At 50.5% G+C, this 57,671-nt stretch carries 48 protein-coding genes, 1 tRNA gene and 2 pseudogenes (1 of these 51 cut by a window edge); 18 read left to right on the top strand and 33 right to left on the bottom strand.

The window, feature by feature from the left end; genetic code table 11:
- Positions 1–73 precede the first annotated feature (73 nt).
- From AB9H23_RS08295 to fdhF, 8 genes are all read right to left on the bottom strand, one after another.
- Positions 74–1,375, bottom strand: a complete 1,302-nt coding sequence (locus AB9H23_RS08295; protein WP_370005988.1) for a formylmethanofuran dehydrogenase subunit B — start codon at positions 1,373–1,375, stop codon at positions 74–76.
- Positions 1,376–1,387: 12 nt separating this feature from the next.
- A complete protein-coding gene (gene fwdC / locus AB9H23_RS08290; protein ID WP_370004785.1) occupies positions 1,388–2,200 on the bottom strand; it encodes a tungsten-dependent formylmethanofuran dehydrogenase subunit FwdC in 813 nt (270 codons plus the stop codon).
- Complete coding sequence (fwdA, locus tag AB9H23_RS08285; protein WP_370004783.1) at positions 2,197–3,906, bottom strand: tungsten-dependent formylmethanofuran dehydrogenase subunit FwdA; 1,710 nt, start codon at positions 3,904–3,906, stop codon at positions 2,197–2,199. The genes fwdC and fwdA overlap by 4 nt, the downstream gene beginning before the upstream one ends.
- A 22-nt stretch (positions 3,907–3,928) precedes the next feature.
- Positions 3,929–4,321: a tungsten-dependent formylmethanofuran dehydrogenase subunit FwdD gene (fwdD, locus tag AB9H23_RS08280; protein ID WP_160323144.1), complete on the bottom strand. Its 393-nt coding sequence runs from the start codon at positions 4,319–4,321 to the stop codon at positions 3,929–3,931.
- Positions 4,318–4,566, bottom strand: a complete 249-nt coding sequence (locus AB9H23_RS08275; protein WP_370004781.1) for a 4Fe-4S binding protein — start codon at positions 4,564–4,566, stop codon at positions 4,318–4,320. Before AB9H23_RS08275 ends, fwdD begins: the two co-directional genes overlap by 4 nt.
- A gap of 14 nt (positions 4,567–4,580) precedes the next feature.
- Entirely contained in the window at positions 4,581–5,630 is a 1,050-nt protein-coding gene (gene fwdF / locus AB9H23_RS08270; protein WP_370004780.1) for a tungsten-dependent formylmethanofuran dehydrogenase subunit FwdF, read from the bottom strand.
- Positions 5,608–6,084 carry a 4Fe-4S binding protein gene (locus tag AB9H23_RS08265; protein WP_370004779.1) on the bottom strand — a complete coding sequence of 159 codons (477 nt, stop codon included), beginning with the start codon at positions 6,082–6,084 and terminating at the stop codon, positions 5,608–5,610. Before AB9H23_RS08265 ends, fwdF begins: the two co-directional genes overlap by 23 nt.
- A gap of 173 nt (positions 6,085–6,257) precedes the next feature.
- Positions 6,258–8,912 (bottom strand): formate dehydrogenase subunit alpha, encoded by a 2,655-nt coding sequence (fdhF, locus tag AB9H23_RS08260; protein ID WP_370004777.1) that lies wholly within the window; start codon positions 8,910–8,912, stop codon positions 6,258–6,260.
- Positions 8,913–8,984: 72 nt separating this feature from the next.
- On the opposite strand from fdhF, the gene mobB reads away from it, so the two are divergent.
- Together mobB and moaA are read left to right on the top strand one after the other, a co-directional pair.
- On the top strand, positions 8,985–9,668 hold the full coding sequence (mobB, locus tag AB9H23_RS08255; RefSeq protein ID WP_370004776.1) for a molybdopterin-guanine dinucleotide biosynthesis protein B: 684 nt from the start codon (positions 8,985–8,987) through the stop codon (positions 9,666–9,668).
- 14 nt (positions 9,669–9,682) lie between these two features.
- On the top strand, positions 9,683–10,600 hold the full coding sequence (moaA, locus tag AB9H23_RS08250) for a GTP 3',8-cyclase MoaA (protein ID WP_370004775.1): 918 nt from the start codon (positions 9,683–9,685) through the stop codon (positions 10,598–10,600).
- Here the strand turns inward: moaA and AB9H23_RS08245 are convergent.
- Together AB9H23_RS08245 and nuoE are read right to left on the bottom strand one after the other, a co-directional pair.
- Positions 10,591–12,453 (bottom strand): NADH-ubiquinone oxidoreductase-F iron-sulfur binding region domain-containing protein, encoded by a 1,863-nt coding sequence (locus AB9H23_RS08245; RefSeq protein ID WP_370004773.1) that lies wholly within the window; start codon positions 12,451–12,453, stop codon positions 10,591–10,593. The genes moaA and AB9H23_RS08245 overlap by 10 nt on opposite strands.
- Positions 12,454–12,463: 10 nt before the next feature.
- Positions 12,464–12,913: an NADH-quinone oxidoreductase subunit NuoE gene (gene nuoE / locus AB9H23_RS08240; protein WP_370004771.1), complete on the bottom strand. Its 450-nt coding sequence runs from the start codon at positions 12,911–12,913 to the stop codon at positions 12,464–12,466.
- Positions 12,914–13,043: 130 nt separating this feature from the next.
- Between nuoE and fdhD the strand changes: the two genes are divergently transcribed.
- Positions 13,044–13,796 carry a formate dehydrogenase accessory sulfurtransferase FdhD gene (gene fdhD / locus AB9H23_RS08235; RefSeq protein WP_370004769.1) on the top strand — a complete coding sequence of 251 codons (753 nt, stop codon included), beginning with the start codon at positions 13,044–13,046 and terminating at the stop codon, positions 13,794–13,796.
- A 51-nt stretch (positions 13,797–13,847) separates the two neighbouring features.
- Here fdhD and hxlB read toward each other — a convergent pair whose 3' ends face one another.
- Entirely contained in the window at positions 13,848–14,432 is a 585-nt protein-coding gene (gene hxlB, locus AB9H23_RS08230) for a 6-phospho-3-hexuloisomerase (protein WP_370004768.1), read from the bottom strand.
- A gap of 131 nt (positions 14,433–14,563) precedes the next feature.
- Here hxlB and AB9H23_RS08225 point away from each other — a divergent pair, with 131 nt between their 5' ends.
- The 7 genes from AB9H23_RS08225 (at position 14,564) to AB9H23_RS08195 (ending at position 21,244) form a co-directional block, all read left to right on the top strand.
- On the top strand, positions 14,564–15,418 hold the full coding sequence (locus AB9H23_RS08225; RefSeq protein WP_370004767.1) for a LysR family transcriptional regulator: 855 nt from the start codon (positions 14,564–14,566) through the stop codon (positions 15,416–15,418).
- Positions 15,419–15,490: 72 nt separating this feature from the next.
- Positions 15,491–16,420: a carbohydrate kinase family protein gene (locus tag AB9H23_RS08220; RefSeq protein WP_370004765.1), complete on the top strand. Its 930-nt coding sequence runs from the start codon at positions 15,491–15,493 to the stop codon at positions 16,418–16,420.
- Between the two features lie 221 nt (positions 16,421–16,641).
- Positions 16,642–17,943 (top strand): phosphomethylpyrimidine synthase, encoded by a 1,302-nt coding sequence (gene thiC / locus AB9H23_RS08215; RefSeq protein ID WP_370004764.1) that lies wholly within the window; start codon positions 16,642–16,644, stop codon positions 17,941–17,943.
- Positions 17,944–18,038: 95 nt separating this feature from the next.
- Positions 18,039–19,613 (top strand): lysine--tRNA ligase, encoded by a 1,575-nt coding sequence (gene lysS / locus AB9H23_RS08210; RefSeq protein WP_370004762.1) that lies wholly within the window; start codon positions 18,039–18,041, stop codon positions 19,611–19,613.
- Between the two features lie 14 nt (positions 19,614–19,627).
- Positions 19,628–20,137, top strand: coding sequence for a UGSC family (seleno)protein (locus tag AB9H23_RS08205; protein WP_370004760.1), 510 nt, complete (start codon positions 19,628–19,630; stop codon positions 20,135–20,137).
- A gap of 4 nt (positions 20,138–20,141) precedes the next feature.
- Positions 20,142–20,426, top strand: coding sequence for a hypothetical protein (locus tag AB9H23_RS08200; protein ID WP_370004758.1), 285 nt, complete (start codon positions 20,142–20,144; stop codon positions 20,424–20,426).
- Positions 20,393–21,244: a hypothetical protein gene (locus AB9H23_RS08195; RefSeq protein ID WP_370004757.1), complete on the top strand. Its 852-nt coding sequence runs from the start codon at positions 20,393–20,395 to the stop codon at positions 21,242–21,244. Before AB9H23_RS08200 ends, AB9H23_RS08195 begins: the two co-directional genes overlap by 34 nt.
- Positions 21,245–21,520: 276 nt before the next feature.
- Here AB9H23_RS08195 and nrdD read toward each other — a convergent pair whose 3' ends face one another.
- The 4 genes from nrdD to AB9H23_RS08175 form a co-directional block, all read right to left on the bottom strand.
- Positions 21,521–23,836 (bottom strand): anaerobic ribonucleoside-triphosphate reductase, encoded by a 2,316-nt coding sequence (gene nrdD / locus AB9H23_RS08190; RefSeq protein WP_370004755.1) that lies wholly within the window; start codon positions 23,834–23,836, stop codon positions 21,521–21,523.
- A gap of 153 nt (positions 23,837–23,989) precedes the next feature.
- Positions 23,990–24,892 carry a hypothetical protein gene (locus tag AB9H23_RS08185; RefSeq protein WP_370004754.1) on the bottom strand — a complete coding sequence of 301 codons (903 nt, stop codon included), beginning with the start codon at positions 24,890–24,892 and terminating at the stop codon, positions 23,990–23,992.
- 103 nt (positions 24,893–24,995) lie between these two features.
- Entirely contained in the window at positions 24,996–26,345 is a 1,350-nt protein-coding gene (purB, locus tag AB9H23_RS08180; protein WP_370004752.1) for an adenylosuccinate lyase, read from the bottom strand.
- Between the two features lie 11 nt (positions 26,346–26,356).
- A complete protein-coding gene (locus AB9H23_RS08175; RefSeq protein WP_013294958.1) occupies positions 26,357–26,515 on the bottom strand; it encodes a preprotein translocase subunit Sec61beta in 159 nt (52 codons plus the stop codon).
- A 123-nt stretch (positions 26,516–26,638) separates the two neighbouring features.
- Here AB9H23_RS08175 and polC point away from each other — a divergent pair, with 123 nt between their 5' ends.
- The gene (polC, locus tag AB9H23_RS08170) at positions 26,639–29,917 is read left to right on the top strand and encodes a DNA polymerase II large subunit (RefSeq protein ID WP_370005986.1); all 3,279 of its coding nucleotides are present in this window, start codon (positions 26,639–26,641) and stop codon (positions 29,915–29,917) included.
- 6 nt (positions 29,918–29,923) lie between these two features.
- On the opposite strand, the gene AB9H23_RS08165 is transcribed toward polC, so the two are convergent.
- A complete protein-coding gene (locus AB9H23_RS08165) occupies positions 29,924–32,287 on the bottom strand; it encodes a heavy metal translocating P-type ATPase (RefSeq protein ID WP_370004751.1) in 2,364 nt (787 codons plus the stop codon).
- A gap of 91 nt (positions 32,288–32,378) precedes the next feature.
- Positions 32,379–33,587, bottom strand: a complete 1,209-nt coding sequence (locus AB9H23_RS08160; protein ID WP_370004749.1) for an amidohydrolase family protein — start codon at positions 33,585–33,587, stop codon at positions 32,379–32,381.
- Positions 33,588–33,655: 68 nt separating this feature from the next.
- On the opposite strand from AB9H23_RS08160, the pseudogene AB9H23_RS08155 reads away from it, so the two are divergent.
- Positions 33,656–33,862: pseudogene (locus tag AB9H23_RS08155) on the top strand (class III signal peptide-containing protein); the annotation flags it as partial.
- Between the two features lie 136 nt (positions 33,863–33,998).
- Positions 33,999–34,151, top strand: a pseudogene (locus AB9H23_RS08150) (class III signal peptide-containing protein); the annotation flags it as partial.
- Between the two features lie 78 nt (positions 34,152–34,229).
- Here AB9H23_RS08150 and AB9H23_RS08145 read toward each other — a convergent pair.
- A complete protein-coding gene (locus AB9H23_RS08145; RefSeq protein WP_370004748.1) occupies positions 34,230–34,748 on the bottom strand; it encodes a hypothetical protein in 519 nt (172 codons plus the stop codon).
- Positions 34,749–34,900: 152 nt separating this feature from the next.
- Between AB9H23_RS08145 and AB9H23_RS08140 the strand changes: the two genes are divergently transcribed.
- Positions 34,901–35,251, top strand: a complete 351-nt coding sequence (locus AB9H23_RS08140; protein ID WP_370004747.1) for a DUF5518 domain-containing protein — start codon at positions 34,901–34,903, stop codon at positions 35,249–35,251.
- A 22-nt stretch (positions 35,252–35,273) separates the two neighbouring features.
- On the opposite strand, the gene AB9H23_RS08135 is transcribed toward AB9H23_RS08140, so the two are convergent.
- The 9 genes from AB9H23_RS08135 to cfbD form a co-directional block, all read right to left on the bottom strand.
- Entirely contained in the window at positions 35,274–35,678 is a 405-nt protein-coding gene (locus AB9H23_RS08135; RefSeq protein WP_370004745.1) for a DUF126 domain-containing protein, read from the bottom strand.
- Positions 35,679–35,697: 19 nt separating this feature from the next.
- Complete coding sequence (gene truD, locus AB9H23_RS08130) at positions 35,698–36,945, bottom strand: tRNA pseudouridine(13) synthase TruD (RefSeq protein WP_370004743.1); 1,248 nt, start codon at positions 36,943–36,945, stop codon at positions 35,698–35,700.
- 44 nt (positions 36,946–36,989) lie between these two features.
- Positions 36,990–38,339, bottom strand: coding sequence for a coenzyme F390 synthetase (gene ftsA, locus AB9H23_RS08125; RefSeq protein WP_370004742.1), 1,350 nt, complete (start codon positions 38,337–38,339; stop codon positions 36,990–36,992).
- Positions 38,340–38,508: 169 nt separating this feature from the next.
- Positions 38,509–38,580 (bottom strand) — tRNA-Arg (locus tag AB9H23_RS08120).
- Between the two features lie 58 nt (positions 38,581–38,638).
- Positions 38,639–39,016 carry a hypothetical protein gene (locus AB9H23_RS08115; protein WP_370004740.1) on the bottom strand — a complete coding sequence of 126 codons (378 nt, stop codon included), beginning with the start codon at positions 39,014–39,016 and terminating at the stop codon, positions 38,639–38,641.
- 11 nt (positions 39,017–39,027) lie between these two features.
- Complete coding sequence (locus tag AB9H23_RS08110) at positions 39,028–40,383, bottom strand: AIR synthase-related protein (protein ID WP_370004738.1); 1,356 nt, start codon at positions 40,381–40,383, stop codon at positions 39,028–39,030.
- Positions 40,384–40,389: 6 nt separating this feature from the next.
- Positions 40,390–40,986: an imidazole glycerol phosphate synthase subunit HisH gene (gene hisH / locus AB9H23_RS08105; protein WP_370004736.1), complete on the bottom strand. Its 597-nt coding sequence runs from the start codon at positions 40,984–40,986 to the stop codon at positions 40,390–40,392.
- Positions 40,987–40,990: 4 nt separating this feature from the next.
- Positions 40,991–41,995 (bottom strand): sugar phosphate nucleotidyltransferase, encoded by a 1,005-nt coding sequence (locus tag AB9H23_RS08100; RefSeq protein WP_370004735.1) that lies wholly within the window; start codon positions 41,993–41,995, stop codon positions 40,991–40,993.
- Complete coding sequence (cfbD, locus tag AB9H23_RS08095; protein ID WP_370004734.1) at positions 41,996–43,075, bottom strand: Ni-sirohydrochlorin a,c-diamide reductive cyclase catalytic subunit; 1,080 nt, start codon at positions 43,073–43,075, stop codon at positions 41,996–41,998.
- Between the two features lie 188 nt (positions 43,076–43,263).
- Between cfbD and sfsA the strand changes: the two genes are divergently transcribed.
- A complete protein-coding gene (gene sfsA, locus AB9H23_RS08090; RefSeq protein WP_370004733.1) occupies positions 43,264–43,962 on the top strand; it encodes a DNA/RNA nuclease SfsA in 699 nt (232 codons plus the stop codon).
- Positions 43,963–43,971: 9 nt separating this feature from the next.
- On the opposite strand, the gene AB9H23_RS08085 is transcribed toward sfsA, so the two are convergent.
- The 4 genes from AB9H23_RS08085 to AB9H23_RS08070 form a co-directional block, all read right to left on the bottom strand.
- Positions 43,972–44,982, bottom strand: a complete 1,011-nt coding sequence (locus AB9H23_RS08085) for a TrkA family potassium uptake protein (protein ID WP_160322811.1) — start codon at positions 44,980–44,982, stop codon at positions 43,972–43,974.
- A gap of 17 nt (positions 44,983–44,999) precedes the next feature.
- Positions 45,000–45,275 carry a hypothetical protein gene (locus AB9H23_RS08080; RefSeq protein WP_160322812.1) on the bottom strand — a complete coding sequence of 92 codons (276 nt, stop codon included), beginning with the start codon at positions 45,273–45,275 and terminating at the stop codon, positions 45,000–45,002.
- A gap of 117 nt (positions 45,276–45,392) precedes the next feature.
- Entirely contained in the window at positions 45,393–48,128 is a 2,736-nt protein-coding gene (locus tag AB9H23_RS08075; RefSeq protein ID WP_370004732.1) for a cation-translocating P-type ATPase, read from the bottom strand.
- A 138-nt stretch (positions 48,129–48,266) separates the two neighbouring features.
- Positions 48,267–49,457: a redox-regulated ATPase YchF gene (locus AB9H23_RS08070; protein ID WP_370004731.1), complete on the bottom strand. Its 1,191-nt coding sequence runs from the start codon at positions 49,455–49,457 to the stop codon at positions 48,267–48,269.
- Between the two features lie 92 nt (positions 49,458–49,549).
- Between AB9H23_RS08070 and AB9H23_RS08065 the strand changes: the two genes are divergently transcribed.
- The gene (locus AB9H23_RS08065; RefSeq protein WP_370005984.1) at positions 49,550–50,173 is read left to right on the top strand and encodes a cobalt-precorrin-7 (C(5))-methyltransferase; all 624 of its coding nucleotides are present in this window, start codon (positions 49,550–49,552) and stop codon (positions 50,171–50,173) included.
- A 546-nt stretch (positions 50,174–50,719) separates the two neighbouring features.
- Positions 50,720–54,835 (top strand): SBBP repeat-containing protein, encoded by a 4,116-nt coding sequence (locus tag AB9H23_RS08060; protein ID WP_370004729.1) that lies wholly within the window; start codon positions 50,720–50,722, stop codon positions 54,833–54,835.
- A 123-nt stretch (positions 54,836–54,958) separates the two neighbouring features.
- On the opposite strand, the gene AB9H23_RS08055 is transcribed toward AB9H23_RS08060, so the two are convergent.
- Both AB9H23_RS08055 and AB9H23_RS08050 read right to left on the bottom strand, forming a co-directional pair.
- Complete coding sequence (locus AB9H23_RS08055) at positions 54,959–55,984, bottom strand: H(2)-dependent methylenetetrahydromethanopterin dehydrogenase-related protein (protein ID WP_370004728.1); 1,026 nt, start codon at positions 55,982–55,984, stop codon at positions 54,959–54,961.
- Between the two features lie 260 nt (positions 55,985–56,244).
- Positions 56,245–57,219, bottom strand: coding sequence for a TRC40/GET3/ArsA family transport-energizing ATPase (locus AB9H23_RS08050; protein WP_147671992.1), 975 nt, complete (start codon positions 57,217–57,219; stop codon positions 56,245–56,247).
- 129 nt (positions 57,220–57,348) lie between these two features.
- On the opposite strand from AB9H23_RS08050, the gene AB9H23_RS08045 reads away from it, so the two are divergent.
- Positions 57,349–57,671: the beginning of an NAD+ synthase gene (locus AB9H23_RS08045; protein ID WP_370004726.1), read on the top strand. Its footprint extends 463 nt past the window's final position; the window shows 323 of its 786 coding nt (coding positions 1–323); its start codon is at positions 57,349–57,351; the stop codon falls past the right edge of the window.

Genomic DNA, 57,671 nt, shown 5'->3' with positions numbered 1-57,671 from the left:
TACTTTAAGTATCCATAAAAATGAACAGAAACCAAATCAAAAGTTTTAAAATAAATAGAAATGGAGGGCCTGATTACTTTGAGGCCCTGTATTCCTTAACCTTTTCAAGGAGTCTCTCCAGGATCTCCCTGTCTGAGAGGAGGTCTGAGTCAACAACCTTCTTCATCCTTATGGGGACACCCTCCATACGGTAGGCTGTACCCTCAGCCTCCATACCCACGATGGCCGGTGGAATTATGATGTCGGCCAGCTCGGTTGTGGGGGTCCTGTGGGGCTCGATTGCAATGACCGGTATCTCAGCCATCCTCTCAAGTGCCCTCTGTGGGAAGTGGGCACCAGGGTCAGAGGCTATGACCATCATTGCATCGGCCTCCTTATTCTGTAGAAGGTCGTTTGCCCCGGTCTCACCAGGGTTGTATCTTGGCTCCCCGCCTGAGAAGTCAACACAGAATGGGTATCCGCTCTCCCATGTGCAGACCTGGTTGAAGCCTGTAACGTTGTAGTGTCCCCTCATGGGTATGAGGGTCCATTTGGCATAGTCATTGAGGTCCTGGACCAGCATAATGGCTGTGTCAATGTTCCTGTGCTTACCACGGCTGTGGGTTATACCCATACCGAAGAAGAGTATACCAAACTGTGCCTTTTTGAGGACCTCAACGGCCTCCTCGATCTGCTCCCTTGGTACACCGGCAACCTCATCGTAGAGGATGTCGTTTCCAAGGAGGTATGCCCTCATTGCATCGAGAAGTTCATAGTCACGGTCAAAGTCCAGCTGAAGGTGTATGTCTGCAAGCTTTGCTGTGTCTGTCTTCCTTGGGTCAACCACTATGAGTGTTCTGTCTGATCTTCCCCTTTCCCTGAAGAATCCACGGGCAAATACGTTCCTTGACATGTGCCTTGGGTGGGCGTGCATGGGGTTGCATCCCCAGTAGACCACAACGTCGGCCCTGTTTTTGACCTCACCAAGGGTACATATGGGGTAGCCCACGTCCTGGAGTGCCAGCACTGATGGTCCGTGACAGACTGATGCTGTATTGTCTATTACAGCACCGGCCTCCTCTGCAAGTTCCATTCCAACGGCCTGTGCTTCACACTCTGTACAGCTCCACCCATACATGAGTGGTCTCTTTGATTCTGCAAGAATCTTTGCAGCCTTGTCTATGGCCTCATCGTAGCTTACCTCAACGAATTCGCCATTTTTCCTTATGAGTGGTTTGGTGTACCTCACTGCACCCTCTGCATGCACGAACTTGCTGTGACCTATCCTGCAGGCGTTGATGGTCCCAACAATCTCGTTGTCCTCAACCTTACAGATGATGTCATCACAGAGGGTTCCGCAGAAGGGGCAGACCACATTTTTCACGTATTCCATGATAATTACCTCCAGTTAGGGTTCTATGTGGCCATTGCATCCGACAGCCGCATAGACTATACCCTTAGCTCCCTTAATTGCGTGATCTCCTTCAAACTTGTAGTATGCTCCAGGGAAGGTTTCCCCGTTAACCTCTATGTCCTTTTCAACACCAAGGTACTTGAATCCTGGAAGGAATTCCTGTATCATTCCCTTTACGATTATTGTTCCGCCGGCCATTTCGCCGCCTACCCTTGCAACGGCGTTGCCCTCGATGATTATGAGGCCGTTGTTCATGTGTATTCCTGGCATTATGTTGACGTCGCCCTTGATGATGATCTTGCCGCCGTTCATGTACTCTCCGATCTCGTTTCCGGCGTTTCCATGGACTGTTATGACGCCGCCGCTCATACCTCTCCAGTCACCACGGTAGGATGATCCGACGTAGTCAGCCGCGTCTCCGAGGATTTCGAGTTCTCCTCCCCTCATGTCCTGTCCGGCCCATGATGCTGCGTTGCCTTCCACTGTGATCTTACCGCCCTTCATGCCGGCTCCGACATACATGTTCACGTTACCCTTCACCAGGATTTCGCCGGCGGTCATCTCCTGGCCTATCCTCTTGGTGTTGTACACATCGCCGTCGATGATGATTTTGATATCTGCTGCAGACTCTGCTGGTTCTCCGCTGACCTCGAAGAAGTCTCCGAGTTTAACGACCTCGTTACCATACATTATCTGGATGTTTTTGATCTCGTCTATTGACTTTCCTGCGAAGACATCGGGTTTGATGTTGGGTGCCTCGAGTGGCACTTCAGGCTGTTCCTTTGGAGTTAATATTATTTCACTCATAGCATCACCCCTTTAACTGGAGCGGATTTTGGCAGGTAATCGTCCTGCACAGGGTAGTTTGCAAAGTTAACAGAGTAGTACTGTTTGAATTTGCTCTCCACGTTGGCAAGTACCTCACTGTAGATTGACTCATCAACCTGGGTGTCAACCCAGTAGGTCCTTCCGTGTGGTGAGGCCACGACTTCTCCGTCCTTAACCACTATTTCTCCATCCTTGAGGACGTATGCTGCCCTTGAGAATCCTTCCTCAATTGCCATGTAATCGACTGATGGGTCGACTGTTTCAGGGTTGATGTTGTATACTGCGATGTCTGCATCTGCACCGACTCCAAGGTGACCCTTGGTTTCGCTGAGACCCAGAACCTTTGCAGATGTTGACCTTGTGATCTGGGCTATCTCTGAGAATGTGTATTCCCTGTCAACTGTTGCTATGGTACTCTTCCTCTGGGCCCACTTGTGGAGTTCTCCCTCAATGAGGTTCATCCTGTACTTGTTGCTCATGAGCCAGGCTATGACCCTTGGGTACCTTGTGAATGGTCCGGCGTTTGGACTGTCTGTTGTGAGACATACCTTTCCTGGATCGTCTATAAGCAGGAATAACTCCATACCTATTGCCCACTGGACAGCTGGGACAGGTGCCCTTGCTGAGTATATGAAGGGGACGACACCTGAACCTGTTTCGAGTTCCACGTCACAGTTTGCCCATTTGAGGCCGTTGAGTGAGTGGAGGTCGTATTCCATTGGACCATCCGCTGTCATTGTTGTGGTCTCATCCAGGGTTATCTGACCAACGTCTATGACTATGTGGTCGTTTTTGTTGACGTAGTCTGCGATCTTTGGTGCCTCTGATACAAAGTCCCTCCAGGTGGTTCCACCGTAGCTGTGGAACTGGACGTGTGTTGCGTATAAAACGGTGTCCCTTTCACCTGTTGCAGGGTTTGCCTTTATGTTCTTTGGCACGTCGAAGGATGCCAGGGTTGTCTCATAGTTTCCTGGGTGTCCCAGGTCGTTACAGTGAAGGTGTATTGAGTGGGGTAGCTGGAGTTTCTCGTTGACCTCTGCGAGTCCCTTTATGATCTCTGCAGGTGTTATGTCGAAGTATGGGGCAGGGTCATAGATTCCATGGACGTTTCCACCCCATCCCCAGGCCTCTGTACCTGCAGGGTTAACTATTTTTATTGCGTAACCCTTGGTTGCGTTGAGGAGCCATGAGGCGTAGGCTGCGCATGCATCCACGTCTCCCTCCTTGAGGTACTCCATCACGAACCAGTTGTTACCGAAGAGTGGGTATGCTGCGTGGTCTATTATGGGTGTGTCATGGAACTCCTCATGGGTGTGCCTTGCAAGGAGTGGTGGCATGGCCGCCTCCATTGCGGTGGTGTAACCCATCTGGGCGTACCTGTAACCTGTCATGAAGGTTGATGGTACTGAGAAACCGCTTCCGGCCCTTCCTGCCTTGAACTTTTCAGCGTCCCTTCGGCTGTCTTCTGGCCTGTACATCCTTCCCACGTTGACCTTTGCACCGGCTATGTGGGAGTGTGGGTCGACACCTCCTGGCATCACAATTTTTCCAGATGCATCAATGACCTTTGCGGAGTCACTGACGCTCTCAACTATTTTACCATCCCTGACGCAGATGTCCATCTTCTCTCCATCGACGTTGTTAAGAGGACAGTAAACAAATCCGTTTTTGATTATGTATTCCATTTGAATCCTCCCGCTGAACTAATTAAATCTGACCTACCTTACCGTAGACCTTCATGAGGGTGGGCATGTCAGGAACCTCTTCATCGGTGGGTATGATCTCCACCGGTATGTTCTTAAAGCTGGGTGTTGCTGTTGAATCCGTATCTGGTCTTATGACCCTGTTGGCCCATGGGCCCATTGGGATGTAGACCATTCCATCTGGTAGTGGTTCCTTTGCTTCAACAGCCTTGACAACCACATCCCCATATTCTGATATGACCTTGACGTTGTCTCCTTCGTTTATCCCGAGCTGCTTCATCATGTCGGCGTTCATCTGAATTATTGCAGCTGCATCCACGTACATTTTAAGGTCCTTACCTGATTCTATGGCCTGTCCCTGCCATATTGTCCTTCCTGTGTTGAGTATGACCATCATTCTAATTCCTCCAGTCTTATTGCATCCACAGGGCAGCTTTCAACACATGTACCGCATTTTCCGCACAGTTCAGGGTTTTTTATGTTTACAACCCCGTCCTCCACTATCATGATGATCTCAACATCATCTGTTGGGCCCTTTCCACCGGCAATTTCAGGGCTTCTGAGGGCGTTCACGGGACATGCGATCACACAGTTTCCGCATCCATGGCAGAGTTCAGGGTATGCCTTAAGTCCAATTGCCATCTGATTACCTCCATTTATTTGAGTAATGATTCAAAGGCGTTCTTCCATGCCTTTGATTTGATTGGAGTTGTATTTATTTTGCTCCTCTTAACCTCTATGGCGTTCACAGGGCATGATCTTTCACATGCTCCGCAGTATATGCAGAATCTTTCGTCCTTGTAGAGTTTGGTTGGTTTTTCACCGGGTTTCTCTGGTTTCGGGAATGAGAGAACGTTGCATGGGCATGCCATCACGCAGGTTTCACAGGCCTGGCATGTGTCCTCATCGATTATAAGTTCTCCCTCGAATGGCTTGGTCACTGTTGCAGCATCAACAGGGCAGATCTCCTGGCACCAGCCACAGTTTACACAGAGCTCAGGGTCGATATAGGATGTTCCTGTAACCTCAGGGACCTTTATCTCGTATTCGCCGTATGGGCAGATCCTGCAGACCTGCATTATGGCGTCAACAGGGCAGATCCTCTTACATATTCCGCAGTGAACACATTTGTCCTCGTCCACGTTGATGTCGGTTGCAACGGTTGGGCTTGCTGAACTTGGTATCTGGTGTTCTATCTCTATGGCGTCAACAGGACACATTTCCTCACACATACCACAGTATATACAGGTGTCCTTGTCTATTTCGATTTCACCTGTGATGAGGTCCTTCCTTTCTGGAAGTTCCCTTGTTATGGTTATGGCGTCCTGTGGACATGCTGTTTCACATGCCTTGCACTGTATGCATGTTTCATCATCAATTTCGGCTGATTTAAGGATTTTAGGATATTCTGCAAGTTCCTTTATGGATGTTCCATCAATCTGAAGGTCAAGAGCCTGGAACGGGCAGATTGAACTGCACATACCGCAGAGGACACATTTGTTCTCATCGATAAGTATCTTTGACTCATCCTGTTCTGTTCTGACCATTGCACCTGTTGGGTTAACCTCGATTGCACTTACCGGGCATATCTCGCCACACAGTCCACACACAGCGCAGAGGCAATCCTGGAAGATCAACTTTCTGTTTTCTTCGCCGGTCCGCTCCACGGTAATATTCTTACCTTCAATTACTTCGGTCGTTTCCATCAATTTCTACCTCCTTTATTTCTATAGAATCAGTTGGACACATATCAACACATATGAGACACCCGCAGCACCATTCGGAATCCACATGTGCCTTGAGGTCTCTAAGGGTTATGGCCTTCATTAGGCATGTGTCCACACATAGCCCGCACCCAATACATGAGTTCCTGACGTTTCCCTGGAATTTCCTCTGCTGGCATGTCTTCACTATCGTCCTTGTCATCTCTGTGTTCTGTGTAAGGGAGTGGGTGAGAAGAAGGAAATCCCTTGGACACATCTCTGTTATTACCCTTGCAATCTCTATTGACCTCCATGAGAGGTTTCTCCCGTTGAGGTAGTGAGAAACAGTTGATCTGTTTATCTTCAGAGCTTTGGCTATCTCTCTCTGTGAATGGCCCTGTTTTGTTAGGTTTACAGCTGCTATGTATTTGAGTCCAGAAACTATATGTTTCGGCATAGGGTCACCATGTGTGTTAATCACACATTTAGCCGCTATCTATATAATAATTTTCTACAAAAAACAAATAGAAAAATATATAAATGAGTGTGTTGTTAGCACACATCCCTGGTCAGCCAGCAATAGAGAAAATATATAAATGAGTGTGCTGGTGGCACACATCTTATCTTTAGCTAGACGCGACACACCCTGACCGGGGTGAACTTGAGTTCAGGCATCCCTGAAACAGGGTCCCTTTCTCCTCCGGTGAGGACATTTGCAGGGGCATCTGCAAAGTGGAATGTCATGAATACCACACCCACCATCACCTCATCTGTAACCCTTGCCCTCACCCTGAGGGAGCCCCTCTCTGATGTGACCTCAACGGTATCCCCCTCCCTTATACCCATAGAGGAGGCGTCAGCGGGGTTCATGAGAAGTTCCTCATGGTCTGAGAATGATTCCAGTTCCCTCACCCTTGCAGTCATTGACCTTGTGTGGTACTGGTAGAGGTTCCGCCCGGTTACAAGGACCAGCGGATACTCCTCTGATGCCTCCCTGAGGTGGTGATCAGGCAGCAGGAACGATGCCCTTCCTGTGGGTGTTGGGAATCCCTCAGCGTGAAGGTACACTGTTCCAGCTTCCTCCTCTGATGTGCAGGGCCACTGTATACCGCCAGATTTCAGCCTTTCGTGGGAGATGCCAGCATATGATGGTACAAGTTCCCTTATCTCATCGAATATTCTGGACGCGGATTCATAATCAAAGTCCTCCCTTCCCATCCTCTCTGCAATCATGGAGATTATCTGCCAGTCAGGGAGCGCATCCCCCGGGGCATCCAGCGCCTTCCTCAGAAGCTGAACCCTTCTCTCGGTGTTGGTGAATGTGCCGTCCTTCTCTGCAAAGGATGCTGCAGGCAGAACCACATCTGCAAGTTCGGCTGTCTCGGTGAGGAATATATCCTGTACCACAAGGAATTCAAGGCCCTCAAGGGCCTCCCTGGTCTTTTCAATGTCAGGTTCACTCAGAAGTGGGTTCTCACCCATTATGTACATGCACCTGATTTTTCCGTCTCTTGCGGCATCAAACATCTCAGGTAGCGTCATCCCTGCAGGGGGGAGGGGTGAACCCCATTTCTCAGAGAATTTCCCTGCAGCCTCACCAATGTCCTGATAACCTGGGAGGAGGTCAGGAAGCGCCCCCATATCACAGGCCCCCTGAACGTTGTTCTGGCCCCTCAGCGGGTTGATACCCCCTGATTTTATACCGATGTTACCTGTAAGAAGCGCCAGGTTGCTCAGTGCAAGCACATTACCTGTCCCGTTAACGTGCTGGGTGATGCCCATTGAATATATTATGGATGCCGGGGAATTTGAGGCGTACATTATTGCGGCTTTCCTTATGTCCTCAAGTTTAACCCCGGTTACCCTCTCCACCTCATCAAGATCCAGGGCCATGACAGCGTTCCTGAATTCCTCAAATTTCTCTGTGCGGGACTCTATGAATTCACCGTCATGCAGGCCCTCCTCAAGGATGAAGTGGCACATTGCCATTAAAAGTGGGATGTCAGATCCGGGTTTATTCTGAAGATGGATATCTGCAAGTTCAGATAACCGGGTTTTCCTTGGATCCACCACAACCAGCTTTGCACCTGACCTCAGGGCTCTGATTACGCTGTAGGAGGTTACAGGGTGTGTCTCTGTTGGGTTGGTTCCCACTGCCAGTATACACCCGGCACCCTCCAGTTCAGATATGGAGTTGGTCATTGCACCGCTACCCAGACTCAGTCTAAGTGCTGTAAGTGAGGGGGCATGGCAGAGCCTTGCGCAGTGGTCAATGTTCCCTGACCCCACAACGGCCCTTGTGAACTTCTGCAGCAGATAGTTCTCCTCATTGGTGCACTTGGCAGATGCAACAGCCGCAAATTCTTCTCCAGTGTATTCAGAGAGCCTTTCAGCTACAAATGAGATTGCCTCATCCCATTCTATCTCTAAAAATCTTCCATCAACCTTTATAAGGGGTTTTTTAAGTCTCTCAGGACTGTTTACAAATTTAAGGGCGAACCTCCCCTTCACACATAGCCTTCCCCGGTTAACAGGGCTATCAGGGACGCCCCTTGAACTCACAGCCCGGTTCCCCCTCACCCCTAGGTAGATCTCGCAGCCGGCGCCGCAGTAGGGGCATACAGTTCTCACCTCGGTGGAGGGCCTCTCAGTCCTGGGTAGGAGGGCGCCCACCGGGCATGCCTCAACGCATTCACCGCATGAGACGCAGCTTGAATCAAGTATATCCCTGTCCATGAAGGTGGCTATCCTTGTGTCATGGCCCCTGTATGCAAAATCAACCGCCTCTGCGCCAACTACCCTGCAGACACGGACACATATACCGCAGAGGATGCACTTATCGTGATCCCTCAGGAAAAACGGGTTGGATTCATCCACATCAATCCCTGAAATCTCAGGCCTCAACCTCTCAAGGTCCCCTTCAGATACGTTGAGGTAGGATGAGACCTCCTGAAGTCTGCAGTCACCTGATGCAGGGCATGCAAGGCAATCCCTGCTGTGGTCAGCTATTATCAGGGATAGGGTGGTCCTCCTGATCCTGTTTATCCTTTCAGACTCTGATATGAACTCAGCACCATCCTCTGCAGGGGTCTCGCATGCCGTGACCAGACGCCCCTCACTGTTTTCAACCAGACACAGCCTGCAGCCCCCAAATGGTTCAAGTCCATCCCTGAAACAGAGGTTGGGTATGTAGATGCCGTTTGCAAGGGCTGCCTGGAGGACCGTCATCCCCCTGGCTGCCTCAACTTCCCTTCCATCGATCCTGAATTTTACAGTCCCCTTCATGTTATCTTCAGCTAATTTTTTATACTGAAAATTTATCCCCACATAAAATAAAGTTTATGAAGAGGTGAAAGTATGAGGATAGTAGGGGTGACAGGCACCAAGGACACCGGCAAAACCGCCCTGGTTGAGAAAATCGTCAGAAAACTCGCGGATGCGGGTTACCGGGTTGCGACCCTCAAGCATACCCATGGGGGATTTGATTTTCCAGGCAAGGACACCGACAGGCACCGGAGGGCCGGTGCAGAGATAGTTGCAGGAACTGGAAGGGAAACCTTCTTCCTTATCGACAGGGAAATGGACCTCCCTGAGGTTGTGGGTGTCCTTGAGATGCTGGATGACATCGACTTCCTTGTGGTTGAGGGCTTCAAGTCAATGGAGTATGCCAACATATCAACATCCACACCGGGAGAATTCACCCTGAAGGTTGTTGATCCATTCAAAATCGATGAAGTGGATGACCTGATTGAGCTCATAGAAAGAAGAAGCTACGGCCTCCTTCAGGACCTCAACTGCGGTAAGTGCGGCTTTGAATCATGCAGAGAGTTTGCAAAGGCAAAGGTTCAGGGTGATGCAGATGATACAGACTGTAAGAGCCAGCCTGATAGGGTTCTCCTCAGGGTAAATGGAAAACCCGTCCCCCTGAACCCCTTCGTCCAGAACTTCATAGCAGGTACTGTTCTCGGCATGGTGGATGCTCTTGATACAGAAAGCCTTAAACATCAGAAGGTTGATCTCATCATAAAAAGACCAGAGTAATATCGGGGTAGAGAATGCAGGTCCATGATAACCACAGAAGACCGCTGGTATCACTGAGAATATCTGTAACGGGGCGCTGCAATGTCAGCTGTATCTACTGCCACCGGGACGGAATCGTGCGTTCAGACGAGGAGATGAGCCCAGAGGATATAGAGAACATATGCAGGGTGGCCTCTGACCTTGGTGTGAAGAAAATAAGGCTTTCAGGTGGCGAGCCCCTCATAAGGGATGATATTGTTGAGATAGTCGAGAGGATAAACAGTATCGGATTCAGGGATATCTCCATAACAACCAACGGGACCCTCCTTGAGGACCTCAGTGTCCCCCTGAGGGATGCCGGGCTTGACCGGGTCAATGTAAGCTTCGACACCCTCAACCCTGAAACCTACCGGTTCATAACCAGGAAGGACTACCTTGAGAGGGTTAAGGCGGGAATAGAAGGTGCCGTTATGGCTGGCCTCGACCCTGTCAAGATAAACATGGTGATACTGAGGGGTGTCAATCACCACGAAATATGGGACATGTTTGAGTTCTGCCGCCAGCAGGGTGCGGTGCTGCAGATAATAGAACTCCTGAAAACCGACAGCTGCCCTGATAATGGAGTGGAGAGGTACCACTGCGACATAACCCCCATTGAGGCTGAACTTGCAGAGATGGCTGACCGTATAATGACCAGGAAGTTCATGCAGGACCGCAAGAAGTACTTCATCGGGGATGGGGAGGTGGAGGTTGTGAGGCCCATGGACAACACGAGGTTCTGTGCAAACTGTACAAGGCTGAGGGTAACCCCTGATGGGAAGCTGAAGCCATGCCTCCTCCGGAATGACAACCTGGTGGACACCAGGGAAGCCCTCAGCTCCGGTGACCTTGAGGGTCTCCGTGAACTCTTTCTTGAGGCCATCAGAAGGAGGTCTCCCTACTATCAGTCCTGATTGGCCGGGGAGTATGGGCCTGGAACCCTGAGAACAGCGTCTCTCTTACATGTGTCGAGGCAGGACCCGCACTTGAGGCAACTCTCCTGATCTATAACATGCACCTCATCCTTTGAACCCTCAATGGCGTCTGCAGGACATGTTTTCAGGCAGGCCATGCACCCGTCACATTTTTCCGGTTCTATGAGGTAGTGCATGAGCTGGCTGCATGATGCTGCGGTGCATTTTCCGTTTATGTGGTCCCGGTACTCGTTTTCAAAGTACCTGAGGGTGGTTAGAACAGGGTTTGGGGATGTCTGGCCCAGGCCGCAGAGGGATGCTGCCCTGACGGTTTCTGCGATGTCCCTTAGGATCTCCGGGTCCTCCTCTCTTCCTGAGCCCTCGACTATATCATTGAGTATCATGAGCATCTGCCTTGTACCCACACGGCAGGGGACACACTTTCCGCATGATTCCCGCTGAGTGAACTCAAGGAAGTACCTTGCAAGTTCAACCATGCATGTATGGTCAGATAAAACCACGAGCCCCCCTGAACCCATTATTGCACCGGCAGATGTCAGTGAATCATAGTCTATGCCTGTGTCAACAAGTTCGGCCGGGAGGCATCCGCCTGATGGTCCTCCTATCTGGACGGCCTTGAGCTCACCGTCCCTTACACCCCCACCAATATCATGGATGACCTCCCTCAGGCTTGTGCCCAGGGGAACCTCTATGAGGCCGGTTCTCCTCACATCCCCCACAAGGGAGAATGTCTTGGTCCCGGGACTCCCCTCCGTCCCCAGGTTGTTGAAGTACTCTGGGCCATGCTGCATTATCATTGAGACAGCTGCAAGTGTCTCCACATTGTTTATAACAGTTGGCCTCCCCCAGAGGCCGCTTGTTGTTGGGAATGGTGGTCTGGTACGGGGCATCCCCCTTTTACCCTCAATGGATGCTATGAGGGCAGTCTCCTCTCCACATACAAACGCCCCTGCCCCCTCCTTTATGCTTATATCAAGGCTGAACCCAGAGCCCAGGATGTCCTCGCCGAGGAGTCCTAGATCCCGGAGTTCAGACATTGCGGTTCTCAGTCTTTCAAGGGCAAGTGGGTACTCTGCCCTGCAGTAGATGTAGGCCTTCTCTGCACCCACAGCATATGATGCTATGAGTATCCCCTCCAGGAGGGAGTGGGGGTCCCCCTCTATGAGTGAACGGTTCATGAAGGCACCCGGGTCGCCCTCGTCGGCGTTGCATACCAGGTACTTCACATCGGATTCCTCCTGGCGGCAGAGGCTCCACTTGAGCCAGGTGGGAAATCCTGCCCCCCCACGGCCCCTGAGCCCGGAATCCTTCACCTCTTCAATGATATCCTCATGTTCCATCTCCAGTGCCCTGAGGAGGCCCCTGTATCCCCCTGTCGCCAGGTAATGGTTTATGTTCTCTGGGTCTATGAGGCCGCATCTTCTGAGTATCCTCCTTGACTGTTTCTCCATGAAGTCAATGCTGTAGGATGGTTCAAATGAGTCACCATTGAAGGCCACATTAACATGACCAAGGGCTGAGGATTCCTCACCATCAGCGAGTTCCTGAATTATCCTCTTTGCAAGTCTCCTGTTCACTGGTCCATAGATGGCGCCACGGGTATTCCCGTTGAATACGGTAACCATGGGTTCGGCGTAGCAGAGGCCCATGCAGCCGGTGTGTACAATGCTGCATTCAACTGAGAGCTCAGAGGCCCTCTCAAGCAATACCCTCTCTATTTCATGAGCCCCCGCGGATTTTCCACAGGTTGCTGAACCCAGGAATATCACCGGTTCGTCCCTGAATAGGGACAGGTATTCCTCCAGTGCCCTTCCTGCAGTATCTTCAAACATTTTAAACACTCTAAGACTTTTTTGGGAAAATTTTGCTTACCCTTGATGGCTTTATGCGTGATACAACCTCATTGTTCACCATGGCACAAGGAGCCAGGGAGCAGCAGCCGATACATCCCACAGATTCCAGGGAGTACTCCATGTCCTCTGTGACGTCCCCCTCACCGATGCCAAGGTGCCTCTCAAGGGCATCCAGGACCTGTTCGGCCCCACTTACATGGCAAGCTGTTCCGGTGCAAACCATTATGTGCTTCCTTCCCTTTGGTTTGAACCTGAACTGGGCATAAAAGGTTGCAACCCCGTATACATGTGTTTTACTGACCCCTGTGAAACCAGCAACCTCCTCCAGGGCATGCTCCGGCAGATAGCCGTAGACATCCTGAATATCCTGGAGGATGGGTATGATCTCCGAGGCATGGCCTGTGTAGCCAGAAAATATCCTCTTCAATTCCTTATCCATCAGAAACCTCCACTTAAATGTGAGATCCATTCTAGTGTCGCATTCATATTAATTAGGATGAATGATTAAACATCTGTTTAACTGTTAAACCAGGGGAAATATATGTTTTTAGATGAGAGGTGGTGGATGAATGTCACTTTACAGAGAGGTTGAGGCGTTCCGTGTGGATGATGGGATGCGGAGGGTCCCTGAAAGAATCGTAAATGACCTTGAGGTGCGTATCAGGATAAATGGGGGTCTGGAGCAGCGCTTCACTGCAAGTCCCGCTGCCCTTAAGGAATTCGCAACAGGCTACCTTCTCGGCGAGGGACTCGTGGACTCGGTGGATGATATAAGGTCCATGGATATCACAGAGAACCTCATCGACGTTGAGATAGAATCAGAGGACCTTGAAATAAGGCGTGAGCTTGTGATGGGCTCTGATTGTTTCGGTGGATGGAGGCAGAGGGTTGAGATGGTGGAGCCAGTTGACTCAGACCTTAGGGTGAGGGCTGAGGACATATTCGATGCGTTCAGGCGTATGGTGAAGGCAGCGACCGTGTGGAGGATGACTGGAGGTACGCATGTTGCCGCCCTTGTGACCGGGGATGAATTCAGGGTATTTGAGGATGTTAGCAGACATGTGGCGGTTGACAAGGCCCTGGGCTCCGGTGCCATGGACGGTGTTAACTTCTCCAGGAGTTTCATGGTCTACAGTGGCAGGATGCCCGCAGATATGCTTATAAAGGTTGTGCGTGCAGGGGTTCCCATAATAGCATCGAACGCCGCCCCAACATCATCAGGCTATGACGCTGCAAGGAAGACAGGTCTTACAATGCTTGGATTTGTAAGGGGAAGAAGGTTCAACATATACAGCCACCCTGAGAGGATAATAATTGATTAGGGTATTGCCGCTGATTCTGATCATTTCAGATACCCTCTTCAAAACCAGATTTTATTCAAAAACGCTGTGCCTCTCGTTGAGGTCCTCCTCCCTCTTATCAAGCCTGTGCATGAGTTCAGCTATGAGGCCGTCCAGAAAGACAAGGGCTGATATCTCAAATAGTGTGCCCAGCGGTGTCCTTGAGTGATGGTTGCCCCGTATCTGCCTTTTCATGTAGTTCTTCTCACCATCAATCTTTGTCCTGCCCCTCACGGTTACTGTGAGGTCAGCTATCACCCCAAGTTCTGATTCTGGATGTGAGGTTACAGCAACGACCTGGGCACCCCTCTCCCTGGCTATTCTGGCAGCGCTGACTATGTAGCTTGTCCTCCCTGAACCTGATATTGCAATCAGTGCATCACCCTCATTTATTGCGGGTGTTATGGTCTCACCCACCACGAAGACGTTTATCTCAAGGTGCATGAGTCTCATGGCGAAGGCCTTTGCAACTAGCCCCGACCTCCCCAGTCCAAGCACGAAGACGTTTCCTGCGGATGTTAGGGTGTCTATGAATCTATCAACTGTTTCGGCGTCAATCTCCCTTTCCATTTTCTGTAGATTATCCACTATATCCCTGATGGCCTCTCTCATTATCATTGCAACACCTGTAATCTAATATATGGATCATGAGATATAAAAGAGTAAAAAATAATTCCAGCCAGCTGCCCACATGCTCTAGGCGGGATGATGTTAAGGGGTGGAAATTCACCCAGATTAGAGGTATCCCCATGGATATTGAACCCCTCCCTGGACTGAAGATCAACGGCCATGAACTGGACCACAGATTCCTTGAGACCCTCCGTGTAATCGGGGAAACCTTCTCCCAGAGGAAGGCTGCAAGGATACTTGGTGTGACACCACAGGTTTTAAACAGGAGGGTTCTGCGGGTGGAATCTCTCCTGGGTGTTAAACTCGTAAAAAGCAGTGGTGCAGGATCAGAACTCACACCGGAGGGTATGGAGATCCTCAGAACCTACCTGCGCCACCTGAAAGTCCTCAGTGGGTCAGGAAGGCTCATGGTTGCGGCGGGTTATGTCTCATCAAACCTTGCCGAGGTCCTCATTGAGAGGTTCGGAGTGGAGGCATCCCTGTTTTCATGCTGTGATGCTGACCTCTTCCACCTTGCAGAAAGAAGCATGCCTGATGTGATCTTTCTTGACGATCCCCTGCAGGCCTACCAGAGGGGTCTCGATTTCTTACCGGTTGCATATGACCACCTGGTGCTTGTGGGTGGCGATGCAAGAACCATGAGGGAACTTGATGGCTCATCATTCGTTGGCGTTAAAGGTTCAGCCCAGAGGCTGGCCTGGGAGGTGCTCTCAGATTCCGGTGTCAGTTTTGAAATTGTGAGGGAGGTCCGGTCCCCATACCATGCCCAGAGGATAGTCAAAAACGAGCAGGAACTCAGGACATTCCTCAGTGCAAGCCAGTTCAGTGGCTCTGAAATCCTCAAGAATGAGACCAGGCACGTTATAAGTGCCGTGGTCTGCCGGGAAAGTGAAGGGGTTGAGGAATTCATGGATTTCATAAGGGGGGAGGGCCAGGAGGCTGTTGGGGAGGCGGGTTTTGAACCGCTACACTGATCTGTTTAACGAATAATCAATGATGTTATAAGTCGCCGTGGCAGAGTTAATTTATATTTTCAGGGTGATTCCATGAATGAAGACAGAGACCTTCTTGCTGTTGGACATACCGCCTTTGACTACATAATACAGCTTGATAAATTTCCCGAACCCAACTCATCAACGGCCATAAGGAGGATGAGGAACCTCCATGGTGGGGCTGCAGCAAACGTCGCCCTGGTGGGGTCAAAGCTGGGGCTTAGAACATCACTTGTATCAGCCGTTGGAGGCGACTTTGAGGGATCAGAGTACAGGAGGCTCCTTGAGGCCAGCGGCATAGATATAAGCTCCATGATTGTGGTGAAATCTGAAACAACACCCACTGCCTTTGTGATGACAGATGCCGACCACAACCAGATAAGCTACTTCTACTGGGGTGCCGCGACGCAGTTCAGGGAGAGCGAGATACCGCGCAGAGTAATAGAATCTGCCAGGGCGGTCCACCTTGCAACCGGAGACCCCTCATTTAACTGCAGGTGCGGTGAATTTGCAAGGTCACTGGGGAAGACCATATCCTTCGATCCCGGACAGGACCTCCACATGTACTCCAGGAGCCAGCTTGAGAGGGCTGTGGGGGTATGCGACATCCTCTTCGGCAACCACCACGAGATAGACCGCATATGCTCCAGACTGGAGGTTGATGTTGATGGCCTCATAGAGATGGGTCCGGATGTTGTGGTTAAGACCTACGGCAGGGATGGAAGTATTATCTATGCCGATGAGGTCATTAAAATCGATGCAATACCCAGGGAGGCTGCCGATCCCACAGGGGCCGGTGACTCCTACAGGGCAGGGTTCATGAGGGCCTACCTTGCCGGTGCAGATCTCATGGACTGTGGCAGGTTTGCCTCCGCAGTTGCATCCTTCATAGTCGAGGAGGAGGGGACCCAGACAAACATTCCAGATCTGGAATCTGCTGTGAGACGCTTTAAGAGGCACTGGGGCTATGACCCCCCAATATGATTTAGCAGAACAGGCCCCCGTTGGTTCAGATAAAGTATGAATGTTCCAATATTCTAAATGAAGATCCCCTGACATCAGAGGCCATGAATTTTTATTAAGAAAATTAAAACCCCATAGTTTTTATAGCTGGATTGGACCAATATAAGATGCGCATGAATCTCATTCCAGCTGATCCCAATCATACCCGCACGGGTTAAAGGGTCAAACCAGACGGTGATTGTATGACTCAAATGGATGAAGCTAAAAAAGGTGTTATAACAGAAGAAATGAAGGCGGTGGCAGAGGCGGAGAATGTCACCCCAGAATTCATAAGAAGAGGAGTTGCCACTGGGAGAATAGCCATCCCCAGCAACCTGAACAGGGACGAGGTTGCCCCTGTAGGTATAGGTGAGGGTTTAAGGACCAAGGTCAACGCCACCATAGGGACATCCACCGACATCGTGGACTTCGAAATGGAGGAGGAAAAGGCCCGTGTTGCCATTGAAAACAAGGCAGACACCCTCATGGAGCTCTCAGTGGGGGGAGACCTCGACGAGATAAGGAGACGCATACTGGACCTTTCACCCATACCCGTTGGAAGCGTGCCCGTGTATCAGGCAGCCATCGAGACCATAAGGAAGGAGGGCGCTGCCATCTACATGGACGAGGACGTCATGTTCAAAGCCATTGAGAAGCAGGCAAAGGATGGTATAGACTTCATGGCCATACACTGCAGTGTCAACCGGGAGACCCTCAGGAGACTCAAGAGGCAGGGCCGTGAGGGTGGCCTTGTGAGCAGGGGAGGGGCCTTCGTATCAGCCTGGATGGTTGAAAACGGACTGGAAAACCCCCTCTATGAGAACTTCGATTACATACTGGAGATAGCCAAGGAACACGACTTTGTCATGTCCATGGCCAACGCAATGAGGGCCGGTGCCATTGCAGACTCAACCGACCGTGCCCAGGTCCAGGAACTCATAGTGCTGGGTGAACTCATCGACAGGGCCAGGGAGGCCGGTGTCCAGACCATCGTTGAGGGGCCGGGCCACATACCCCTCAATGAGATAAAGGCCAACGTCATACTCCAGAAGAAACTCTGCCGTGGGGCCCCATTCTACATGCTGGGACCAATAGTCACGGATATAGGGGCCGGCTATGACCACATAGTCTCATCAATAGGTGCCGCTGCATCTGCGGCTGCAGGTGCGGACTTCATCTGCTATGTTACACCTGCAGAGCACCTTGCACTCCCCTACCCTGACGATGTGAAGGAGGGGGTCATTGCAACAAGGATCGGGGCCTACGTGGGTGACATGGCCAAGGGAATCCACAGTGGGGAGAAGGACCTTGAAATGGCCAACGCCCGTAAGAAGCTCAACTGGGAGGCTCAGTTCGATGCAGCCATGTGCCCTGCAGAGGCAAGGCGCATAAGGGACGAGCGTCCGCCTGAGGATCCAGACACCTGCACCATGTGCGGTGAGTACTGCGCTGTTAAGATTGTCAACGAGTGGCTTGACAGTGCAGATACCAGGATCTTCGACTGAACCCCACTCCTTTTTTTAGAGAAGAATTAATATATTTTGAAGTTACACATTTTTTTACTGCACTGATTCTATCACGCTTTTTACAGGTGATCTTCTTGAAGCACTGGATTGAAAGGATAGCCGATGAACTTAAGGACAGGGATGTTGATGAGCACGTTGTTGCAAGCGGAACATCCATATCAGGCTCGATACACATAGGAAACTCCTGCGACGTTTTCATAGCAAGCTCAATATCAAAGTCACTTGAAAAGGATGGGTTCAGATCAAGGACCGTCTGGATAGCAGATGACCATGACCCCCTCAGAAAGGTCCCCTATCCCCTCCCAGAAAGTTACGAGAAGTACCTGGGAGTGCCCTACTCCATGATCCCCTGCCCTGAGGGCTGCTGCGAGAGTTTCGTGGAACACTTCCAGAAGCCCTTCCTGGATGCCCTTGAAAGGTTCAGGATAAGGGTCGAACACCACTCAGGGGCCCGGATGTACACCGAGGGAGTCTACAACGACTACATAAGAACCTCCCTGAGGAGGGCCGGTGAGATAAGGGAGATATTCAACAGGTTCAGGGAAAGGCCCCTACGGGATGACTGGCTCCCCTACAACCCCATCTGTGAGAGGTGCGGCCGTGTGAACACAACAGAGGCATATGATTTCAGCGGGGACACAGTGAGGTACCGCTGTGACTGTGGATTTGATGGGGAGATGGACATAAAGTCAGGGCTCGGTAAAATCACCTGGAGGGTTGAGTGGGCCGCGAGGTGGAAGATCCTCGGAGTCACCTGCGAACCCTTCGGTAAGGACCATGCCGCAAGCGGCGGCTCATATGACGTGAGCAGCATAATCTCAGAGGAGATATTCGATTACCCTGCCCCCTACCCGGTCCCCTATGAGTGGATAACCCTCCGGGGAGAGGCCATGTCCAAGTCAAGGGGCGTATTCTTCACACCAGGCCAGTGGCTTGAGATAGGACCCCCCGAGAGCCTCAACTACTTCATATTCCGGAGCAAGCCCATGAAACACAAGGACTTCAACCCTGACATGCCATTCCTTGACCTCATGGACCAGTTCGACCGGACAGAGAGGATCTACTATGGTATGGAGGAGGCTGCCTCAGAGAAGGAGGAGCAGAAACTCAAGAGGATCTACCGGGTCTCAATGATAGACGGCCCTGATCTCCCGCTGAGGCCATCCTACCGCTTCATGACCGTGGCCTACCAGATCGCCGGGGACGACCTTGAAAGGCTCTACGGTATCCTCAAAAGGAACTCACAGCTTCCAGATGAGTTCATGGATAAGGGAATTGAAGATTTAACAGAGGAGCAGTTAACCCAGCTTACGGAACGGGTTGAAAATGTTAAAAACTGGCTCAAACTCTATGCCCCGGACTTCGTGAAGTTCCATGTCCAGGACGAACTCCCCCAGGTTGAACTCTCAGAGCCCCAGAGGAGGTTCCTAGAGGAACTTGCAGATATCCTTGAGTCCACGGATATGAGCCCGGAGGAGCTCCACGACGAAATGTACAGCATACTGAGAAAGCATGGGCTAAAACCCCAGAAGGCATTCCAGGCCATATATAAGGTTCTGATAGGTAAGAAGATGGGTCCAAGGGCTGCATCATTCCTCCTTTCACTTGAAAGGGAGTTCGTGGTAAAAAGGCTCCGCTTGAAGGCCTGACAGTTGGTGGTCAGATGAAGGTGAAAATCATTGAAAGGGAGGTTATGGACCCCCTGGCAGACACCAGCATGGAGGAGATCCCCGTTAACAGTATAGGTGATGCCAGGACCATATCACTCTTTGATAACACAAAGCCCGGTGCAGACATCATACTGAGAACTCTGGAATCAGAGCTCAGTGGCTTCAACTTTATCTGGTCAGAGAAACCTGCAGGTGCCCCAGCAGAGGCTGAACAGATAGAGAGGGCTGCCAGGGGTGACCTCTGCATCCTTGCCCTGGGCGACTGTGGCTCCTGCACCACATGGGTGATCCTTGACGCCATCCGCCTGGAGGGTATGGGCGTCCCCACCATCTCCATCTGCTCAGACCACTTCAGTGAATACGCCAGGAGGCTGGCATCAGCCCACGGCATGCCCGGTCTTCGAATAGTTGAGGTGGAACACCCCATAGCGGGTCTGGAACCCGAAGCTGTGAGGAAAAAGGCTGAGAAACTGATACCCTCCATACTGGACCATCTGAGGTGATAGATTGGTTAAAATCGATAAATCATGCGGATGCCTCATAGAGGACCTCCTGGAGGATGAAAGACTGTGCAGCTCATCCCCCGAGGATATGAAGGTCATGGTCGACCCTGACCCCGAGAGGATCAGCCTGGAGTTCTATGAGAAGAGGATGACCGATGGACTCCCCATCATACCGCCCACAGAGGCCCGTGTCAGGAAATTCTACAGATACACCCCCAGGAAACCAGAGGACGTTATAGCCACACTCCCCCGAGGATGGGGATCGCCACCGTTGAGAAGGTGGCGGTGAATGCGGTGATGGCCGGCTGCATACCCCCAATGATGCCGCTCATAGAGGCCTGCATCGAGGGTGTCGGACGGGATGAATTCAACCTTGCAGGTATAAACGCCACAACACACCCTGTGGCTGTTGCTGTCCTGGTAAACGGCCCAGCTGCAGAGGAACTCGGCTTCAACTCAGGTGTGGGGTGCCTTGGACCAGGTAACCTTGCCTGTGCCACCCTCGGGCGTGCCCTGAGGCTCTCCCTCATCAACATTGCAGGTGCGGTGCCCGGGGTGGGTGACCATGCCACTATGGGTTCACCTGCAAAGTACAGCTACTGCTTCGCGGAGAATGAGGATGAAAGCCCCTGGGAGCCCCTGCACGTTGAGAGGGGTTTCGGCGCTGAAGAGAGCGCAGTGACCGTGATTGGAGTTGAGGCGCCGCACAATGTGAATGACCACAGGAGCAGGACCCCCGAGGACCTCCTTGACACCATCGTGCACACCGCATCGACGGCCGGCTGCAACAACAGCCACGTCCCAGGGGAGCTACTGGTTATAATGAGCCCTGAGCATGCAGAGACCGTCGCATCCCATGGATGGTCCAGGGAGGATGTTAAAAATTATATACATGAAAATGCAACCGTGGAGGCTCGCCTGGCTGACCGTGGAGGGAGGAAGCTGGATGAGGACCTCGTAACAGATGGGATGGTCCATATAACTAGAGGTCCCGAGGATGTAATCCTGGTGGTTGCCGGGGGACCCGGGAGACACACCATGATAGCCCACGGTTTTGGAGGATCATCGGAGTCCCAGACGGTGCCTGTGAGGTTCACTGGAGATTAAATGGTATAATTCAGTACAAAACCTCCATTCTACTTACTTTTCTGCATTTAAACCAGCAATCCTCTTAGGGAACTGGTACTTCCATCTGATGAAATACTCAGAAAGGGAAACCATACTATTTATCGCCAGACACTGAAGACTCCGATACAGGGAGCTTCAGGAAGACTTTAGGTGCTGATTAAAAAGAAAGCTCTTCAAATTTGCAAGAAATTCAATTAAAAGAAAATTGCAGACAGAAAAAATACATTTCTGGATAGAGAACTGAGCAAGTCAGGCTCAGATGTTTATTCTCCTTCTATCCAGAAGTTCCTGCTGTTTACCCCTGTTCCAGCCGCCGCTTGAGGACTTGGCCCTTCCAACCTGCTGCACGTAACCTGTGATCCTGTCATACCATTCAACATCATCCCTTTCACCGCAGCGGGCGCAGGAGTCCTGAAGCCCCCTCATGAGGGTCTTGCACCTGAGACAGAAGCTAAGGGCGTTGCTGTAGGCCCAGAATCCTATGTCACTACTCCTGCAGATTTTCCTTGTGAGGCCCTCAAGGGCAGCGGGGTCGGGTTTTGCCTCGCCGAGCCAGGCGTTGAATATGTGGCCTCCCGGTGTGAGGGGGTGGTACTTCTCCTCGATCTTTATCTTCTGTACAATATCCACCTCTGCATTCACGGGTGTGTGGCTTGAATTGGTGTAATAGTATGCCCCCCTGGTACCCTGGAGCACCGCCTCCTCAGGGTAGTGCTCATGGTCCAGCATCGCGAACCTGTGGGCAGTGGACTCTGCAGGTGTCTGGAGCACGCTCCACCTCCAGCCTGTCTCCTTCTTGAGTTCAGCTGCGCGTTCATTTATGTGCTCCACAACCTTCAGGCCGAACCTGTTAGATTCAGGGTCCGCTATACCGGAGCCCAGGTGGTACTCCAGCATCTCATTGAGTCCTGTGAATCCAAAGCTCATTGTGGCATTCTCTATCCTGTAGTAGCGTTCACCATCTATCTCCTGGGAGAGGAATGGTAGAAGGTGGTAGTCATCCAGACAGTGGAGTGCCTGTTCCCTCCTTATCTTCAGGACCTCCACCGCCATTTCAATGTACTCATCAAGGTACTCGAAGAGTTCATCGTCATCCCTGGACTGGTATGCCACCCTTGGGAGGTTCAGGGTTATGTAGGCAAGGTTACCTGTCCTTAGGCAGTCCTCCTCCCAGTTACCTGTCCAGTTATCTGCTAGGCTTGTCCTGCAGCCCATGTAGTTGGCCATCTCACCCCGGTAATCTGCCAGCATGTTTATGAAGTAGGCTGTCCCGTACTTGGATGCCAGTTCATGGACCAGTCCAAGTTCCTCATGGAATTCGCCCTTCAGTGTCTCCCGCCTTATGGTGTAGATGGTGTTGGGGAAGAGGTGGGGTTTGCCGTCTGCGTCCCCCTCAAGGAGGACCTCCGTGAACGCCCTTGTCAGTAACCTCGCCTCCTCTGCGAAGTCACCGTACACACCCACGTGCTCACCCCTGGGTCCATAGGCTGGTTCATCCTCAAGGAACTCAGGGACCCCGAACTCAAGGTTTATGCTCGTGAATGGCACCTGGCTGCCCCTTGCAGCGTAGGCCATGTTGAGGTTGAATATGAACATCTGGACCGCCTGTTTGATCTTCTCATAGGGAAGTCCAGAGGCGAAGGGTGCCACGAAGACGTTCCAGAGGCTCATTGCCTGGCCCCCTGACATGTTCTGCTGGGATGCCAGCATTATCTCCCCTGCATGGTTCATGAGTGTCTCCAAGTGCTTTGGTGGTCCTGCCACCGAGGTATGGTCACCTGTACCGTCCACACGGAGGCCGTGCCTTATGAAGAGCCTGAGGTCATGCTGTAGACAGTTAAGGGGCCTTGCAGCAAAGAATTCAAGGTCATGTATGTGTATGTCCCCCGACATGTGGGCGTCTGCAAGCCTGGATGGGAGTATGTGGAGGAGTGCGTACTGCTTGAGGGCCTCGTCGGCCACGTACTTGTGGACGGTCTCGGGGTTGTGGATCATGTTGGCGTTGTCCCTGGAGCCGTTCTCTATGAGGTTTGTTATGTTGTAGACAGGGATCCCGAGACGTGTGTACCTCCTCCGGAGGGTTTCAAGGCCGTGTTCTATGAGTTTGGTGTTCACGACCTCCCTTATCATTGGGGCTGTGAGGTACTCCACGTTGAGTTTCTTGAGTTCCCTCCAGACATCAGATGCGATTTCCCTTGCAACCTCCTCAGAGGCCCCGGCCTCCCTTACAAGGTTGTCCTCAATCTTTTTCTGGTCGAAGGTCTCTATCCTGTCCCTGGATGTTCTCACCCTCATTCTGTTGGCTGCAAGGTACCTGTCTGCCAGTTCCTCATCAACCTTCTTGAGGGCATCATAAACCAGGATCTTTATCTCCTTGGTGGTTATTCCATTGTAAACTGACCTTGCAACCTCTGAGGCCACATTTTCGGAGGTCCATAGGCTGGCCCCCAGGTTCAGGAGGGATTTTACAAGTTTTTCATGGCTGAATTTTTCCCTTATGCCATTATTTTTCAGGACACATGTTTCTGCCTTTGTTGGTATGGCAGCCAGAAGACGTGAATCATCAATCACAGGATCACCATATAGCTCCTTTTAAAGTAATCATTACAGTTAATTATATGTTCAAAGCCCTATAAAATGGATGCGGCAAGCTTAGGACTGGCTAGTTCGTTCCAGTATTAAGCATTGAAACTGTTCGTATAAAAGAAAAAGAAAGGGTTGTTTCTACTCCATTCTTATCTGCACGGCCCCTATCCTTGGTGCCAGGACATTGTAGAACAGTGCTGTCAGTGCATAGACTATGAAGGCATAAAGGAATGCCCCGATGGTTACAATCACCAGTAAAATTAGCCCTGTGACGTAGTCCCCCCCGATGGCTGAAACTATGAATGTTATGATCCCTATGATGAGGCCTATAACTGCAGAAATTGACCCTGTTATGAGTCCAAGTGGTATGGCCTCTATCCTGTCTATGCTCATAAAGCCATCGCCGGTCTCTGTGAGTTTCAGTTTTATCGCTGCGATCTTCCCTGAGAGGAAGTTGTAGAGGAGGAGCACAATGGCTGTTCCTATGAAGGCAACTATGAATGTCATTATGGGTGTTATGACAATGTTGACCACGGTACCAAGTGCCGTTGCAGATCCAACTGCGGCCATGCTTGATGCTGCTGATGGTTCAACAGTCCTTGCAATGCTGAGGATTGCGTTGAAGAATACCCACTGAAGGGGGGATACCAGGAGCTGGTATATTAATGTGAGGATGGCGCTGACTGCTGAGAGTATGAGTGCTGTGTTCACGATTTCAAATGATTCTATCTTCTCCATGTCAATGAAGCTGAGCCTGATACCTCCAAGGCGGGGCGTGAGGCCGTTGTAAATGAATGCCCTCAGGAATGATTCTACTATGCCAAGCAGGAACGCTCCAACAGGCAAAACAACCAGTCCAACAACTGATATTCCAGTGATCAACCCCTTCAACACTTTCATTTCAGCTGGAAGTACTGACCCTATTGCACCGGCAAAGATCAGGATCAGGAGGGCGAACAGGAATGCCCATACTGCCCCTAGCGATGAGTTCATAATGGTGTAGGGGACAACCCTTACAGATTTTATTTCCTTTGGCTGCATATTATCACCGGCCATATCTATGTGGTCATGAAACATATAAAACTTATGAAAACTTTATTTCGGTGTATTAAACACCATCATTCCCCTATAATCCATGAATGGTTCAGAGCCAGTTCTCTGACTCCTCAAGGACCCGCTGGACTATTCTTGAGGCTGAACCGGTGTAGGTTTCAGGGTTCATTATCTCCTCAAGGTCATCCTCTGTAAGGTGCTCCATGATATCCTTCCTTTCAAGGACCACGTCCTTGAGGTTCATTCCCCTCCGGTTTGCCTCGATGGCGCACTGGCGTACAGCGGCGTATGCTGTCTGCCTACCCATGCCCCTCCTTGTGAGCTCCGCCATGAGCCTCTCAGCCATTATAAGGCCACCTGTGAGCTCAAGGTTTCTTTTTATGTTTTCAGGGTAGAACACCAGGTTGTTGAGCACGTCAAGTGTCAGTTTAAGTATGTAATCTGTGAGTATGCAGGCCTCAGGGAGGATTATCCTCTCAGAGGATGAATTTGTGAGGTCCCTTTCATGCCAGAGGGGGTTGTTCTCTAGTGCAGCCACAACATAGGACCTTATAACCCTTGCTATACCGCAGATCCTCTCAGCTGTTATGGGGTTCATCTTATGGGGCATTGTGCTGCTTCCTACCTGCTTCTCAGGGTCGAATTTTTCACCCACTTCCATTATCTCCGTCCGCTGGAGGTTCCTTATCTCCAGGGCTATCTTATCGAGGGTTGTGGCTATGTTTGCAAGGACCATTATGAACTCTGCATGGTTGTCCCTCTGGACAACCTGGTTGGATATGAGGACAGGTTCAAGTCCAAGGATCTCAGATACCCTCTCATGGACCTCGAGGCCATCCTCGCCCAGGGCGGCTGTTGTGCCAACGGCACCGGTCATCATGCCCACGCAGAGCCTTTTTCTGCAGGCGTCAAGTCTCTCAATCTGTCTGTGTATCTCATCTGCCCAAAGTGCGAATTTCATGCCATAGGTTGTTGGGAGGGCATGCTGGCCGTGGGTTCTCCCCATGCACACCAGGTCCCTGTTCTCATCTGCCAGTTTCAGGAGTACCCTTAAAACCTCAACCAGTTTATCCCTCAGAACATCTATGGATTCCCTCAGGAGGAGGGAGTTGGAGGTGTCAACAATGTCATTGGATGTTGCACCGAAGTGCACGTATTCCCCTGCATCCCCCTCGCACTGCTCTGCCAGGGCCTTCACAATGGATGCTATGTCGTGTTTTGTCTCCCTTTCGATTTCGTTAACCCTTTCAGGAGTAACAAAAGCTGTGCTGGCCTTCCTTGCGATCTCGGCTGCAGCCTCCTCTGGTATGATACCCAGTTCACCCTCTGCCCTTGCAAGGGCGGCCTCCACATCGAGCATTCGCTGGAGTTTGTTTTCGGCCTCCCAGATAGCCTTCATTTCAGGGGTCCCGTACCTGAACTCAACAGGATGAATGGCCATTTTAACACTCCTCAACCAGAGAACCTGAGCACAAGGCAGAATACCGCCAGTATTATGCTCATCACGACGACCTGTTCAGGTGTGAGTTTCGGTCCCTTCGTTTCCTCTTCAAAGTACCTTACAAGGCCCGCTCCACTTGGTGGAAGTGTCTTTTTATCCTTCTTTGCCATGAAAAATCACCATGAGTATCGATAGATAATCTATTATATCTCTGACAGTACCATATAATATAAGTTTAAGTTTACAGTCGGAGAACAAGGAGGAACTGCACCCCTGTGGATGCGTGATTGACCATGATTGATTACTTCAATGAGCTTGAAAGGGAGACTGAACGCCTCTATGAAATTGCAGGAAAAGCCAGGGCTAGGGGCCTTGATGTTAGCACAAAGCCTGAGATACCCCTGGCCAAGGACCTTGCTGAACGTGTTGAGGGGCTCGTGGGTCCTGAAGGTATAGCTGAGAGGATAAAGGAACTTGAAAGGGACAGGGGACGTGAAGAGGTTGCGTTCCAGATAGCTGCAGAGATAGCATCCCAGCCCGTCCCTGATGATGACCCTGCTGAAAGGGAGAGGCTTGCAGATCAGGCCCTCAGAACCGCCCTTGCAATACTGACAGAGGGTGTGGTGGCGGCCCCCCTTGAGGGTATAGCTAAGGTCAGGATAAAGGAGAACTTCGACCGTTCAAGGTACCTCGCAGTCTACTTTGCAGGACCCATAAGGAGTGCCGGGGGTACCGCAGCAGCCCTTTCAGTCCTCATAGCCGATTACATACGCCTCGCCATAAACCTTGACAGGTACAAACCCATCGATAGGGAGATAGAGAGATACGTGGAGGAGGTTGAACTCTACGAATCAGAGGTTACAAACCTCCAGTACAGCCCCAAACCAGATGAGGTGCGCCTTGCAGCCAGCAACATCCCTGTGGAGGTTACGGGGGAACCAACAGACAAGGTGGAGGTATCCCACAGGGATCTTGAGAGGGTTGAGACAAACAACATACGTGGCGGGGCCCTCCTCGCCATGGTTGAGGGGGTCATACAGAAGGCCCCAAAGGTACTCAAATATGCCAGGCAGTTAAAACTTGAGGGCTGGGACTGGCTTGAAAAGTTCTCAAAGGCCCCCAAGAAGGATGAAGGTGAAGATAAGGTTGTTGTGAAGGCCGACAGCAAATACGTGGAGGATATAATTGGCGGCAGGCCCGTTCTGGCTTACCCCTCAAGGAAGGGGGCATTCAGGTTAAGGTATGGGAGATCACGGAACACGGGGCTTGCGGCAATGGGGGTTCACCCCGCCACCATGGAGCTGCTGGAGTTTCTGGCGGTGGGGACCCAGATGAAAATTGAAAGGCCAGGTAAGGGAAACTGCGTTGTCCCGGTGGATACAATAGAGGGCCCCATAGTTAAACTCAGGAACGGCGACGTCATCAGGGTTGAGGATGTTGAGACCGCCAGGCGGGTGCGACCCGAGGTTGAGGAGATACTCTTCCTGGGGGACATGCTGGTTGCCTTCGGGGAGTTCCTCAGGAACAACCACGTCCTCATGCCCGCAGGCTGGTGCGAGGAGTGGTGGATCCAGACCCTGCTCTCATCAGAGGATTACCCTGAGAGCGACCCCCTGAACCTCGCCCGCCACAGGTACAACTGGAATGACCTCAGGGTTGGGGCTGAGGAGGCCTTCAGGATTTCAGAGGAGTACGGTGTGCCCCTCCATCCACGCTACACCTACTTCTACCATGACGTGACTGTTGAGGAACTCAACAGGCTCAGGGAATGGTTAAACACCGGCAGATTAGAGGATGAACTGGTCCTGGACCTTAAACCAGAGAAGAGAATACTGGAAATACTTGGTGTGCCACACAGGCAGGAGAAATCAGGGGTTATCATTGAATTCGATGACGCCTTCGCACTCCTCAACACCCTCAGGGGGCCCCTTGAAGATTCAGATGACACCCTGGAGGCCCTTAACAGGGTCTCGGGTGTCAGGATAATGAAGAAGGCCCCCACCTACATAGGTACACGTGTCGGTCGGCCAGAGAAGACCAAGGAACGCAAAATGAGGCCCGCCCCCCATGTGCTCTTCCCAATAGGAAAGTACGGTGGAAGCCGGCGTAACATACCTGATGCAGCAAAGAGGGGTTCCATTGTGGTTGAGGTGGGGAGGGCCACCTGTCCATCATGCAGGGTCAGTTCAATGCAGTCCATATGCCCCAGCTGTGGTTCAAGGACAGTGATAGGTGAACCCGGGAAGAGGAAGATAAACCTTGCATCCCTCCTTAAAAGGGCAGGTGAAAATGTATCTGTCCGTAAAATGGATGAGATAAAGGGGGTTGAGGGGATGATATCCGCCGATAAATTCCCTGAGCCCCTTGAGAAGGGCATACTGAGGGCCAAGAACGACGTATACACATTCAAGGATGCGACAATCCGCCATGACTCCACCGATCTTCCCCTCACACACTTCACCCCCAGGGAGGTTGGCGTACCTGTCAGTAAACTGCGCGAACTCGGATACACCCACGACTGCTATGGGGAGGAACTTGAGAGGGAGGACCAGATACTTGAACTCAAGGTCCAGGACGTGGTCATATCAGAGAACTGCGCCGATTACCTTGTAAGGGTCGCGGGTTTCGTTGATGACCTCCTTGAAAGGTTCTATGGCCTTGAAAGGTTCTACAAGGTTAAAACAAGGGATGACCTTGTGGGGCACCTCATAGCTGGTCTAGCCCCCCATACATCCGCGGCGGTCCTTGGAAGGATTATAGGATTCACAGAGGCCTCTGCATGCTACGCCCACCCCTACTTCCATTCAGCCAAGAGGAGGAACTGTGACAGCGACGAGGACTCGGTCATGCTCCTCCTGGACGCCCTCCTCAACTTCTCAAAGTCCTACCTCCCGAGCACCCGTGGGGGTAGCATGGATGCCCCCCTCGTTCTCTCAACAAGGATAGACCCCGAGGAGATCGATGATGAATCCCACAACATAGATGCAATGGACATGATACCCCTTGAGGTCTATGAGAAAAGTTTTGAGCATGCTAAACCGACAGATGTACTTGATGTTATAGATAACGTTGAAAAGCGCCTCGGAAAGCCCGAACAGTACAGTGGACTCATGTTCTCCCATAACACCTCCAGCATACATGCCGGGCCCAAGGTGTGCCTCTACAAGTTACTCCCCACCATGAAGGAGAAGGTGGAATCCCAGATAAGCCTCGCAGAGAAGATAAGGGCCGTGGACCAGAGGGCTGTGGTTGAGGGGGTCCTCATGTCCCACTTCCTCCCTGATATGATGGGTAACATCAGGGCATTCTCAAGGCAGAAGGTGAGGTGCACCAAGTGTAACCGCAAGTACCGCCGCATACCCCTCAGCGGGGAGTGCCGGTGCGGGGGTAACCTCGTCCTCACCGTCTCAAAGGGCTCGGTTATAAAGTACCTTGAAATATCAAAGAACCTCGCATCAAGGTACCCCATAGACCCCTACCTCATGCAGAGGATAGAGATACTGGAGTACGGTGTGAACTCCCTCTTTGAGAGTGACAGGTCAAAGCAGAGCTCCCTAGACGTATTCCTCTAATTTCTTTTAAAGCTCACGCAACCTTCTTGCAGGTGGGGTGTACCCCCTGAGTGAAAGTGAAAGTGAAACCACGGTGACTGAGCTGAGGGCCATTGCAAGACCAGCGTACTCTGGCCTGAACACCACCCCAAGCGGGTAAAGGGCTCCGGCAGCCACAGGGATGAGTATCACGTTGTAGGCGAAGGCCCAGAAGAGGTTCTGCTTTATCCTTGAGATGACCTTACCTGCAAGCTGAAGGGCAGCTGCGGTATCAAGCGGGTCATCACCAACAAGAACCACCTCACCTGCCTCCTTTGCAACATCTGTTCCCCCTCCCAGTGCAATCCCGAGATCTGCCTCTGAGAGGGCTGGGGCATCATTTATACCATCACCCACAAAGGCAACTCCCACACCACGTGATCTGAGCTCCGAGACCCTTGATGCCTTATCCTCAGGCAGGACCTCCGCGATGACGGTGCTGATTCCCACCTCCCGTGCCACCTTCTCAGCCGTTCTCCTGTTATCCCCTGTGATCATTGCCGTTCTGATCCCCATCCTCTCAAGTTCCCCTACAGCGGCTGCTGAGCCGGGTTTTATCCTGTCAGAGACCCCTATAACCCCCTTAAACTCGCCGTCAGCTGCAACCATGACCACTGTCTTCCCCTCTGATTCTAATTTCTCAGCATCCCCTGGAATCTCCACCCCGAACTCATCCATGAGGACCCTGTTACCTGCAATCACATGTTGGGAGTTGATTTTACCCTCAAGACCCCTTCCTGGAATGGCCCTGAACTCCTCAACCTCAGGTATCTCCAGGCCCTCCCTCATGGCCCTCTCTGTGACCGCAACTGCGATGGGGTGCCTTGATCTGGCCTCAAGGGCAGCTGCATACCCCAGCACGTCTCCAACGATGTCTGTGACCTCGGGTTTACCCTCTGTAAGTGTGCCGGTCTTATCAAAGAGTACGCATGATATTCTACCTGCAACCTCAAGTGCCTCGCCCTTCTTTATGAGTATTCCAAGTTCAGCCCCCCTTCCAATGCCAACAGTCACCGCTGTTGGTGTTGCAAGTCCAAGGGCGCAGGGACAGGCCACGACGAGTACCGAGATCAGTACTGTGACAGATATTAGAAGACCGGCCCCCTCAACAATGTACCAGAACAGAAATGCTGCCAGTGCAACCGTGAGGACTGATGGTATGAAATAGGAAACTGCCCTGTCGGCGATCCTCTGAACCGGTGGCTTTGATGCCTGGGCCTCATCAACCAGCCCTATGATCCTTGAAAGGAACGTATCATCACCTGTTCGTTCAACCCTGAACCTAAGCACCCCATCGGTGTTTATGGTCCCTGCGATAACCTCAGATCCCCTGGTTTTAAGTACAGGGAGCGGTTCCCCTGTGATCATGGATTCATCAACATAGGATTCTCCATCCAGAACCCGGCCATCCGCGGGTATCCTGTCACCTGGCCTCACAACAACCTCGTCACCTTCAGCCAGCTCATCAGTCCTGACCTCAACCTCCTCTCCATCCCTGAGGATGGTGGCGGTGTCGGGCTGGAGTTCCATGAGCCTCCTTATCGCCCCTGATGTCTTTCCCTTTGCCCTTGCCTCAAGGTACCTTCCAAGTGTCAGGAAGGATGCCAGCATCAGGGCTGTCTCATAGAACATGAAACTCGATGGGAGAACCCCCACGGTGCCAAGTAAACTTGAAAGGAAAGCCACCCCTATACCCATGGAGTACATAACATCCATGTCAAGTGTTCCTGATCTCAGGGACCGCAGTGCACCCCGAAATATTGGTCCTGATACATATGCAAATGGTATCACAGAGACCAGGAGCATGAAGAGGCCCTCATTTACCGGTGGGTGTATGCCAAGGTACATCATGGCCATGAGTGGCAGTGAAACACCAAAACCCACAGCTATCCTCCTCAACTTTGGACCCTGGTCCTCCTGAATCTCCCCATCACCCTCGGTTCCCATGAATTCATAGCCGAGGTCCTCAATGGTCCTCCTGAAATCCTCTGCTGATGCGAGGGATGGGTTGTAGGCTATGTATGCCTTTTCGGCTGCAAGGTTGACCGTTGCATCACTTACACCCTCAAGTTCCTTCAGGGCTGATTCTATCCTCTGTGCACACATTGCACAGCTCATACCCCCTACAAGAACAGTCAGGTGTTCATTGATGACGCTGTAACCCGCTTCCTCTATGGCGGCCTCCATTGATGGGAGCCCCACAGTTTCAGGGTCATACTCAACAGAGACCCTGCCCTCCACAAGGTTAACCACGGCGTCATATACTCCCTCAAGCTTCTTAAGTGAGTCCTCTATCTTGAGGGCGCATGCTGCGCACCCCATTCCACCTATACGTATCGTTATCCTCTTCATCCAGGACACCTTCACAGTAAGCAGATATCATTCACCGGTGGGTGACACCGCTGGGAGTGGTCAAGCACCTCCCCTTCACAGTAAGCAGATATCAGTCGTCCGGGGACCTGTAGATTACACCATCCCGTATAACCCACTGAATATTCCCAGGGTCTGAAAGTTTCTCAATCTCATCCACCGGATCTGCATCGGTTATGACAATATCCGCGATCTTACCCCTATCCAAAGTTCCTATACGGTCCTCCCAGCCCATGCACTCTGCTGCATGCACAGTTCCAGCCCTCAATGCTTCCAGTGGCTCCATTCCGATTTCTGTGAGATAAGAGAGTTCCATGAGATTTCTTCCATGTTCAATAACCCCTGAATCGGTTCCCATGACCATCCTCACCCCCTTTTCATGGGCTGTTTCCATGTTGTCCCTGTGGACCCTGGCGACTTCAATGGCGTCCTTTCTGCTGTATTCTGGGAGTTCACCGCGCATTGCCCTTCTGCAGTTAAGGCGGGTCACAAGGAATGTTGGTACAAGGTAGACACCCCTTTCAGACATCTCAGCTGCTGTTCTTTCATCGATGTATGTGCCATGTTCAACAGAATGCACACCCGCCCTCAGGGAGTTCCTTATCCCCTGGAGTCCATGTGCATGGACCATCACCCTTTTTCCTCTGAATGATGCCTCCTCCACCACCGCAGCAAGTTCCTTAACCGTGAACTGTGTGTCCGATGGTGAGTCGGTACTGCTCATGACACCACCGGTTGCCATGACCTTCACAACATCTGCGCCTGCCCTGAGGACCTCACGGGTCTTTTTCCGCACATCAGGGACGCCATCACAGATACCTGAGGGAAGACCGGGGTATGTTCGCTCAATGTTCATCCCTGAGCGGGTGTGGAAGTCAAAGTGTCCCCCGGTCACTGACAGGGGTGTGACACTTATCTGCATGTGGGGTGACTGGATCATGTGGGCTTCAGAGGCCATTCTGACGCCCAGATCAGCCAGTCCCGCATCCCTTACCGTTGTAACACCCGCATGGAGTGTCTTCCTCATGTTCTCAAGTGCCCTGTAGAAGTAGAGTGAGAGGGGATCCTCAAGTTTGCTCTCCACCCTGAATCCATCCTCCATGATATGCACATGGAGGTCTATGAACCCTGGTAAAATGAAGCTGTCTGAGGCGTCAACCACATCAACGCCTTTTACGTGTCTCTCAACAGACGCTATTTTTCCGTTATCGATCAGAATGTGTCTTCTCTCATGATCCCCTGATTCAAGGTCCACAAGTTCCCCCTTTACCGCGAACCTCATTGGAACACCTGTTATAATAATATGAAACTCAAGAAAATTATATATTTTGATTGGAACCTATTTAATATATGAGAGGGGGTGATATTACGGCTCTTATCTCATTCCTTGTTGATGAAGAAGGGCAGGGTGCAGCCGAGTACATCCTCCTCTTTGGGGGTGTGATCGTTATTTCAATTGTGGCGATACTGATTTACAGGTCATACTTCCAGAGAAGCGCTCTGAACTCTGCACAGGATATTCAGGATGTCAGGAAAAATATTAATGGCTCAGATGCGGCTAAAAATGCCAGTGCAAATAATTCAACATCCCCGGGGCCTGTTCCCGAACCAAAACCCATAGAACCACCGGGCAAACCCATAAAGCCACCAGTGGTTCCACCTGTTGAACCCAACCCCACAATATAGGTGTGTTATATTGATTGAAGATGAAGCAGGACAGTCATCATCAGAATACATCCTGCTATTTGGGGCCATAATAGTGGTTGCGATCCTGGCACTTGTGATCTACAGGTCATACTTCCAGAGAAGCACTCTAAACTCTGCACAGGATACCGCTGAGGTTCGAAATAATACTGATACAGGAGACACTGGAGGGGGTGGTTCTCCTCCTGTAAACAACAGTTCAGAGCCGCCTGTGCCACCATCAGTCCCCTGATCTGCTATCATACCATGTGATGATGGATGCTGCCATCACCGCCCCTGCAATGTTCATGGAAAGATCCCTCATGGTATCAGAGTAGAGGATGGCGGATGGCTCATAGTAGACCACATAGCCCGTGATCTCATATAAGAGACAGGAAAGAACCGCTACTGATACCATGAATGCAAGTCCATCCCACCTATCCAGCTTCTCAAGTGTACCCTCAAGAACCAAGGATGCCGCGAGGGCAGCCAGGGCCCCTGCAATGAAGTGTTCAGCCATATTAACTGCTACAGGGTCCATGAGGGCCACTGAAAACTTCAGTGCAAGTTCAGCTGGAGGGTAGAGTATCGCCGCAATATAAAGTGCCTCTTTTTTAGTGGATCTTTTGGCGAATCCTGAAATTAAGAGGAATATGATAAGGCCTGCTATGAGTTTAAATCTGAGGTAGGGCACCGACCCTGCAATTAGAAATGCTGCCGTCCACACTGCGAAAAAAACTGATAAGTATTTCCTGTCCATTTAATGGTCCCCTGTCCTGGAATAACAGATTGCATCCTGTCTCATGCCAAAGATTATATATCGCTGCAAATGTCCTGGAATAACAGATTGCATCCTGTCTCATGCCAAAGATTATATATCGCTGCAAATTTATTATCTGTGGGTGATCGGTAATGGAATTGAGATTCAGCTGGAAGGCAGTTGCTGCAGGCATATTACTAACGGCAGCCCTTGGACCCGTATTCAGATTTTTGTTTCCATCATTCACAGGTATCCTATCAATAATCGTGGCGACAGTGGTATGTGGTTACATTGCAGATAGTGAATATCCAGGCGGTGCCCTCAATGGGGCCATCATGGGGGCCGCCGTGGGATTGATAAATATCCTGATTGTTTACCTTAAAACCGGGGCAATGAATGCTGCCATTCTCTCAATACTCATCTACGCCCTTGCAGGGGATGTGAGTCTCGGGATACTCGGCGGGGCTTCAGGTAGCGTCCTGAGATCCGCCATTGAATCATGATCATGTATGGTGGGTGTAACCCCTAGACCCTGATTTTCCCCTCAACCGCGTCCACCTCAACCTCCACTGAATCTTCTAGCATTTGAAAAAGATCGGCCTCTGGCCTGTCAACCATGGGTATCCCTGCCATTATGGCTCCAGTGGCGATTATTGGCTCTGCATTTGAACATATTATGGCTGCTGGCGCCGTTCCATTCTTTGACATCTGGAATATGACATAGGATCCAACCGTTGAACCCTTGCCACCAGGTATCACAAGGACCTTCCCTCTCATGCTCCTGCCGTGCAGGGGGTGCCTGGGGTCAATAACGGTACCTGTCCCCGGGTCAACACCGCCAAGGAAACTCAGGGGCTTATCTGAAATGATCACAGGACCCCTTCCCCTTCCCCTTGAAATGATTCTGCAGCTGATCTCCAAATTAACCATCTCCATAATATCTAACACTTCAGGCAACGTCCTTCTTCATTATCTCCCTTAAAACAGAGGTTGCATAGCATCCCTTCGGTATTGAAAACTCAACTGTGATCCCCTCAGGGTTTAGGGAGGCCGAAACATCCCATATCCTGAACCTTATGGCCCTCCTCATGCCATGACTCCCAAGCTTAGGGACCTCTATGGAGTTGAAGGCAGGGAGTGAAACGCCCTCCTCCTCCAGTATCCTCCTCTCGATCTCACCGGGTTTTCCATCTGCCAGTGGCACCTTGCTACCGTAGAGTGGAGCTGTTGGGTGTGCCTCAAAGTTGATGATCATCTCCTCCACCTTCCCTGGATCCGGGTCATGGATTATGTGCTGCTCATTGTCTATTATGATGTCACCCTCAAGGTAGCTGTTTATGCCAAGAGCCGCCCTCTCACTGACCACCCTGTTGAATAGGTAGGACTGGTATGCATGGACGAACATCCTCTTGAGGGGCTTGGGGAGTGCATGTACCGCGGTTATATAGGATTTTTCAGAGAGTTCTCCCTTTCTGAGATCCCTGATGAGGACCCTGAGCATCATCCTCTCATACCTGAGGGAGGCCGGCATGAGTTCATATGCACCCTCAAGGTCCCCCATATCATATGCCCGTCTCGCCCGGGATACAATCTCGGATTCACCCTCAATTGGGTTTCCAATATAGGTGTCCACCGCGCCCTTCACATCACCATGCACCAGTGCCCTGCCAACGAGGTGTGTGATTGCCCTGGGGCTTCCGAATCGCTGCCATCCATAGTAATTTGGAACACCCTTCTCCTGAAGCTCAGCCAGGGTCTCCCGGGTCTTCTCAAGGGGTTCATCAGCTTCAGGGTCCCTTATGAGAATCCTGAATCTGTTGCCCCTTAGCTGGCCCATTCTGAGCTTTTTTTCATTGGATGTTACCTTCAGGAACCTGACATTCCTGATTCGGTCCTCTATTCCCTTAACGTCCTCGGGATCTGTGTTGCTGACGCATATCCACTGCCTGGTTACCGCGTTCCTGTCCTTCATCCCTGCAAATCCCATTCTCCTCCGGTCAAGGTGCAGTTCCCTTGCAATGTCCAGAAGGACATCCAGGGTTGTCCTGTCCTCCTTCTCCATCCATATCCAGGTGTTGGGTCCGCTTCCGCTTGGCTCCATGAGCGGTAATTCCTCAACCTGGAAGTCCCTGTTATGCACCCTGATCCTTCCACCAATTCCCTCTGTTGATGTGACGTAGGTTTCTGCGTTAAGCATGATTGTACCCCAAACTGGAGGCTGAAATTGACTTCTATCCAGCGCTATCTTCTATCAACTATGCGTTTTGGTCTTCCCTTGACCCTGTAGAATTCAAGCTCCCCTGGACCTGTGAAGTTGAACAGTATCTCAAAAAGGCCCTCTGTATATGCCTCGTAGAGTTCTCTCTTATATTTGAAGAAGGCCCTTATAAAGTTCTCCCTTACTATATCCATGGCACAGTTTTCAGGGTCCTCACACTCCAGTGACACCCTCATTGTTATTGGCCCCTCATCCTCATCGCCATAGAGGAAGGCCTCGTATTCACCTGTTAGATAATCCATATTCTCCCTCTGGAACACCGCTGCCTCAACATCGACCCTGTTGAAGGGGTGTCCTGCAACCCAGAAGGTCTCGGCCTCCCTTTCAGGGTTCATTATCCTCATATGGGTCCTTCCACATTTGCACCTATCCCTTGAGATTACAACCGTGGTGTCCTCGGTGTCATAGTTGAGGAGGAGGGTTCCTGTTTTCTCACCGACAGGAAGGAGTGTTGTGAGGACTATTCTTCCGCACTCCCCATCATCAACAAAGTCCCTCATGGCTGGATCATAGACGTCCAGGTGCACCAGGTCCTCCGGGACATGCAGGCCCTCCTTGACGTGGCATTCGCCGCACATGGTACCCTCGGTGCTTCCATAGGTGTTGTAGACTTCAACGCCCCATACTTCCTCCACGTACTCCCTTGATTCGGGTGCGAAGCTTTCGCCGCCTGCAACCAGTCTCCTTATACTTGACTCCCTGGGGTCAAGTCCCTGTTCCTTCATGCGCCTCGCAAGCCTCAGCAGTTTGAATATGCTTGCAACTATACCTGTGGGACGGTAGCTCTCTATTATCCTCACAGGAAAGGTGCATTTGCCCTCAGGGATTATGGTCATCCCTATCTTCTGTGCTGCGAGGGTCATGGTATTTGCACCCACATTCATGCCGTAGGAGGCACATACAACCACCCTGTCACCCCTCTCAAATCCCTGGGATACGAATGACCTTGCGTACTTCTCTGCGTACCTCTGCCAGTCCCCCCATGTGAGGAAGAAGGACTTCGGCCTTCCACTGGTACCGCTGGTCTCATGTATGGTGTATATATCCTCCCATGGGGCGCATCTGAATTCGAAGTCATCCCTTTCAGGGGGCTGGTTTTCCCTAACGGTTTCACCGGTTATTATCGGGAGTTCCCTGAGGTCCTCATGGCTCCTTATATCTGAGGGCCTGATACCGTTTTTCCTGAACCATTTACTGTAGAATGGGGAGTTCTCGTAGGCATAGTTCACGGTATACCTTATCCTCTCCTCCACGAGGGCGTCCAGGTCCTCCCGTTCCATGGTCTCTATTTCAGGGTTGAAGTAGTTCCCCATGACAAGCACACCTCCAGTTATTAGATTGGAGTGCATGGGATAAAGTTTTAATGTGTTCATGATGCTGAATCATGGGGAAGTCATACTGCAGTTATAAGTGTCAGTGGACCATCATGACATGATGAGAAATATTTGAAGGCCCCTAAATCCCTTCAAAACTGAAAATGGATGCCCTGACCGGGACTTGAACCCGGGTAATAGGATCCGCAGTCCTACGTGATATCCGCTACACTATCAGGGCAAAATGAGATCAATAAAAGATTGGGCAATCAACTATTAATATTTTTCCATACCAGCAGTCATCTCCACACATAAAGCCTGAAGATCACAGTGCCCCGGCAGGCCACCGCGGTATCTATGTCTTCTGCATCCCCCATTGAACCGCGGGAGGCAACTGTAACCTCTCCTGAACCGTTATCCATGGTCAGATTGTAGTTCATCCCCTCAAGGGTCCCGTTGAGGAACCCTGATGCAGCTGTAGCATTGGGGGACTCTGCAAGTTCCTCAAGCAGCGGTTTATCTGCAGGGTAGGATGCCATTGCATCAAGGACATCTGAAGCTTCCGAGGAATCATCAAAGGGAGCTGTGCCGGTGTTGAGAACTGATGCCGCCAGTATGAAGACCACTGCAAGTCCAAGGACCGCGTCCAGGGTTGATATGTAGCCCCCATCATCCATATGGACACCATTCACTTCCCTATGAGTTTAACGACCATGTCCTTCTTCTCTATGGCCCTCCTTGCGGCCTCCTCAACCCTCCTCTTCATCTCCTCAAAGTCCTGGGGTGTTTCGTCACCAACCATCTTCTTTATCTGTGTGTAGGCGGCCTCACGGAAGAGGGGTCTAAGCTCCTTCATCTCACCATCCCCTATGAGGAGGGGAATACCGGAATCGGTGACCCTTCCCACCTCGGCTATGGGGACACCTGCACCTTCAACTGCCCTTATGATATCATTGGAGACATCCTCAGGTGCTATTATCATGAGGGAGTCAATTGACACCCCCAGGGGGTCAATTTCAAGATCCTCAAGCATTTCAAGTACCCTTGGGTTTACCATTGACCTCACAGCCTCGGCATCAAATTCAAGGCCCACCCCGGTGGTTGATGATATCTCATGGGCATCGCCCCTGAGCCCGCCATTTGTGACGTCGGTCATTGCATGGATCACCTCAAGGAGCCCTGCCTCCATTATGGCCCCGGATGCCCTTATGAAGTTCACATCAAGGGTCTCCCATACAACGTCAAAGAGTCCATGGTAGATGGCGGCTGTTGTGATGGTACCCCCTCCTGAGCCCTCTGTAAGGAGTATAACATCACCTGGCTCTGCCCTCTTCCTGGCCGTTGGGGGTGTCTCTGAAACCCCAATGGCGCCCACCGCACTCACTAGCCTGTCACCGAGGACCATATCGCCACCAACCCTCAGTGTGCTTCCTGCAACCACGGGTACATCAACCAGTTCTGAGACCGCCGCTACACCCGCTGTGAAGTCAAAGAGTTTGCCAACATCACCATCATCTGCTAGGTGCAGGTCGCTTATGAGTGCAACTGGCCTGGATCCCATGACGCAGACATCCCTCAGGGCGGCCCTTGTAACATGGAAGCCCCCCAGGAAGGGGTACTCGCTGAGCCTGGAGTGGATTCCGTCAACGGCGGTTGTTATATAGACTTCCCCCTTATCGGTGTCTGTCCTTACAACACCGCCATCATCCTGGGCCTCGGGATTTATGAATGCCCCGGTTTCTGTGCTTGATACTATATCAGCGATTTTCCTGTGGACAAAGAAGTCCCCTTCTCCCCGGGATCCCACACCCATCTCGCCCATTCCAACACCGGCGAGGGGATACGATATTATCTCCCTCAATCCATCATCCAGGCCATCCGTCCCAAGTGTATTTCTCACCTCATATATCACCGCATCAGCCATCCTCAGGGACCTCTCGGTGTCGATATCCTTGAATTCCCGTATACGATCCGCCAGGATGCTTCGCAGGGATTCCTCGTCCATGTGGTCTATGTTGCGCCTTACAAATCCCTCTATGTCCATTAAAATTTACCCCCTGATTATTTCCCTGAAGTTTCTCAGGATATCCAGCCCCGCCTCACCGCTCTTTTCAGGGTGGAACTGGGTTGCATATACGTTATCTGCCTCAATAGCCGCTGTCATCTCAATACCATACTCGGTTGTTGCCGCCACAACGTCCTCTGCCGGTTCTGCATGGTATGAGTGGACAAAGTAGAAGTACTCATCCTCCACGCCTTCAAGGAGCGGGGAGTCCCTCCTGGAAACCAGCTGGTTCCAGCCCATATGCGGCACCTTGTTTCCGGGGGGTATCCTCACCACCCTGCCGGGTATCACATCAAGTCCCCTGACACCCGGTGATTCCTGGCTCTCGGATAGGAGAACCTGGAGTCCCAGGCATATGCCCAGGAAGGGTTTGCCATCCTCTATGTTCCTGATTATTGTGTCCCTTAAATTCTCAAGTTTATCCATTGCACTTCCAAAGGCCCCCACCCCTGGAAGCACGAGGGCCTCTGAGTCATTGATGGATTCTGGACTTGATGTTACCTGAACCTCGGCCCCTATCTTCCTGAAGGCGTTGGAGATGCTCCGGAGGTTCCCGCTTCCATAGTCTATGATGGCTATCAATGGATCACCTGGTATAGTAGTCCTTCACCCTGACGGTGTCATCGAGGTGCGGCGTTGATACCTCATGGAGTACCGTGTTCTCCATTGCCACGATGGAGTGTTTCTCACCGGGCTCAATTCTGATGGTGTCGTTCTTGCTGAAGTACTCCTTCCTGTCCTGAAATTCAATGTACCCTGAGCCAGATATTATGTACATGGTCTCATCCTTCTTCTCATGGTAGTGGAAGGATGTTCTGTAGCCCTCCCTTATGAATAGCTCCTTTGTGAGGTACTTCTCCGTGTTTATGAGTACCTTCTCATAGCCCCAGGGCTTGTCCTCCCTGTTGCGGTACTCCTTACGTATCTCCTCCAGCTCCTTGGAGGTGTCTATTGCCATCCAGAAGAGGCCGTCCTCCCGGTAGTAGCCGAGTTTGTTTTCACTGGCCATGAGAGGGAAGAGTGTTTTTTCAATATCACCTGACTCGAAGTCCCCGAAGTCCAGCTGCCCCTTGGAGAAGTACACACCTGCATTTATGTAATAGTCGAGGAGTGGTTTCTCCCTGAAGCTGATTATCTTGTCCCCGCTGAGTTCCACTATACCGTAGGGTGACTGCATCTTGGTTATGAAGATTGTGAGGGGGTAATCGGACATCTCCCCGAGGTGTATCATCTTCCTTATGTTCAGGTCTGCCACCACATCCCCGTTGCGTATTATGCACTGTTTATCTCCATCGATGGCCTCCATACCCAGCCTTATTGCGTTTAGTGTTCCCAGGGGTTTCTCCTCCCTCACATATTCCAGTTTAAGTCCCTTGTACTCATCACCATACCTCTCCTCTATCTTATCCCCAAGGAACCCTGTGAGGAGGTAGGTCTTCTTTATACCTGCATTTTTAAGGTCAAAGAGCTGTTTATCCAGGATGGTGTAGCCCTCTTTTATTTCTATGAGTGGTTTGGGTATCTTCTCGGTTAAAGGTCTCAGTCTCTTTCCAAATCCTCCGCAGAGTATCATTCCAACGGTTTCAGCCAATTAAATCACCTTCTCAATGTTTCTCCTCAGGGCATCTCCAAAGTCTGATGCAACGGTGGTGCTCTGTCCCAGGGTCCGTGCATGTGCATCCAGTTCAGCCACCACATGGGTGTATCCTATCTTTCTTAGTGGTTCCACGAGCCTCGGCCCGTCTGTAACGGCGACGGATTCCAGTTCCAGTTCCTCAACCGGCAGGGCATGGGGAACACCTGATACGACTGCAAATTCTATTTTCTCATCCCCCAAGATCTTCGCTGCCCTTTCACCTGTTACCGGGTATTCGTCAAGGCCCCCTGTTATGAAATCAACACGGTTGCCTGCCCCCTCAATTTCCGCAAGTATGTTCGCTGCATGTCTGCGTATCCTTGGAAGACCCGTCTTCCTGTCAAGATTTGCAATTATAAGAGGATGGTTATCAGGATTTACTGAGTCAAATGGAAGTGTCAGGGGATCTGCAAATAGGTATGATGTCTCCTTCTTGGCGTTAAGCACAAATGCAACTCTTTCACCATCCTTTATGGCCTCGATAACCCTTAATGCCACCTCATCCTTATCATCACCATATGAGGGGCGTATGTAGTCGCCCTGTGCCATTCCCCTCGTCTTCTCAATCTCAGTTGCAAGTTTGAGCATCTCTATCTGCCTTTCGGCCTCCTCATGGGGGATTATTCCCTGCTCTGCAGCCGCCTCAAGGACTATTATGGCCCCCTCGGTGTTGTCACCCTCACCGAATCCCCCATGGGATTCAACCGTCAGGACCCTTGCAGGTATGTCTGCCCTCTGAACCGCCTCCCTGAGGTCCTCGCCTATTATCATGCTGGCGCAGGTTCCAACAACACCCACAAGTTCAGGTGAAAACATCTCATGGGCCTTTCTGAGTGTCTCTGCCAGTTTATCAGAGGCCCCGAATATGAAGTCCTGCTCTGACATTGCAGTGGTCAGCACCCTGACCCCGTCGGTTTCAAGGAGCCTTCCTGTTCTGAAGCAGCACCCATGGGGGCCATGGAGGATTATAACGTCAGCATCAAGGTCTCTGAGTGTGTAGAGTGATGCTGCTATTGGGCTGGGTCTTGGATGCAAATTCTCTCACCTCATAGTTCATATGGACTGATTGATATCCATCAACACAGCGGGTTCTCACACCCCACAGTTCATATCCATGGACTGATTGATATCCATCAACACAGCGGGTTCTCACACCCCACAGTTCATATCCATGGACTGATTGATATTCATTTAAGTCAAATTAGTATATAAGGATGGTTACCATGATCATAGATAACCCTCTGATGGGAATATACCTTGAAAGACCCAACAGGTTCACCATGGTTGTTGATGTGGGTGGTGAGAGAAGGCTGGCCCACCTTAAAGATCCAGGTAGACTAAAGGAGCTTCTTATACCTGGAAATGATGTTATCGTTAGAAAAGCCACTGGAAAAGAAAGGAAAACCGAGTTTGATGTTATAGCACTCAGAAGGGGGGATGAGTGGGTCCTTGTAAATTCCGGTTTCCACAGTGACATCGCAGCCAGCCTTATAGAATCAGACCTTGTTGACGAATTCGGGGGTTTCAGGGTGAAAAAAAGGGAGTACAGATTTGGAAGAAGCAGAATTGATTTCCTTCTCTCATCAGAAACTGAAGAAATGCTTGTTGAGGTTAAGGGCTGTACCCTTGTAAATGGTGAGGTGGCACTCTTCCCTGATGCCCCCACAGTGAGGGGAAGGAGGCATGTTGAGGAGCTTGCATCTGCGCTCTCCATTGGCTATAAAAGCAGCGTCCTTTTCCTGGTTTTTGGTGAAAATGCACGTTATTTCTCACCAAATATTGAAATGGACCCTGAATTTTCATATGCACTGAAAGAAGCCCATGCTAAAGGTGTGAATGTGATAGCATATTCCTTCCGCACAGTTCTTGACGATTCTGTACGTGTTGAGCCCCTGAGGCAGATACCTGTTATATGGCCGTAATTCCAGTGATCATGACCCGATGTATTCCATCAGGCGATCTATCTCATGGTTTTTCCCTATCCCAAGGATTATATCACCCTCTTTGAATACATAATCCCTGGGTGGGTCTATTATGAGTTCATCGCCCCTTCCCACACCAATTACTATCACACCAGTCTTCTCATGGATGTCCGCGTCAAGGACCGAAATGCCCTCAATGGGACTTTCAGGGGGCACCGGGACTTCAACCATCCTCCTTGTGGATCCCTCTGCAAGGACGTCCTGTACAAACATGGCCTCATAGCCATCGTCGATGCTTTTTGACATGAGCCTGCCCGATATAACAAATGGCGAGATTACCTGGTTGGCACCGGCCATCCGTATCTGCTCGATGTTCTCATAGCGTTCGGCCTCGGCTATTATCCTAACAGTGGAGTCGATCTTCCTTATTCCCAGTATGCAGTGTATGGTCTCTGAATCAGACCCCATGTCCACTATAACAGCCCGTGCACCCTTCACATTGGCCTTTTCAAGGTCAGATATCCTTGTTGGGTCTCCATGCACAAAGTTAGCACCATTCTTGATGACCGTCTTCCTGACACCCTCATCCTCAGCGAGCACAAAGACCTCGCTTCCACCGAGCTCCCTCAGGCACTCGAGTGTGCTCTCACTCCACCCGCATATAACCACATGTTTTGATTTAACCACATCTATCAGCCCCATAAGCCTCATCTGCTGTCTCTTTATCAGGAATTCAAGGAGTGTCTCAACTGCAATGGCAAATGTCCCTATACCCAGGACTATGAGGGTCACGGTGAAGTACATCCCCAGTGGTGTTGATGGGCTGTAGTCCCCATAACCCACGGTCCCTATGGTCACGAAGGTCCAGTAGAATGAGACCGTCCATGATTCACCCTCAATGAAGTGGAAACCGAGGGTTCCGTAGGCGATGACCGCTGCTGCAAGGAGGAATATCCGCGCAGCAGGGACCCTCATAACCCGTGGGAGGTGTTTCCTTATTATCTCAACTATGAGCACCATTTACATTACCCTGCCCTTTATGGGGTTCCGCGCCTTGTGAAGAATATGTATGCCAGAACCACCACAACAATCAGAACAATTACAATAGCTGCAAACAGCCACCAGCCACCGAAGCCCCCATCATCGTCATCATCATCGTCAATATCGGTTTTGAGCCTCTTTGATGAACCCTTAAATCCGCTGAATCCACCCCTCTTGATTGTGGGTTTCATGGGATCTGAGTCGTATGCAGCGCATGCTTCAAGGGCGCCGGCAAGAAATACCATCAAAAGTATAAGTGCAATCCATCTCATTCAGGCACCTCCTCTGCAATACGTTTCTAATTTGCATTATTAAAAAATTTCTGAAAGAGTCCTGATAGCCAGATTATGATTAAGTTCCGAGTCTCATCTCTGAGGAAAAATATCTGATCAACCAAACCTCCTCTGAATTAACTTCCTCGCCTCATCTGTAAGAAAAACCAGTGGAGCAAAGAGGATGATCATCAGCCATTCAACCGGTTTCAGTGGCTGTGTCCCGAAAACCGGCTGCAGTGGGGGCAGATATATGACCATCAGCATCACAATGACCGCAAATATCATGCCGGCGGGTATCCACCTGTTCCTCAGAAGCCCCACCTTCAGTGCTGAGGAGCGGGTGGTCTGTGATGAGAGGAGATTGCCCATCTGGGCCATCACTATACCTGCAAAGACCACAGTTGTGGCCCTCATGTAGAGGGGGTCATCTGCTGGGAGGCTCTGGCCTGGCACCCATCCTCCCCCTGAGAGCACAAGGAAGTATGCCATCATCACAAGAAATGCCTCAATGGATCCTGTGAACAGGTACCCCCTGAGGAGGACCTCAAGGTTAAGTAGTCTCTCCCTAACCGGTCTTGGTGGCCTCTGCATCACATCAGATTCAGGTGGAGATCTTCCCAGGGCAAGGGCAGGTAGTGTATCTGTACCGAGGTCTATTGCAAGTATCTGCATTATTGTTATGGGTAGGGGTATTCCAAAGAGTACCATAAGGACAAATGGGACTATCTCTGCGGTTTCATGTGAAAATATGTAGGTTATGAATTTTCTTATGTTCTCATATACCGTTCTGCCCTCCCTCACCGCAGTTACAATGCTTGCAAAGTTGTCATCGGCGAGTACTATGTCAGCGGCTTCCTTTGCAACGTCGGTGCCGCTACCCATTGCAACGCCAATATCTGCCTTTCTGAGGGCGGGGGCATCATTTACCCCATCCCCTGTCATTGCAACTATCTCCTCGGCGCCCTCAAGGACCGATGCTATCCTCATCTTGTGTTCAGGGACTGCCCGGGCAAATATTATGTTCTCCTCCTCAGAGAGTATCCTTAAAAGTTCAGGGTCTTCCATTTCATCCAGTTCCCTTCCCTTTATCACCCTGTAGCTGTCGCCCTCTATGATTCCGAGTTCCTTTGCTATGGCTGCTGCTGTTAGACCGTAATCCCCGGTTATCATTATTATCCTTATACCTGCAGTTCTGCACTGCCTCACAGCCTCCTTCACACCCTCCCTGGGAGGGTCATGCATTGCAGCCATTCCAACCAGTGTCAGTTCCCTTTCAACATTCTCTGGCGTGTAATCCTCAAGGTCCTCCGGGAGTTCCCTGTAAGCGAATGCGAGTACCCTGAGACCCTCAGAGGCCATTCTGTCATGTATCTCTATGATCTTCCTTTTTTCATCATCGTCCAGTGGTCTGGGTCTCCCATCCACTGATATCCTCTCGGATAGATCTATTATCTTTTTTGGGGCCCCCTTGACGTAGGCCACCCTTTTACCTGATTTTTGATGGATGGAGGTCATCGACTTTCGCTTTGAATCAAAGGGGAGCTCCATTACCCTGGGCATCCTTTTAAGTTCCCCCTCAAGGTCAAAGCCTATCTTCTCTGCGGCCACGAGGAGTGCGCCCTCTGTTGTGTCCCCAATCACGTGCCAGCCCTTTTCGTCTCTAACAAGTTTTGCGTCGTTGCAGAATGACGCCGCCCTCATGAGGAGCCTTATCTCCCTTACCTCCCGGTAGGTTACGGGTTTTCCATTGCAGAGAAATTCCCCTTCTGGCCTGTATCCTGAACCTGTGACCTCCACGACCCTGTAGGGTATCCAGATCTTTCTTACTGTCATCTCACCCCTTGTCAGGGTCCCTGTCTTATCTGTGCAGATTATTGTTGTGGATCCCAGGGTCTCTACACTGGAGAGTCTCTTCACAAGGGCGTTCTCCCTGGCCATCTTCCTTGCTGATGCTGCAAGCGCCAGGGTTACGCTTGGTAGAAGGCCCTCAGGTACATTTGCAACCATGAGCCCTATTGCAAAGATCAGCGCAGTCTCGAGGGGTAGTTTAACAATGTAGAGGTTGACTGCAAAAAGAACGATGCCCATTGAAACTGCGAGAATGCTTATGATACTGGCAGCCCGGGATATCTGCCTCTGGAGGGGGCTTTGCTCCTCCCTTACCTCCTGTGTCAGGGATGCTATCCTGCTGAATTCTGTATCCCCTCCTGTTGCAAATACTATGGCCTTTCCTGTCCCTGATACCACCTGTGTACCTGCAAATACGATGTTATCGATATCTATGTAATTATCGAATTTTTCAACTGGATGGGATACCTTTCTGACAGGCTTTGATTCGCCTGTGAGGGTGGATGCGTCAATCTTAAGCTGGCTGGATTCAACAAGCCTTGCATCTGCCGGGACCGTGTCACCCTCCTCCAGAAGGATGAGGTCACCGGGAACCACCTCAGCCGCCGGGATCACAGTTTCATCTGAACCCCTCAGAACCTTAACCATAACCGGCAGAATATCCCTTAGGGCCTCTGCAGCCTTCTCGGCCTCATATTCTTGCCAGAAACTGAAGACCGCGTTTATGATTATTACAAGTACAATCGCAACTGCAAGCTGGGTGTTGCCTGTGATGAGTGACAGGGCAGCTGATACCCAGAGCAGGATGGCCAGGACATTGTAAAGGTTGGAGAGAAAGAGAAGTATGTGTGGTTTACCCCTGACCTCCTCAAGTTCGTTGGGGCCATATTTCTTAAGGCGTCTTTCAGCCTCCGGGGGGTCAAGGCCAGAGGGTGACGTCTCAAGTCTCCTGAAAACATCTTCCTCATGAAGCTCGTGTATACCCCCCATCGTCCTCACCATCAATTACACTTGAAACTGACCACTCAATTTAATAACTTTCAGTAATATCATGATTTCCTGCAGCATACTATTCATGCAGCAAATACCACGCCACTTACACTTGAAACTGACCACTCATTTTATTAATTTTGTGTAATACTATCTGCTGCATATTATGCTTATTATGTCCCCGTCCTCAAGTTCATGGTCCGCAGCAACCCTCATCCCCTTCCTTGCATCCACCGCATGCATGAAGGAATCCCCTATCTCGGTGTGTATCAGGTAGGCGAGGTCCCTGGGGCCTGAACCACGGGGAACCAGGAGTGCGTCAGGGAGAACGTTGCCCCTCTGATCCGTGAAGTGGTGTTCATCCTCAACCGGGAAGACAACTATCATGTCCAGGAGATCAAATACCGCCCTGTTGATTGCCTCCTGGACACCGGTGCTTCCATAGACCTCAAGGACGTTTTCACGGATATACTCAAGGGCCGCCCTCTGCCTGTCGGTGAGCCCTAATCCATCAATGATCTCAAAGTCCCCTGCACCTGGAGTGTAATTAATAAACCCTGCCTCTGATGCCCTCCTTAGGGCAAGTTCGGCCTCTGCAGATGCCGGCACCACATGGGGGTAGGAATCCATGAGGCGTTCAATGTTTTTCCGCGCCTCTGGAATATCGGCCTTGTTTGCAACTATTAACATTGGCTTCGCTATCCTGAGGAGCTCGTCGAGAAACTCCAGGAGTTCATCCTTACCCCATGAGTAGATATCTGCCTCCACCTTCCTCGATGCCTCGATGATATCCTCGGGAGTTATCCCTGTACCTGAGAGCTGTTCATGGATTATACGATTCATATCAAGCTTCTCTGATGCTGCCTTCCTTAAAAGTCGGTCCCAGTTCTTCTCAAGGATGCCATAGAACCACATGGTTATTTCTTCCTCAAGGAACTGCACATCCTCCAGAGGGTCATGGCTCCCTGGCTCAACAGGCCTTCCCTCCTCGTCTGTTGAACCTGATGCGTCTATTACATGCAGAAATGCCCTGGCCTGTCTGAGATCATCCAGGAACTTATTTCCAAGGCCCCTGCCCTCATGGGCCCCCGGCACAAGACCCGCCACATCGATGAGTTCCACCGGGATCAGTCTGGTGCCATCAATGCATCGTGAGTTTTTGGGGTTGCACTGAACTCCAAGCTCCTGGCAGGGGCACCTGCAGGACGCATAGGCAACTGCATGATTGGCGTCGATTGTGGTGAATGGGTATGATGCCACCTCTGCCTCGGAGAGTGTGGCTGCATTGAAGAAGGATGATTTTCCAACGTTGGGTTTTCCTGTGACTGCAATCTGAATCATTGTTACCACATTAATAAATGGTCATGGAACAATTATATATGTTGGTCCTGAATAAGATCCAGTTGAACTGAATGCGCTGGTTGTGGATACTCATGGTGCTTTATATAGTGGGGATAGGTCCCGGTTCATCTGATTACATCACACCTGCCGCAGCTACAGCTGTGAAGAATTCTGAGACTGTATTTGGAAGTAAAAGGGCCCTTGAACTGTTTTCCGATGTGAATGAAGCTGTCGTGCTGGGTGCTGGGGATATGGATGAAAAGCTTGAAATGGCAGCCGATCTTGCAGTTTCAGGTAAGGTTTCGGTGCTCTCAACAGGTGACCCCGGGTTTTCAGGTGTTCTGAAACCAATTAAGAGGATAATATCAGAAAAGAAGCTTGATGTTGAAGTCCAGGTTATTCCCGGTGTGAGTTCCGTCCAGCTCTGCGCTGCAAGGCTCCTTATCCCCTGGGATGATGCTGACATAGTCACGTTTCACGGCCGCGGCGAGGAGGACATAGTGGATATCATTGATAACGGGAGGCCAACAATAATTCTCCCATCAAGGACACCCTCTGAGACCGCCAGGTTCCTTATGGAAAGTGGTGTGGATCCAGAAAGGTGTGCTGCTGTCTGTGAAAGGCTCAGCTACCCAGATGAAAGGGTTGTTAAACTGAAACTCAGGGAAGTGGCGGTCTCTGAATTCAGTTACATGTCAGTCATTGTTGTATTCTAATTAATATCTTTCTTCTGATATTGAACCTTCTACCAACCGAATCTTTTAAAATTAGCTATAATGGACCAGACACTACACTGATATTGGTGTAGAATGGCCGCAGCTTTTCTGCGCTTACTGATCACAGATAACCATACCCCACACAGTTCAAACACCTATCCATTGAGACCAGAGTACTCCAGTAAGTCAGAGCGCGCCCTAACTCTATTTTATTCAGATTTCAGACAGAAAGATATTTAATAGGTGATAAGATGACTTAAATTCTTGAAAAAATCAAATAAGTTCCCTTTTATCATGATAATGAGCATGTAATACATGTAAGTATTCTTTTAACAAAAATTCGCGCTTTAAACTTAGATTTCAATGTTTAATAGATTCTAACAGTTCTAAATAAATATATTTCATTAGAGATCTCTTTTTTCAGTTTTAAAATTAAATAGTAAACTATATTCATTGCAAGTAGAATATAAACTGTAATGTTTTCGGGAGGTGGTAATCATTGATCCATATAAAAAGTTTTCTGCTCTGATCTGCGGGCTCCTTCTCATGCTCGTCCTTCAGGGCTCAGCCTTTGCTGAATCAAATTACACCGTGGACTACTCAACCTACCTCGGTGGTGATGTGGTTGATGAGGCCCGTGACGTTTACGTTGATGAATCAGGCTATATCTATGTAACCGGTTCAACGCACGTCAATGGATCCAAGAACGTCTTCGTGGCCAGATTCAACACATCAAGAAAGATCATATACTACACGACCTTCGGCGGAGCTGGAGACGACTGGGGACACAGGATAATCGCAGATGCAGATGGATACGCCTATGTTGCAGGCGAAATAAGTAGAGATGGTGTCGAGGGTAAGGATGCATTCGTGGCACGGATAGACCCCCTTGGCAAAATCGACGGAATTAAATATATCGGTGGATCCAAGTATGATGTTGCAAAGGGTCTTGCAATGGACGGGTCGGGGACCCTCTATGTGAGCGGATACACAATCTCAGAGGACCTTCAGGTGACAGATGACGCCTACCAGAAAATCAATAAGGGTGGTTATGATGCATTCATCGCCAAACTTGACCGGAACCTCACCGTTACTTACCTTAGCTACCTTGGAGGATCCTGGGACGACTACTGTCAGGGACTTGCCCTTGACAACAACGGGAACATCTACATTGCAGGGTACACCTACTCTGATGATTTTCCGGTAACCTTCGATGCGGTTTCACAGTATAAGAGGGGTACGAATGATATCTTCATATCAAGATTCACCCCACAGATGAGCTTTGACTACTCAACCTATCTTGGAGGCTCAGGACAGGACATGTGCCACGCCATTACCTCCTATGGTGGCCTCATCTACATTGCAGGTAAAACCAACTCCACGGACTTCCCCGTAACGCTGGTGACTGCATACCAGAGGACAAAGAAGGGCCTTTCTGATGGATTCATCGTGGCATTCGATGGAGAGGACGTAACATACTCAACCTACTTCGGTGGAAGCGGTGATGACGCAATATATGGAATCACAGCAGACAAGTATGGTAACCTCTACCTGACAGGTACAACATCCTCATCTGACTTCCCCCTCACAGAGGGAGCATTTGACAGGTCACTGAACGGTGTGGATGCCTTCATCACAAAATTCAGCATCCCACGAAGCGTCCTCTACAGTTCCTATCTCGGTGGGATCGAAGCAGATCATGGCTATGCTGTTGCTGTTGACCCCTACCAGAACGTCTATGTTGCCGGGAAGACCTGGTCAAACAATTTCCCTGTGACATCAGATGCCATCAAAATGAAACTCACAGGACTATCAGATGGTTTCCTAACAAGGTTCACACCCTTCTTCATAAGTAACCTCAGTGTAACACCGGTGAATGGAACAGCACCCCTATCAATTACAGTTAACGGTAAAATCACCAACTTTGGGGATGCCAGCGGATGGTACCGCCTCGGGCTCTACGTTAACGGATACGAGGTCTTATGGCAGTGGATAGAGGTGGCCTCAAAAGCAACAAGGGACTTTAGCTTCGAATACCTTCTCAGGAGCAGCAGAACATATTCTGTTACCGTGAACAACTTCCAGCCATTCACTGTGAGGGCATTCAGCGGCCCGCTCATAATCCCTGAAAATCTCACAGTACTACCGCGTGCCGGCACAGAACCCCTCAGGGTTAACGTGACTGCTGATATTGTGAACTACGGTGATCTGCCTGACACATACACCGCTGGCCTCTACGTCGATGGGATTCTCATTGATAGCAAGAATGTGACTGTTGATGCAAAATCAAGGGTCAAGATATCCTTCAACAGCACCCTTGCCGCCGGTGTGCATGAAATAACCATCAATGACCTTGAACCCCTCACCGTCAATGTGATGGAGGGTGAAAAGTTCCTTGTGGACGGTTTCAGGCTGACACCTGAAAGTGGTCTTGCACCACTGAATGTCATGGTCACCGCGAATATCACCAACATAGACTCAAAGACAAGGAGTTACACAGCCATAATCTATGTCAATGGAGTGGATGTCCATGAACAGACATTCGATATTCCCGCAGGAAGCACGGTACCGTTCTCTGCCATGATAACACTCCCCGAAAGTGGAATTTACACCATAGCACTCAACAACGCCACTTCAGGCACAGTCAGGGCCCTCAGTGCAGCCAGCTTCACCCTCACCAATGTAACCGTAACGCCACTGGAGGGTAAGTCACCCCTCAATGTCACTGTGAACGCCACAGTAAGGAACCAGGGAGACCTTCCAGGTGATTTCACCGTTACCGTCTACCTTGACGGTGTTGCATGGGACAGCCGGACGGTTACCGTTCCGGGAAGGTCAAGTGTTAAGGTTTCAATTAAGAACCAGATCATTGTCCCCGGGGAGTACAATCTCCGTGTTAACTCCGGTGAAGAGGTTAAAATCAGGGTGCTTGACCCTGACCCTGTATTTGGAGGCTTCAGTGTTACTCCTGTAACAGGAGTGGGTGCACTGAACGTCACAGCACTCCTCAACGTGACAAACCCCTATGATATGGTCATAGGGTTCACAGCAAGGTTACATGTCAACAACCAAACCGTGCAGGAGAACACGGTCAGCCTAAACCCCGGTGAAACAAAGGAAATATCAATGAAAACAACACTGTTACCCGGAAACTACAGTGTTGGAATCAATGGATTCACAGGGAATGTCAGGGTCCTTAAACCGGCGAATATAACCGCCTCAGATTTAACCGTCACCCCAACATCAGGCTTCAGCCCCCTTGACCTTGCAGCATCAGCTAAACTCAGAAATACAGGGGAGGTTGATGGGGAGTACACCGCAACCCTCTACATAAATGGTGCAGCTGTTGATACAAGAACGGTGACAGTTCCTGCAGGCGGAACATCTCAGGTCAGGTTCAACCACACCCTTAATACTCCAGGAACCTACCTTGCCGGCATAGGGGCACTTGCACCTGTAACCGTGAGGGTGCTCAATGAACCATTAGTCTCAAACCTCAACGTAACTCCAGGTTCAGGTGTTTCACCACTCATATTCAACGTTACAGCAAGAATCAGCACAGCTGAGACTGGAAGCGGCAACTACACCGCAAGGCTCTACATAGACGGAGTGAATGTTCAGAATAAGACCGTGCAGCTTACCGGACCCGGCTCCTCCACGGTACTCTTCAGGGTGGAGCTCAGTGATCCGGGAATCCATGATGTCACGGTTAATGACCTTGCACCGGTGACCGTGAGGGTCCTGAGGCCTGCCACATTCGTAGTGGACAACCTGCTGGTTTCACCACACGAGGGGGTTCTTCCCCTGACCATTGAGGCATCTGCAAGGATCTCCAATGTGGGTGACGTTCCAGGTAACTACACCGCAAGGCTCTACATAGACGGGGTACCTGTTGCATCAAGGACCGTGAACGTGGCTGCCGGTGGAGAGACCACCGTAACATTCAGATACACCATAACACAGCGGGGCAACCACACCGTTACCGTTGACACGCTACCTGCTGCAAACGTCAATGCACTGAAACCGGCCACACTTGAAATAGGGTCCATCACTGTGACACCATCCAGTGCCGTGGGATCAGCCACCGTGGAGGTTGAAGCAGAAATCCAGAACACCGGTGATGTTGAGGGTGACTTCACAGTTCCAGTCTACCTCAACGGCAATCTCATCGGTACCTACACGGTGAGAGTGGGGCCCCATGAGGGTGCAGTCCTGAGATTCCAGAGGTACATTTCATCCCCAGGTACGTACACATTCAGCATCAACAACCTGAAAACCGCAACGGTTTACGTGAACCCCCCAAAAAGGACCTACAGATTCACATTCAAAAACACGGGAAGTTACACTGCAACGGTTACCTACTATGTCACAGTCTACTCATCAGACGGTTCGAAACTGGCATACAGGACCTACAAATTTACACTGAAACCCGGAGGCTCCTACACTGCAACCATCGGATACTACCCGTACGATGCAAGAATCGTTACAACAAGGAAGATCTACAACCCAAGCAGGTACACAAGGACCATAAGGTTATCTGAGACCTTCAGGGCGGATACACTGTCAGCAACCCTCAGCCACACAAAGACAATCAGGGGTTACAGTTACGTGTATATAAGCAGGACATTCAGGGCGGTTGATATGAGAATAACCGTAACCTGATTTTTATTTATTTTTTATTTGAATTGCTTCTTAAATAATGCGAATAACCGTTAAAACTGATTTTAGTCCATCTAAAAAGCAATCACTTCTTAATTTCTCTTAAAATAGTTAAAAATAAAGGTTTTATTCGAACATCTTCCTCATGCACCTTCTTATGGTACCCTCTGCTGCCTTTCCACCCATGAGGTTCTTGAGTTCCTTTGCAAGGGCCTGGGCTGCAACGAGATCCGTGTGCCTGATTTCACCCTTATTTATCCACTGGGTAACCTCATCATCAAGGTCAGAGAGTGTGTTGATTGCAGCATCCAGTTCCTCCTGCTCCTCAAGGAGGTGCATTGACCTTGCACTTCTCACAAGGAGCTCAGGGTTCATGGCCTTGAGCATTCCATTAACACCTGATGTTTCAACAAGGGATGCTATTGTCTGGAGTGTCATGAGGATCTGCTTCTCAACCATCTCCACAGGTGCCTTTATTATCTGGGTACCCACGTAGTAGTAGTCAAGGACACCTGAAAGTGTTACGGCAGTTACAAGGGATCCCATATCAGCAACTGCGCTTGATACGTCTGCAGGTACAACGTATGCTGTCTTACCACAGCTTTCTGCAAGTTCAACACATCTTGAAATCTGTTCATCGGTGGCTATGTCCAGTTCACTGCTTGAGTGTCCACCTATGACGTAGTGGCCGTGCTGTGGTGTTCCAGGGACAGCTGCAGGGTGCATTGATGCTATACCCAGGTCCTGACGGTCCCTTCGGAGTTCCCTTTCAAGGACGTAGTAGAGGACCACCGGAGATACAGTACAGGTGTTGGCTATCACAGCGCCCTCTGGAAGGTGCTTGGTTATGTCCTTTGCTATATCGAAGGTCTTTTTACCGAATGGTGTGAAGAGAACTGCCACCTCTGCCTCGCTGGCTGCCTCAGCATCGCTGTCTGTTACGGTTACACCTGCATCCTCAACCACCTTCCAGTGTGCATCATCCAGCATTTCCCTTGCTGGCTCTGCTAGCACAACATCATGACCTGCCTCTGCAAATTCAATTGCCATCCTGCTTCCACCGTAGGGTGCCTCACCCCCGTATTTTTCAGGCAAGTTCAGCTGGTCCACATAAAGTTTCTGATTACCCGCGCCATAAACTGCAACTTTCATAGTGCTCACCTAACGTTAATATATTGTTAAGTAATTTGAAGGAATATTATAAATTTTGGCATTTGATTCTTTAAAAAAAATAAGACCTAACATCACTTTAAAATGAATTTAATCCACCAATATAACCTGAAAATCTGATAAATCATAGATTAAAAATTTTATCGATTTTTAAAGCCTTCAGACAGGTTTTATCTAAAAATAATTGTGTTTGAGGTTAATTATTTTTTAATATTATAAGCCCCAAACATATTATATTCCAATCAGGCTGGCTCAGGTTCACCATAGAGCTGCCTGGCGATCTTCTCAAGGGTGTCGATACCCTTGGCCTCCTCCTTGAGGAGTGGAACCTCTGCAACCACCTGGTCGCTGAACTTCTCACGTATCTGCTTCAGCCTCTCCTGCTGCAGTTTCCTCCTTGCATTGCAGAACTCACAGTCACTGTCCTCTGGCAGCACCTGGTTGACTATGACACCATCTGCATGTATGCTGTACTTCTCAAGGGCCTTCATGGCCCTCTCGGACTCATATATGGACATCTCCTCAGGGATCACAACCATCTTGAAGGAGGTCCTCTCAGGGTCTGACATGACCTCCTTTGCAGCGTTTATCTGCTTCTTGGTGGCCTCCATGTCCTGGAGGGCCCTGTCCTCCTCTTCCTCGTCACCCATGAATGGGAGTATGTTCTTGAAGGCCTTTGCCATGCTGCCGATCTGCCTCCTTATCTTGATCATCTTCCCAACCCATGAGTCCATGAGTTCAGGGAATGATAGGAGGCGGAGTGTGTGGCCTGTGGGTGCAGTGTCAAATATCACGATATCGTACTCATCGGTTGTCATGTACCGCAGGAACTGGTCGAAGGCCGCGGCCTCATCGATACCAGGGGACATTGACGCCATGTCCATCTGGTCCTGGAGCATGTCAAGTCCCATTCCAGGGTTCATTGACGCCTGTTCCCTCAGCTTTGCCTGATACTCCTCCATTGCAACCTCAGGGTCTATTTCAACCGCGTAGAGGTTGTCTGTTATCAGGGTGGGTGTGTGACCTATCTCCCTCTCAAGGGAATCTGAAAGTGAGTGTGCAGGGTCTGTTGAGATAACCAGTGTCTTCTTACCTGATCTGGCCATCCAGAGTGCTGTTGCAGCTGATATGGTTGTTTTACCAACCCCTCCCTTTCCGCCTATGAACACGAATGTTGTTTTGCCCTTATTGAACTTGAAAAGATCCTTAAATGCCATTGTACTCCTCCTGTAAGAATCCGTGATGCTGATGAACACCTTCACATGTTACCTTACATTGATTTATATGGTTATATAAAATATACCCTACTTACTTTTAACCATTGCTACTTTGGAGAGGATGGTTCCATGAGACATGTTCCAGGGCTTGGTCCCCACGTGAGGGAGAGGATAGAGGAGTTCATAAAGGCCAGGGTGGATGATAGCGAGACAGATGGCGTTGTACTGGGTCTCAGTGGGGGTGTGGACTCTTCAACGGTCGCCTACCTTGCAGCAGATGCCCTTGGCCCGGATAGGGTTCTTGGTATAATCATGCCGTCTGCCACAACACCCCCCGACGACCTCAAACATGCAGAGATGGTTGCAGTGGAAACCGGGATAGAATATGAGACCGTGGACATTGAACCCATCCTGGAGTCATTCAGTGGTATATGCGGTCACCGGGCCAGCAG

Origin of the sequence: Methanothermobacter sp. KEPCO 2, assembly GCF_041228365.1 — an archaeon.
In the GTDB taxonomy this organism is placed as follows: Archaea; Methanobacteriota; Methanobacteria; order Methanobacteriales; family Methanothermobacteraceae; genus Methanothermobacter; species Methanothermobacter marburgensis.
This window is presented reverse-complemented; position numbering and strand designations above follow the sequence as displayed.

Excerpts from the sequence above, each read along its gene's own strand:
- fwdD (WP_160323144.1), bottom strand. The coding sequence starts at position 4,321 with ATGATGGTCATACTCAACACAGGAAGGACAATATGGCAGGGACAGGCC.
- AB9H23_RS08065 (WP_370005984.1), top strand. The coding sequence starts at position 49,550 with ATGGTGCTTTATATAGTGGGGATAGGTCCCGGTTCATCTGATTACATC.
- AB9H23_RS08080 (WP_160322812.1), bottom strand. The coding sequence starts at position 45,275 with ATGAGATGGATTGCACTTATACTTTTGATGGTATTTCTTGCCGGCGCC.
- truD (WP_370004743.1), bottom strand. The coding sequence starts at position 36,945 with ATGCTTAACGCAGAAACCTACGTCACATCAACAGAGGGAATTGGTGGA.
- AB9H23_RS08060 (WP_370004729.1), top strand. The coding sequence starts at position 50,720 with ATGCTCGTCCTTCAGGGCTCAGCCTTTGCTGAATCAAATTACACCGTG.
- AB9H23_RS08115 (WP_370004740.1), bottom strand. The coding sequence starts at position 39,016 with ATGGATGATGGGGGCTACATATCAACCCTGGACGCGGTCCTTGGACTT.
- polC (WP_370005986.1), top strand. The coding sequence starts at position 26,639 with ATGATTGATTACTTCAATGAGCTTGAAAGGGAGACTGAACGCCTCTAT.
- ftsA (WP_370004742.1), bottom strand. The coding sequence starts at position 38,339 with ATGGGGAACTACTTCAACCCTGAAATAGAGACCATGGAACGGGAGGAC.
- AB9H23_RS08160 (WP_370004749.1), bottom strand. The coding sequence starts at position 33,587 with ATGAGGTTCGCGGTAAAGGGGGAACTTGTGGACCTTGAATCAGGGGAT.
- AB9H23_RS08140 (WP_370004747.1), top strand. The coding sequence starts at position 34,901 with ATGGAATTGAGATTCAGCTGGAAGGCAGTTGCTGCAGGCATATTACTA.
- AB9H23_RS08050 (WP_147671992.1), bottom strand. The coding sequence starts at position 57,219 with ATGGCATTTAAGGATCTTTTCAAGTTCAATAAGGGCAAAACAACATTC.
- fwdC (WP_370004785.1), bottom strand. The coding sequence starts at position 2,200 with ATGAGTGAAATAATATTAACTCCAAAGGAACAGCCTGAAGTGCCACTC.
- AB9H23_RS08195 (WP_370004757.1), top strand. The coding sequence starts at position 20,393 with ATGGGGATCGCCACCGTTGAGAAGGTGGCGGTGAATGCGGTGATGGCC.
- AB9H23_RS08055 (WP_370004728.1), bottom strand. The coding sequence starts at position 55,984 with ATGAAAGTTGCAGTTTATGGCGCGGGTAATCAGAAACTTTATGTGGAC.
- AB9H23_RS08185 (WP_370004754.1), bottom strand. The coding sequence starts at position 24,892 with ATGCAGCCAAAGGAAATAAAATCTGTAAGGGTTGTCCCCTACACCATT.
- nuoE (WP_370004771.1), bottom strand. The coding sequence starts at position 12,913 with ATGGATAAGGAATTGAAGAGGATATTTTCTGGCTACACAGGCCATGCC.
- AB9H23_RS08175 (WP_013294958.1), bottom strand. The coding sequence starts at position 26,515 with ATGGCAAAGAAGGATAAAAAGACACTTCCACCAAGTGGAGCGGGCCTT.
- AB9H23_RS08245 (WP_370004773.1), bottom strand. The coding sequence starts at position 12,453 with ATGTTTGAAGATACTGCAGGAAGGGCACTGGAGGAATACCTGTCCCTA.
- moaA (WP_370004775.1), top strand. The coding sequence starts at position 9,683 with ATGCAGGTCCATGATAACCACAGAAGACCGCTGGTATCACTGAGAATA.
- AB9H23_RS08275 (WP_370004781.1), bottom strand. The coding sequence starts at position 4,566 with ATGGCAATTGGACTTAAGGCATACCCTGAACTCTGCCATGGATGCGGA.
- AB9H23_RS08225 (WP_370004767.1), top strand. The coding sequence starts at position 14,564 with ATGGATATTGAACCCCTCCCTGGACTGAAGATCAACGGCCATGAACTG.
- AB9H23_RS08085 (WP_160322811.1), bottom strand. The coding sequence starts at position 44,982 with ATGGTGCTCATAGTTGAGATAATAAGGAAACACCTCCCACGGGTTATG.
- fwdA (WP_370004783.1), bottom strand. The coding sequence starts at position 3,906 with ATGGAATACATAATCAAAAACGGATTTGTTTACTGTCCTCTTAACAAC.
- AB9H23_RS08265 (WP_370004779.1), bottom strand. The coding sequence starts at position 6,084 with ATGCCGAAACATATAGTTTCTGGACTCAAATACATAGCAGCTGTAAAC.
- fdhF (WP_370004777.1), bottom strand. The coding sequence starts at position 8,912 with ATGAAGGGGACTGTAAAATTCAGGATCGATGGAAGGGAAGTTGAGGCA.
- AB9H23_RS08070 (WP_370004731.1), bottom strand. The coding sequence starts at position 49,457 with ATGATTCAGATTGCAGTCACAGGAAAACCCAACGTTGGAAAATCATCC.
- sfsA (WP_370004733.1), top strand. The coding sequence starts at position 43,264 with ATGATCATAGATAACCCTCTGATGGGAATATACCTTGAAAGACCCAAC.
- purB (WP_370004752.1), bottom strand. The coding sequence starts at position 26,345 with ATGGCCATTCATCCTGTTGAGTTCAGGTACGGGACCCCTGAAATGAAG.
- AB9H23_RS08145 (WP_370004748.1), bottom strand. The coding sequence starts at position 34,748 with ATGGACAGGAAATACTTATCAGTTTTTTTCGCAGTGTGGACGGCAGCA.
- AB9H23_RS08165 (WP_370004751.1), bottom strand. The coding sequence starts at position 32,287 with ATGAAGAGGATAACGATACGTATAGGTGGAATGGGGTGCGCAGCATGC.
- hxlB (WP_370004768.1), bottom strand. The coding sequence starts at position 14,432 with ATGATAATGAGAGAGGCCATCAGGGATATAGTGGATAATCTACAGAAA.
- AB9H23_RS08220 (WP_370004765.1), top strand. The coding sequence starts at position 15,491 with ATGAATGAAGACAGAGACCTTCTTGCTGTTGGACATACCGCCTTTGAC.
- AB9H23_RS08205 (WP_370004760.1), top strand. The coding sequence starts at position 19,628 with ATGAAGGTGAAAATCATTGAAAGGGAGGTTATGGACCCCCTGGCAGAC.
- mobB (WP_370004776.1), top strand. The coding sequence starts at position 8,985 with ATGAGGATAGTAGGGGTGACAGGCACCAAGGACACCGGCAAAACCGCC.
- fwdF (WP_370004780.1), bottom strand. The coding sequence starts at position 5,630 with ATGGAAACGACCGAAGTAATTGAAGGTAAGAATATTACCGTGGAGCGG.
- AB9H23_RS08110 (WP_370004738.1), bottom strand. The coding sequence starts at position 40,383 with ATGGACATAGAGGGATTTGTAAGGCGCAACATAGACCACATGGACGAG.
- AB9H23_RS08075 (WP_370004732.1), bottom strand. The coding sequence starts at position 48,128 with ATGGTGAGGACGATGGGGGGTATACACGAGCTTCATGAGGAAGATGTT.
- thiC (WP_370004764.1), top strand. The coding sequence starts at position 16,642 with ATGACTCAAATGGATGAAGCTAAAAAAGGTGTTATAACAGAAGAAATG.
- fdhD (WP_370004769.1), top strand. The coding sequence starts at position 13,044 with ATGTCACTTTACAGAGAGGTTGAGGCGTTCCGTGTGGATGATGGGATG.
- AB9H23_RS08135 (WP_370004745.1), bottom strand. The coding sequence starts at position 35,678 with ATGGTTAATTTGGAGATCAGCTGCAGAATCATTTCAAGGGGAAGGGGA.